This is a genomic window from Acetobacterium malicum subsp. dehalogenans DSM 11527, from assembly GCF_000472665.1.
GTDB classification, from domain to species: domain Bacteria; phylum Bacillota; class Clostridia; order Eubacteriales; family Eubacteriaceae; genus Acetobacterium; species Acetobacterium malicum.
On the sequence record NZ_AXAC01000013.1, the window covers coordinates 57,672 to 102,560 of the forward strand.

General features: G+C 42.8%; 39 protein-coding genes and 2 pseudogenes (1 of these 41 cut by a window edge). 13 read left to right on the forward strand and 28 right to left on the reverse strand.

All coding sequences use genetic code 11. The features are described from left to right. The 6 genes from A3KS_RS0106225 to A3KS_RS0106250 form a co-directional block, all read right to left on the reverse strand. On the reverse strand, positions 1 to 23 hold the 5' portion of the coding sequence (locus A3KS_RS0106225) for an electron transport complex protein RnfA (protein ID WP_035355470.1). 556 nt of this gene lie to the left of the window's left edge; 23 of the gene's 579 nt are visible here — the first part of the coding sequence; its start codon is at positions 21 to 23; its stop codon lies beyond the left edge, outside the window. Next, a complete protein-coding gene (gene rsxE, locus A3KS_RS0106230; RefSeq protein WP_026394186.1) occupies positions 23 to 646 on the reverse strand; it encodes an electron transport complex subunit RsxE in 624 nt (207 codons plus the stop codon). The genes A3KS_RS0106225 and rsxE overlap by 1 nt, the downstream gene beginning before the upstream one ends. Before the next feature lies 1 nt (position 647). Continuing rightward, positions 648 to 1,214 carry an RnfABCDGE type electron transport complex subunit G gene (locus tag A3KS_RS0106235; RefSeq protein WP_026394187.1) on the reverse strand — a complete coding sequence of 189 codons (567 nt, stop codon included), beginning with the start codon at positions 1,212 to 1,214 and terminating at the stop codon, positions 648 to 650. Further along, entirely contained in the window at positions 1,211 to 2,209 is a 999-nt protein-coding gene (locus tag A3KS_RS0106240) for an RnfABCDGE type electron transport complex subunit D (RefSeq protein WP_026394188.1), read from the reverse strand. The genes A3KS_RS0106235 and A3KS_RS0106240 overlap by 4 nt, the downstream gene beginning before the upstream one ends. 5 nt (positions 2,210 to 2,214) lie before the next feature. Next, the gene (rsxC, locus tag A3KS_RS0106245; RefSeq protein WP_026394189.1) at positions 2,215 to 3,543 is read right to left on the reverse strand and encodes an electron transport complex subunit RsxC; all 1,329 of its coding nucleotides are present in this window, start codon (positions 3,541 to 3,543) and stop codon (positions 2,215 to 2,217) included. 66 nt (positions 3,544 to 3,609) lie between these two features. Then, positions 3,610 to 4,026, reverse strand: a complete 417-nt coding sequence (locus tag A3KS_RS0106250; RefSeq protein WP_026394190.1) for a SoxR reducing system RseC family protein — start codon at positions 4,024 to 4,026, stop codon at positions 3,610 to 3,612. A gap of 738 nt (positions 4,027 to 4,764) precedes the next feature. On the opposite strand from A3KS_RS0106250, the gene A3KS_RS0106255 reads away from it, so the two are divergent. Next, complete coding sequence (locus A3KS_RS0106255) at positions 4,765 to 5,436, forward strand: cytochrome c biogenesis CcdA family protein (protein WP_026394191.1); 672 nt, start codon at positions 4,765 to 4,767, stop codon at positions 5,434 to 5,436. A gap of 10 nt (positions 5,437 to 5,446) precedes the next feature. Next, positions 5,447 to 6,019 carry a TlpA family protein disulfide reductase gene (locus A3KS_RS0106260; protein WP_026394192.1) on the forward strand — a complete coding sequence of 191 codons (573 nt, stop codon included), beginning with the start codon at positions 5,447 to 5,449 and terminating at the stop codon, positions 6,017 to 6,019. Positions 6,020 to 6,045: 26 nt separating this feature from the next. On the opposite strand, the gene A3KS_RS0106265 is transcribed toward A3KS_RS0106260, so the two are convergent. After that, on the reverse strand, positions 6,046 to 7,263 hold the full coding sequence (locus A3KS_RS0106265; protein WP_026394193.1) for a GNAT family N-acetyltransferase: 1,218 nt from the start codon (positions 7,261 to 7,263) through the stop codon (positions 6,046 to 6,048). A 111-nt stretch (positions 7,264 to 7,374) separates the two neighbouring features. Here A3KS_RS0106265 and A3KS_RS0106270 point away from each other — a divergent pair, with 111 nt between their 5' ends. Further along, a complete protein-coding gene (locus A3KS_RS0106270) occupies positions 7,375 to 8,049 on the forward strand; it encodes a Crp/Fnr family transcriptional regulator (RefSeq protein ID WP_026394194.1) in 675 nt (224 codons plus the stop codon). Positions 8,050 to 8,295: 246 nt separating this feature from the next. Here A3KS_RS0106270 and trxA read toward each other — a convergent pair whose 3' ends face one another. From trxA to A3KS_RS0106305, 7 genes are all read right to left on the reverse strand, one after another. Beyond that, entirely contained in the window at positions 8,296 to 8,607 is a 312-nt protein-coding gene (gene trxA, locus A3KS_RS0106275) for a thioredoxin (RefSeq protein WP_026394195.1), read from the reverse strand. A 122-nt stretch (positions 8,608 to 8,729) separates the two neighbouring features. Beyond that, entirely contained in the window at positions 8,730 to 9,149 is a 420-nt protein-coding gene (locus tag A3KS_RS0106280) for a YjdF family protein (protein ID WP_026394196.1), read from the reverse strand. Between the two features lie 212 nt (positions 9,150 to 9,361). Beyond that, positions 9,362 to 11,128 carry an ABC transporter ATP-binding protein gene (locus A3KS_RS0106285; protein ID WP_026394197.1) on the reverse strand — a complete coding sequence of 589 codons (1,767 nt, stop codon included), beginning with the start codon at positions 11,126 to 11,128 and terminating at the stop codon, positions 9,362 to 9,364. A 1-nt stretch (position 11,129) separates the two neighbouring features. Beyond that, on the reverse strand, positions 11,130 to 12,851 hold the full coding sequence (locus A3KS_RS0106290; protein ID WP_026394198.1) for an ABC transporter ATP-binding protein: 1,722 nt from the start codon (positions 12,849 to 12,851) through the stop codon (positions 11,130 to 11,132). A 154-nt stretch (positions 12,852 to 13,005) separates the two neighbouring features. Continuing rightward, positions 13,006 to 13,503: a methylated-DNA--[protein]-cysteine S-methyltransferase gene (locus tag A3KS_RS20290; protein WP_051355697.1), complete on the reverse strand. Its 498-nt coding sequence runs from the start codon at positions 13,501 to 13,503 to the stop codon at positions 13,006 to 13,008. Positions 13,504 to 13,603: 100 nt separating this feature from the next. Beyond that, complete coding sequence (locus tag A3KS_RS0106300; protein ID WP_026394199.1) at positions 13,604 to 14,587, reverse strand: linear amide C-N hydrolase; 984 nt, start codon at positions 14,585 to 14,587, stop codon at positions 13,604 to 13,606. A 115-nt stretch (positions 14,588 to 14,702) separates the two neighbouring features. Continuing rightward, a complete protein-coding gene (locus A3KS_RS0106305) occupies positions 14,703 to 16,055 on the reverse strand; it encodes a sodium-dependent transporter (protein ID WP_026394200.1) in 1,353 nt (450 codons plus the stop codon). 415 nt (positions 16,056 to 16,470) lie between these two features. Here A3KS_RS0106305 and A3KS_RS0106310 point away from each other — a divergent pair, with 415 nt between their 5' ends. The 3 genes from A3KS_RS0106310 (at position 16,471) to A3KS_RS0106320 (ending at position 18,420) form a co-directional block, all read left to right on the forward strand. Continuing rightward, complete coding sequence (locus tag A3KS_RS0106310; RefSeq protein WP_026394201.1) at positions 16,471 to 16,731, forward strand: type II toxin-antitoxin system Phd/YefM family antitoxin; 261 nt, start codon at positions 16,471 to 16,473, stop codon at positions 16,729 to 16,731. Then, complete coding sequence (locus A3KS_RS24265; RefSeq protein WP_026394202.1) at positions 16,721 to 17,041, forward strand: type II toxin-antitoxin system RelE/ParE family toxin; 321 nt, start codon at positions 16,721 to 16,723, stop codon at positions 17,039 to 17,041. The genes A3KS_RS0106310 and A3KS_RS24265 overlap by 11 nt, the downstream gene beginning before the upstream one ends. Positions 17,042 to 17,211: 170 nt before the next feature. After that, on the forward strand, positions 17,212 to 18,420 hold the full coding sequence (locus A3KS_RS0106320) for an ATP-binding protein (protein ID WP_026394203.1): 1,209 nt from the start codon (positions 17,212 to 17,214) through the stop codon (positions 18,418 to 18,420). 163 nt (positions 18,421 to 18,583) lie between these two features. Here the strand turns inward: A3KS_RS0106320 and A3KS_RS0106325 are convergent, their stop codons facing one another. Continuing rightward, positions 18,584 to 19,855: an ATP-binding protein gene (locus A3KS_RS0106325; RefSeq protein WP_026394204.1), complete on the reverse strand. Its 1,272-nt coding sequence runs from the start codon at positions 19,853 to 19,855 to the stop codon at positions 18,584 to 18,586. Between the two features lie 245 nt (positions 19,856 to 20,100). On the opposite strand from A3KS_RS0106325, the pseudogene A3KS_RS24195 reads away from it, so the two are divergent. Beyond that, positions 20,101 to 21,450, forward strand: a pseudogene (locus A3KS_RS24195) (FAD-dependent oxidoreductase); the annotation flags it as partial. A gap of 117 nt (positions 21,451 to 21,567) precedes the next feature. Here the strand turns inward: A3KS_RS24195 and A3KS_RS0106335 are convergent. Then, a complete protein-coding gene (locus A3KS_RS0106335; RefSeq protein WP_026394205.1) occupies positions 21,568 to 22,911 on the reverse strand; it encodes an MATE family efflux transporter in 1,344 nt (447 codons plus the stop codon). 96 nt (positions 22,912 to 23,007) lie between these two features. Here A3KS_RS0106335 and A3KS_RS22415 point away from each other — a divergent pair, with 96 nt between their 5' ends. After that, complete coding sequence (locus A3KS_RS22415) at positions 23,008 to 23,823, forward strand: MerR family transcriptional regulator (protein WP_026394206.1); 816 nt, start codon at positions 23,008 to 23,010, stop codon at positions 23,821 to 23,823. A 15-nt stretch (positions 23,824 to 23,838) separates the two neighbouring features. Here the strand turns inward: A3KS_RS22415 and A3KS_RS0106345 are convergent, their stop codons facing one another. The 5 genes from A3KS_RS0106345 to A3KS_RS0106365 all read right to left on the reverse strand — a co-directional run bounded on the left by A3KS_RS0106345 (position 23,839) and on the right by A3KS_RS0106365 (position 29,937). After that, positions 23,839 to 25,218: an MFS transporter gene (locus A3KS_RS0106345; protein ID WP_035355474.1), complete on the reverse strand. Its 1,380-nt coding sequence runs from the start codon at positions 25,216 to 25,218 to the stop codon at positions 23,839 to 23,841. 257 nt (positions 25,219 to 25,475) lie between these two features. Beyond that, entirely contained in the window at positions 25,476 to 26,282 is an 807-nt protein-coding gene (locus A3KS_RS0106350; protein ID WP_026394208.1) for a methyltetrahydrofolate cobalamin methyltransferase, read from the reverse strand. A 138-nt stretch (positions 26,283 to 26,420) separates the two neighbouring features. Further along, on the reverse strand, positions 26,421 to 27,050 hold the full coding sequence (locus tag A3KS_RS0106355) for a cobalamin B12-binding domain-containing protein (protein ID WP_026394209.1): 630 nt from the start codon (positions 27,048 to 27,050) through the stop codon (positions 26,421 to 26,423). 104 nt (positions 27,051 to 27,154) lie between these two features. Further along, complete coding sequence (locus tag A3KS_RS20305) at positions 27,155 to 28,453, reverse strand: MFS transporter (protein ID WP_051355698.1); 1,299 nt, start codon at positions 28,451 to 28,453, stop codon at positions 27,155 to 27,157. 20 nt (positions 28,454 to 28,473) lie between these two features. Next, a complete protein-coding gene (locus A3KS_RS0106365) occupies positions 28,474 to 29,937 on the reverse strand; it encodes a trimethylamine methyltransferase family protein (protein WP_026394210.1) in 1,464 nt (487 codons plus the stop codon). A 242-nt stretch (positions 29,938 to 30,179) separates the two neighbouring features. Here A3KS_RS0106365 and A3KS_RS0106370 point away from each other — a divergent pair, with 242 nt between their 5' ends. Then, positions 30,180 to 31,571, forward strand: a complete 1,392-nt coding sequence (locus A3KS_RS0106370; protein WP_026394211.1) for a sigma-54 interaction domain-containing protein — start codon at positions 30,180 to 30,182, stop codon at positions 31,569 to 31,571. A gap of 135 nt (positions 31,572 to 31,706) precedes the next feature. Here the strand turns inward: A3KS_RS0106370 and A3KS_RS0106375 are convergent, their stop codons facing one another. Together A3KS_RS0106375 and A3KS_RS0106380 are read right to left on the reverse strand one after the other, a co-directional pair. Next, complete coding sequence (locus tag A3KS_RS0106375; protein WP_026394212.1) at positions 31,707 to 33,605, reverse strand: APC family permease; 1,899 nt, start codon at positions 33,603 to 33,605, stop codon at positions 31,707 to 31,709. A 159-nt stretch (positions 33,606 to 33,764) separates the two neighbouring features. Further along, positions 33,765 to 34,583, reverse strand: a complete 819-nt coding sequence (locus A3KS_RS0106380; RefSeq protein ID WP_026394213.1) for a MerR family transcriptional regulator — start codon at positions 34,581 to 34,583, stop codon at positions 33,765 to 33,767. 199 nt (positions 34,584 to 34,782) lie between these two features. On the opposite strand from A3KS_RS0106380, the gene A3KS_RS20310 reads away from it, so the two are divergent. Next, complete coding sequence (locus tag A3KS_RS20310) at positions 34,783 to 36,198, forward strand: subtype B tannase (protein ID WP_051355699.1); 1,416 nt, start codon at positions 34,783 to 34,785, stop codon at positions 36,196 to 36,198. Positions 36,199 to 36,342: 144 nt separating this feature from the next. Here A3KS_RS20310 and A3KS_RS0106390 read toward each other — a convergent pair whose 3' ends face one another. The 3 genes from A3KS_RS0106390 to A3KS_RS20315 form a co-directional block, all read right to left on the reverse strand. After that, positions 36,343 to 37,647 (reverse strand): alkaline phosphatase family protein, encoded by a 1,305-nt coding sequence (locus A3KS_RS0106390; protein ID WP_026394214.1) that lies wholly within the window; start codon positions 37,645 to 37,647, stop codon positions 36,343 to 36,345. Between the two features lie 9 nt (positions 37,648 to 37,656). Further along, a complete protein-coding gene (locus A3KS_RS0106395) occupies positions 37,657 to 38,907 on the reverse strand; it encodes an MFS transporter (RefSeq protein ID WP_026394215.1) in 1,251 nt (416 codons plus the stop codon). A gap of 329 nt (positions 38,908 to 39,236) precedes the next feature. Continuing rightward, a complete protein-coding gene (locus A3KS_RS20315) occupies positions 39,237 to 41,171 on the reverse strand; it encodes a putative bifunctional diguanylate cyclase/phosphodiesterase (protein WP_051355700.1) in 1,935 nt (644 codons plus the stop codon). Between the two features lie 326 nt (positions 41,172 to 41,497). Here A3KS_RS20315 and A3KS_RS0106405 point away from each other — a divergent pair, with 326 nt between their 5' ends. Further along, positions 41,498 to 41,782: a hypothetical protein gene (locus A3KS_RS0106405; RefSeq protein WP_026394216.1), complete on the forward strand. Its 285-nt coding sequence runs from the start codon at positions 41,498 to 41,500 to the stop codon at positions 41,780 to 41,782. Between the two features lie 96 nt (positions 41,783 to 41,878). Here the strand turns inward: A3KS_RS0106405 and nrdG are convergent, their stop codons facing one another. Further along, entirely contained in the window at positions 41,879 to 42,385 is a 507-nt protein-coding gene (gene nrdG, locus A3KS_RS0106410) for an anaerobic ribonucleoside-triphosphate reductase activating protein (RefSeq protein WP_026394217.1), read from the reverse strand. After that, positions 42,386 to 42,643, reverse strand: a pseudogene (gene nrdD / locus A3KS_RS23100) (anaerobic ribonucleoside-triphosphate reductase); the annotation flags it as partial. Between the two features lie 113 nt (positions 42,644 to 42,756). Between nrdD and gmtY the strand changes: the two are divergent. Further along, a complete protein-coding gene (gene gmtY / locus A3KS_RS0106420; protein ID WP_242834745.1) occupies positions 42,757 to 44,241 on the forward strand; it encodes a gamma-mobile-trio recombinase GmtY in 1,485 nt (494 codons plus the stop codon). An 11-nt stretch (positions 44,242 to 44,252) separates the two neighbouring features. Further along, positions 44,253 to 44,889 (forward strand): VPA1269 family protein (locus A3KS_RS0106425; RefSeq protein WP_026394220.1); only part of this gene is annotated, 637 nt, incomplete at its 3' end.

Consider the following 44,889-nt stretch of genomic DNA (forward strand, 5'->3'; position numbering starts at 1 on the left):
ATAAATAAAGTAAAATATTCCATTATGCATCACCCTTTTTTGCTTCCACTTTTTCCATATATTCGGTCAGCATTTTAAAGCCGCCAACCAGATAGCCGATTAAGATAAAACCGCCGGCTGGCAAGATCATAATTAACGCCGGATCATACCAGTCGCCAATAACCGGGATCCCGAAAATCGATCCGGCTCCCAGCAATTCCCGAATACAGCCAATCAGCAACAACGCCAGGGTAAAGCCGGTCCCCATTCCCAGGCCATCGAAAAATGAGGGTATCACGGAGTTCTTAGACGCAAACACCTCGGCCCGAGCGAGAATAATGGCGAACACCACAATTAACGCCAGGTAGATTCCCAGTGCCTTGTAAAGCTCCGGCGCAAAAGCCTGGAGCAACAGCTGCACCAGGGTTACGATGGTGGCAATCGAGGTAATATAAACCGGCACCCGGACCTTGGGGTTGACCAGTTTCCGGGTCAGTGAGACCACCACATTATTGGCGGTTATCACAAACATCACTGAAAGCCCCATTGTTAAGGCGGTAATCGCCGAGGCGGTAACTGCCAGCGCCGGACACAGACTGAGTGCCAGTACAAAAATAGGGTTTTCCACAATCACGCCTTTTTTAAAGATATCCCATAAATTCTTCATCTTAGTTCTGTGCCTCCAAATATTCCATAACCGCTGTTTCGGCTGCCTTCACCCCGGCCGTAACGGCTCGCGACGAAATGGTGGCCCCGGTGATGGCCTGGATATTCTCCGTATTGGCCGGATCTTTAGTCACGACCATGGCCTCCGCCGTTTTACCGTGGAATTGCTCTTTAAACTCATCTTTAGCCACGCTGTCGCCAAGCCCCGGGGTTTCATTGGCCGACAAGATTTGATAGTCAATTTCCTGACCCTCTGGCGATATCGCCACCAGCATTTTGATGGTGCCACCATAACCCTTGGTGTCCTCCGGGATGACATAGGCGATCACTGCACCGTTTTTGTTGGCAATAAACCAGTCAGTTTTTCCCTCTACCGGGATAAATTTGTCCGAATCAGCCACCAGCTCCTGCATCATTTCAGTTTTGGTATTTTCAGCATTCTGCCGGGTAATCGGAGCGGTGAAAAAATAGGTCACGGCAATAATCGACCCAGAGATAAAACAGGCGATGGCCAAATTGATGGCAATCTGAAAAATGGAATAGTGCTTAGTTCCGTGTTCTTCTGTCATTTTGCTTCCCCCCTCAGACCAAATCGGACTGGCTGAACAAATCGGTCAATCAATGGTGTGATACTGTTCATCAATAAAATCGAATAGCAAACCCCTTCCGGATAGCCGCCCTTTAAGCGAATCAGGACTGTGAGAATCCCCGCCCCTAAAGCAAAAATCACCTGACCTTTAATGGTAATCGGAATGGTGACCATATCGGTGGCCATAAAAAAGGCGCCAATGATCAGTCCCCCGGCCATCATATGAAAAAGCGGATCGCCGGTAAAGAGTCCGGCCGGACCAAAGACCCAGGTCAGGATCCCCACCGTGCCAACCATCACCACCGGCACCTGCCAGTTAATATATTTTTTATAGATTAAAAAACACCCGCCCAGCAGCAGCAATACCGTCGATGTTTCACCGATGCTCCCGTTTCTGGTGCCCAGGAATAAGGCCTGATACATGTCCGGGGCGGAACCAAAAGTTTCGATCAGTTTTTGATAACCCTGCTGTTTTAGAATATTAAGGGGCGTCGCTGTTGACACCACATCCACCCCAGTGGTCATTTTACTCCACGTTGTCATCGCCACCGGCCAGGATATCATTAAGGCCGCCCGCCCGATATGGGCCGGATTAAAAATATTAAAGCCTAAGCCGCCCATGGCGTGTTTAGCGATGACAATAGCAATAAATGAACCCACGGCCGGCATATAAAAGGGAATTGTCGGCGGCAGACACATCGCCAGCAGCAGTCCGGTTAAACATGCGCTGCCGTCACGAATGGTAATGGCTTTTTTTCTGATTTTCTGGGTCAGGTATTCAAATAAAACCGCCGAGCCCATTCCAATTAACAGTACCATCAGAACCCGATAACCAAAATTAAAGGCGCCAAATAAGGCCGCCGGCGTCAGAGCGATGATCACCGTCCACATTATTTTGGAAATGGATTCGTTATCACGAATATGGGGTGACATCGAAACATTAAATATTTTGTCATTCATTGTTGTATCAACCATGATGCTTAACCTCGATTCTCTTTCAATTTTGCAGCCGCATTCTGGGCTTTGCTAAATTTAACATATTGGACAATGTTGCGCTTGGCTGGACAGGCAAATACACAGCTGCCACATTCGGCGCAATCGAAAAGCCCGTAATCTTCCCGGGCCTCTTCATAAAGCCCCCGCTCGCTTAAAATGCTGAGCATACTCGGGTTTAAACCCATCGGACAAGCGTTGACACATCGCCCACAACGAATACATGAGGCTTCCTTACCCGTATTGGCTTCCCCTTTTGCAATCGCCAGAATGCCGGATACGCCCTTAATAATGGGAATATCAATATTCGGTTCGGCCATCCCCATCATCGGTCCGCCCATGATTATTTTTTCCGGGCGGGTTAAAAATCCGTCACAAAAATCAATGGCTTCGCGAAAAGAAGTACCGATACGCACCCTGATGTTTTTCGGCGCTTTGATACTGCCACCACTAACCGTCGTTACCCGCTGGATCAACGGAATGCCCCGGGTTACGGCATCACAGATGGCCGCCACGGTACCGACATTCTGAACCACCACGCCCACATCCATGGGCAGTCCGCCGGAAGGAATAATTCTTCCCGAAACAGCATTAATCAGCATTTTTTCAGCCCCCTGGGGATATTTTGTCGGCAGTGCCACCACATCTACCGGCAAACCCGCAAAGGCGGTGGTCATTTCTTCGATCGCATCTTTTTTATTATCTTCAATTCCTATCAGACATTTTTCGACCCCCAAAACTTTCATGGCAATTCTTACCCCGGCGACAATCCGGGGACCTTCTTCCAGCATCATCCGATGATCGGCCGTTAAATAGGGTTCGCATTCGGCGGCATTCAGCACCAGGAGATCGACATGCTTGTCTTTTTGAACGGTTGATTTAACATGGGTTGGAAACGTGGCGCCCCCCATCCCGACGATTCCAGCATCACTGATTATTTTCAGTAATTGTGCGGCTTCCAGCTCTTCCCAATTACGCGTCAACGGGAGCCCTTCCAGCCATTCGTCTTTGCCATCACTGCTGATGACAACGGCCTCGCATTTGCCAAAGATGGGATGGGGATGACTACCCACATCGATAACCTGTCCGGATATGGATGCATGAACATTGCTCGAGACAAAGCCATCCGCTTCACCAATTACCTGACCTTTTTTGACCAGATCACCCTTTTTGACGATCGGGATACTGGCGGCGCCAATATGCTGTCTCATCGGAATCACCGCAACCTCGGGTAACGGCGCTGTTTCGATTGGTTTTCCCGCAGTATAGAATTTACTGTCTTTGGGATGAACCCCACCACGAAATGATTTAATCATTTGTATACCTCTTTTTTCCTTTGTTAATTTAATTAAGTTATTGTTGATTTGTTAGGCCCGGCCTAACTAATTCAGGATTTTGGTGATCACCGGTAGTAGCTGATCATTTTTCTTCACCGCCCGATCATAGCGTTTCATATAGACTACTGCGATGGCAAAGAACAATATTCCACCACCGATCTGACCGGCCAGAACATGTTGTCCCAGATTATTCCCCAGGATGCCACCGCTGATGGCTCCCACCATTAACGCCAGCAGTGGCAGGATGTAAACCACAAAAGCTGCCATCAACATGTTCGCTTCCTGGATTTCGAAAGCTACCCGTTGACCAACTTTGGCACGAATCGGGTTTTGAACCGCAACAACCATGGCGTTATCGCCTGGGCAAACCCCACAATTTTCGCAATCACCATGACGGCTGGCCTTGACTTTTGCCTTATTTTCGCTGGTTTCGATGACAATTCCGGTCTCTTCTCTGCGCATTTCGTTTCACTCCCACATTCTACTCGATTTATTATGTATGTCCGCCAGTTCATTGCATTTACTTCTCTCAATCAGCAATTAAATTTAACTTTATATTGTTGTTCCGGTCAGGGCATCGGCCTTTTTTGTCAACTTTCTTCTTATTAGATAAGGCGTTCTTATTTTGTCTTTTTGGGGGCCTCAAATCGAACTTAATTATACATTCAAAAAATTGAATTACAAGAGGAAATATGGAATTTATCCGAGGTTGTGTTTCACCCTTTCACACCGCTATACCAGAGTAATAATTCACCCTTTCTTGACGACTTTACGAAAATTCATTAAAACGTTTACTTAAAGTTAAAAGCCGAACCAGATTTTCTTAGCTCAGGTTTTTTGGCTTATTTCTGAGATAGTATAAATATTAACAATCGATAATCTCAACCGCTCTTTAGCATTGCAACTTAGCGAATTTTTACCCTCAAAGTTTAACCAGGTTAACTGAATAGAAAAATTTCACGTAGCTTTCCAGCCTTTTAATCAAACTTCGCTACTTATTTAACAATGTTTAGTATAAAATTCAATAATTAGACCCTTTTTTTACCAAAGCTCTCTTTCATTCTTAAGCTTCCATTGTCATAATATAATTACTGTGATCTGATCACGGACTTAAAAATGAGCTTTTGTTACAATAAAAAAAACCTTAATTGATTTATTTTATTAAGGTTGCTCTGATCCTGATCCTAAAAAGGAGGCTGTATGGATTATTTTATCGCATTTCTGGAAGGCATTATCACCTTTATCTCACCCTGTCTCTTACCGATGCTGCCCATTTATATCTCCTATTTTGCCGGTCAAACCCCGGGTGACAATAATCGTACCGTTATCATTAATGCCCTGGGCTTTGTTCTCGGCTTTACAGTGATCTTTGTTTTGCTTGGCGCCTTTGCCGGCAGTATCGGCAGCATCTTGATGGCGTACAGTACCATTGTCAATGTGATCGGCGGCATTATTATCATCATTTTTGGCTTGAATTTTATGGATGTGCTGAATATCCCTTTTCTTAATACCAACCGTCAGATGAACCTCGATCATTCGCATTCCGGTTTCTTTTCGGCATTGCTTTTTGGCATCGTCTTTTCCATCGGCTGGACACCCTGTGTTGGCGCTTTTCTGGGCTCGGCCCTGATGATGGCGGCCTCCAGCGGTGATACGCTCAAGGGTATTTTGATGCTGTTATCATTTTCCCTTGGCCTGGGCATTCCCTTTGTGGTTTCGGCCATTTTAATTGATCGGATGAAATCCACCTTTGATTTTATCAAGCGGAATTATCTGATCATCAATCGGATCTCCGGGGGGCTGCTGGTTGTCATCGGTCTGCTGATGGCCACCGGACTGTTGGGCTATTTTCTATCACTTTTAACTTTTTAAGGAGTATCTCATGACTAAACAATTTAAAACTATTCTCGCTATCGTCGTCTTTGTGGCCTTTCTGGCCATCATTTATTGGGGCTACAGTACCTTGTCGCAAAGCTTTAATCCGCAAGCTCCGGCCACAAATAGTAGCGACTCAGCGTCTACTGAAGAACTCCAGACGGCTCCCGATTTCACCGTCTTTGATCAAGATGGTAAGCCGGTCAAGCTGTCTGATTTTGCCGGGAAACCGGTGGTCCTGAACTTCTGGGCCTCCTGGTGTCCCCCCTGTAAAAGCGAAATGCCCCATTTCAACACCGTCTATCAGGATCAAAAAGATGAGGTTGTCTTTCTGATGATTGATCAGACTGATGGGCAACGGGAAACAAAAGAAAAGGGCCTGCAATACGTCACCGCTCAGGGCTTCGACTTCCCCGTTTATTTTGATACCGAACTGGAAGCCAGCACCGCCTATGGCATTTCATCGATTCCCACCACCTTGTTTATTAACCCCGCGGGTAAAATTGTCAACGGCTATCGTGGCGCTATTGATGAAGCCACCCTGCGGTCCGGCATCGCAGCAATCAAAAAAAACGATTGATAATCACATCAATCGTTTTTTTGTGCTTAAATATAATCCGAGAAATAAATTTTCTCATTGGCGATGACACTCTCCAGAATGGCAACCGTTTTTTTGCTGGCCTCCAGCCGTTCGATTTGCTGGAGGTAGGTGGGCCGCTTATAACCAAGTAGCATACAGGTTAAAATCCCGATTTCCAGTTTGACCCGGTTTTCTGAAGGTTCATCAACTAAAACTGGGGCCTGACCGGGACTGAACTTGACCGTGAAACTGCGATTATTCCACTCCAGCACGGTGTCAACAATGTCAAAGGTCACCGACTCATTGATTTCGGTGTTGGAAAAGTGATACTGTTTGAAGAACCCTTCAAAATCGACAATCCGCGCCATAATATAGGGACGGATGGTTTCTTTCATATCGCTGTCGCCGAACAGAAACGATACCGTATGGTTATTGTAATTATTGCCAACCACCTCATTGATCATCGACTCATGGGCCGCGATATAACCCCATAACCCTTTTCGGGCTTCCTGATTCAGATAGACCATTTCTTTGACATGAAAGACATCATTTTCGATCAGATAAACCAGATAGCCCCGGGGCTGATCATCTTCGCCATAATAAATGGCGGTCGTGACATCCTCGACATCCCAGCGCCAATATTCCTCCCAGACCAGCTCATTGCGAACCAGACAACCGTGGGTTTGTCTGGCAAAAGTGTCGTGAAGGGCGATGAGATCAGGACTGTTTTCCTTGACCCGTTTCACCCGTCCCGGCACGTCAATGTCCCGGGGCAGCTGATTGTCCCGGATATGGAAGGTCATCTTATCTGAGACGACCTCCCAGCCCTTGTGACGATAGAGTGGGTGTGAATAGGGGAATAAAAATGAAATGCACTGGTTTCGTCCGTACATCGTTTCCAGGCTTTTTTTCATCAGCCCGGACATCAAACCCAGGCCCATATATTCCGGATAGGTAGCCACCCCGGTAATATAACCCATCTCATAGATACTGCCACTGATATTGACCTGCAGCGGGTAAACAGCGATCTGGGCCGCCAGCCGCTCATCCTCAAACCAGCCGATGACCTCAGCTTTTTCCAGAATCGGAAATTTTGACCGCTTAATCTCATCGTGTTTCCATCCCACTTTTAACAGTTGTTCATCAGTCACCTGAAAGGCATACCTCAAAATATCATTAAACTGGGTTAAGTCCTTGGCTTCCAGCCGCCTTAGTTCCAGATCTTTTCTTATCTCTTTATTCATAGAACGCTCCTTGCCTTGATACTTTATAGTACCACTTTATACCCTAATTTTTAAAGTAGAATCAAAATAATTATGCTATACTATTACCCAAACTATAGACGAGGTATTAAAATGTTAAAAGAAGCCGATCTTACCTTTATCGAAACAGTCCTGACCTTTTGGGATCACTTAAATCCCCATCAGAAAACCATGCTTTTAGAAAACGCCATGCCGGTAAAATATAAACGCGGTGAAAACATTCATCGCGGTGAAAACGACTGTGTCGGCGTGTTGCTGATTAAAAGCGGCGAATTGCGCACCTATATTTTATCCGAAGACGGCCGGGATATCACCCTTTATCGACTGGGAACCGATGAAATCTGCATCTTATCCGCTTCCTGTATCCTGGAAAATATTACCTTTGATGTTCATATTGATGCCGAAAAAGATTGTGAGGTGCTCCTGATCAAGTCCTCTGTCTTCCAGCAAATCTGCACCGAAAACATCTATGCCGAAAATTTTTCTTATAAATCAATGATCGATCGTTTTTCGGACGTGATGTGGGCGATGCAGCAGATTCTCTTTATGAGTTTCGATAAACGGCTGACAATCTTCCTGCTGGACGAGGTTGCCCATACCGGTTCCAACACCATTGTGATGACCCATGAACAAATTGCCAAATACGTCGGTTCCGCCCGGGAAGTAGTATCCCGGATGCTGAAATACTTCGAAAACGAAGGCTATGTCAACCTGTCCCGGGGGAAAATTGAAGTGATCGACAAGGTGCAATTGAAAGAAATAATATAAGGGCCCAACTGGTTAACACGATGCGCCGACCAAAAAATTTAAAAGAGCAACCAATTTCTCAGTTGCTCTCAGACTGTCAAAAAAAGATAACCCAGTACCGACAATTGTTACATCATGTTGTACGCATCGGAGCGGACATGGCATAGCCTGTCAGATTCCGCAGCGAACAACAGATTAACAATTGGTCGGTACGGTAGTTTATCACCAACCTCAGAGCAACCAATTTCTCGGTTGCTCTTTTTGAGGCTATTCAGCTACTAAATCTAAAATATCTGCTTTTGATTTTGCACCCACGGCTTTTTTCACGACGACACCGCCCTTGACTACTGCCAGTGTCGGAATACTCATGACCTTAAATTCAGCGGCCAGTTCCTGTTGCTCATCGACGTTTATTTTTCCGACCTTTAAGGTGAACACCTCATCAGCTATTTCATCGATGATCGGCGATACCATTTTACAGGGGCCACACCAGGGTGCCCAAAAATCCAATAATACCGGTTTATCCGAATTGATGACTTCCTGTTGAAAATTATCTTTGGTGATTGTTACTGCGCTCATATCTTTAATCTCCTTAATCGTTAATTTGTATATCTTTATTATAACCATTTTAGATTAATACTCCGTAACCTGATCACAGAATTTCAAATTTCTTAAAGTAATTTAATTACGCCACCCCTTGATTAATGCCCCCGATGTTTCTGCTTTTTCTTTTCCTGCCGCAGTTCAAATTGCTGTTGTTTTTCTGCTTCTGTTTTCTGCCGGTTAAAGGCTTTTCGGATTATCTTTTTGTTTTCCTGTTCTTCTTTTAAAGCTTGCTGCGCCTTGGTGCCAATGCTTTTTTCAGTCATTTGCCGATGAATATCCCGTTGCATCCGTTTGGGATTGATCCGCTTTTCCGGCGCTTTTTCATCCGCGATTGACTGGCTGAATTGGAGCCGGTTATAATGCTTAAGCAGAAAATCATAGATTTCCCCATCCTTGGGTTCCGAGCCGAAGGTTACCTTGGCCACTTTCAGCATGTCGCCATCGGCGCTTTCAAAAACACCAACCCAAAAGGGGTCGTCAAAAAAAACTGTCAATTTGGCTGTTACTTTGTCCATATTCAATTCCTCCTAGAAAATAGTGACAAAGAACGGACAACCTTAGGAGGCAGGTTACTGACGGTATCAACCGCGTCTGGACTACCAACCAGAACTGTGTTTTTATCTTTGGGTATTATTATAACATGTTAATAACCGCTATCAATATGATTTTTTAACTTCTTCACCCTTGGATTTTGAATCTCAAAGTAAAGTTGATCATGCTTTTCTCATCACTCAAACTGCGCCTGATACATCTGCCAATAGCTTCCACCGTTTTCCATCAGTTCTTCATGGGTTCCCTGTTCCACTATATCGCCCCGCTCCACCACCAGAATCAGATCGGCATTCTGAATCGTGGACAGCCGGTGGGCGATGACAAAACAGGTTTTATCCTTCATCAGCTGACGCATGGCCGCCTGGATCTTTTTCTCGGTGCGGGTGTCGACGTTGGATGTGGCCTCATCAAGGATCAGCATTTTGGCATCCAGCAGCATTGCCCGGGCAATCGTTAAGAGCTGCTTCTGTCCTTTGGAAATATTAGTGTCCTCACCTTTTAAGACAGTTTCATAGCCATGGGGAAGATGCTCAATAAAGGAATGAATGCGCGCTGCTTTGGCCGCCTGCACTACCTCTTCCATGGTAACATTTTCTCTGCCGTAGGTCAGGTTCTCATAAACACTGCCATGAAAAATCCAGGTGTCCTGCAGCACCATCGCGAATGATTTTCTCAGGCTGTCCCGGGTCAGCTCCTGAACCTCATTGCCATCGACATAAATATTCCCGGCTTCGGTGTCGTAAAAGCGCATCAGCAGATTGATGATCGTGGTTTTTCCGGCTCCGGTCGGGCCGACGATGGCAATCAGCTTGCCCGCTTCAGCCTTTAGACTGAGGTTTTTGATAATCATCTGATTGGCATCATAGCTGAAGCGGACATTTTCCAGCACGATATCGCCATTCACATTAGTCAGCTCCGTCATCTTTTCAGTGTCCCTGGCCTCAGACAGTTCATTTAGTAAGGCAAAGACCCGCTCAGCTGCCGCCAGCGACGATTGCAGATCGTTCATGATATTGGCCATTTCATTAATCGGCCCCGAGAACTTGCGGGAGTACAGCACAAAGGAAGAAATCTGCCCGATCGACATCGCTCCGGCCAAATATAATAGCGCCCCAAAGACACTGATGCAGGCCAATGACAGGTTGTTGATAAAATTAATGGTCGGAAAAATCATACTGCCATAGTATTCAGCATTATAGTAGGCATCGACCGCTTCTTTATTCTTGATGTTGAATTTTGCAATTGTATGCTCTTCCTGGTCATAGACTTTCAAGGTCTTCTGGCCCGACACCATTTCCTCCACAAAACCATTAAGCTCCCCCAATTTTCGCGAGCGCCGGCTAAATAGCGGGCGGGTCTTTTTAACCAGGTAACGGGACATAAAGATCGATGCCGGTACCGTAAAAGCAAAAATAAGCACCAGTTTGGGCGAGATCGCCAACATCATCAAAAACGAGCCCAGGACAGTGATCACCGCTGAGGATACCTGAATCAGGTCACTGGAAATTGAACTGTTGACGGTATCAATGTCATAGGTAATCCGGCTGATGACATCACCGGTCTGGTGGACATCAAAATAACCCACCGGCAGATCCAGGAGCTTATTGAAGACATCCTTACGCATCGCGTAGGTAACCTGACGGCTGACCCGAATCATCAGTACTTCCAGAACATAGGTCAGTCCGGCTGAGCCGATATAAAAGACGACCATCCAGCCGGCGTAATAAAAGACCTGACTGAAATTGACCTGGCCGGTTCCCAGTTCGATCGCATCAATGGCATAGCCGGAAAGCAGCGGCCCCACCAGGGCCAGCAGATTGCTCCCGATGGTCAAGGCAATAGCGGCAAACAACCGCCATTTATAGCGCATCAGGTAGCCGCCCAACTGGATCAGGGTACCTTTGCGATTTTGCGGTTTCTCAAATTTTTGTGATCGTCTCATCTCAGGATACCCCCATCTGGGAATGACTGATTTCCCGATAAACTTCACAGCTCTTCATCAGATGCTTATGCTTGCCCAAGCCGATGATCGCACCGTTTTCCAGCACCAGAATATGATCGGCATGGCGGATCGAACTGACCCGCTGAGCGACGATAATAATGGTGGTGTCGTCAAAGTTCGCTTTAATCGCTTTACGAAAGGCCGCATCGGTTTGATAGTCCAGCGCACTGGATGAATCATCCAGCACCAGTATTTCCGGACGTGAAGCCAGCGCCCGGGCAATCAGGATCCGTTGTTTCTGACCACCGCTGAGGTTGGCCCCTTTGATGGTCAGTTGCTCCGCCGATTTAGCGGATTTTTCATCCACAAATTCGGTGGCGCCAGCACAGTCAATCGCCGCGATAATGGCCTCTTTCGGCAGATTTCTGCCCAGATCAATATTTTCCTCGATGGTGGCTTCAAAAATCATGTCATTCTGAAAGGCCACCCCGAATTTTTTATGCAATTCCCGGGGATCCATCGATCTGACGTCATGGCCAGCAATGGTGATGGTCCCCTCGTCGACATCATAGAGCCGCATCAGCAGGTTTAACAGGGTCGTTTTCCCGGCACCGGTTTCGCCGATAATTCCCAGCGTTTCTCCTTTTGCCAGCGCAAAAGAAATGTTGGTCAGATTGGGTTCTTTTTTGTCATACGAAAAGGTGACATTCCTAAATTCCACAAAAGCACCCTTTTTAGTAGTGTCACTATCTTCAGCTACTTCCTGAATTGCCAATGCATCCGCACTATCCAGCGCCTGGACGATCCGATCGGCCGAAGCCGTCGCCTTTGGCCACATCTCAAATAATTTGGAAATGGCTACCACAGCATGAAGAATAATCGTGAAATAAGTCATAAAAGCGAGGATGATGCCCACTTCTGAGGTGCCGTTATTGACGCCATAGGCCCCCATTACCACAACCCCAACCAAACCCATATTCAGACAGACATTCATTGTTGGTGAAATCACCGCCACCGTCATCCGGGCTTTTTTCTCGCGGTTTACGACATCGGTATTAATCGCATCAAACCGTTTTTTCTCATAGTCTGTTTTGGACAAGGCTTTAATGACCCGGATACCATTGATATCCTCTCTGACGAGCCGAACAAAACTGTCAAAGGTCTGTTGCAGACCCGCAAAAAGCGGCATGCTTTTTCTCGAAACCAGGGTGATCAGCACTGCCATGATCGGCATAATCCCAATCAACACCGTTGCCAGCATCGGATCCAGAGTCATGGTAATAATAATGCCGCCAACCAGCATAATCGGTGCCCGAACCCCCAATCTTTGGATGCGGATGATCATCTGGTGAATAATGTAGGTGTCAGAGGTTAACCGCGAAATCACCGACGGTTTGGTCAGGGTATCCATCTGGTGATTGGAAAAATACATCACCCTGGCAAACAGATCATGGCGGATCACCTCCGTGGCATCACTGGCCACCCGGGCCGCCATCCGGTTGGCAATAATATTAAAGACCATCCCGATGATGGCGCAACCCACCATCACGCCGCCCCAATAGAAAATTAGCAACGGTTCATTTAACGGAATCACCTGATCAATAATAGTGGCCAGAATTGAGGGAATAATCAAATCCATGATCGAACCAGTGAATTTAAAGAATACCCCAAAGGCCATCCGGCCATAAAATGGTTTCAAATATTCGGTAATGATCCGTTTCATCTACTACGCCCTCCTCTCTCGTTTTGTAATTAAAGCTCGAATTAACTCACACTGCTATCATTTTAACCGTTTTATTATTTTTGTTCACTATTTTTTTAGTTGAATTGAAGTTTTTTGATGACACAAATAATTTGAACCACAAAAAAACAACCCCTTATTCAGAGATTGCTTCTTGAATCACGATCACTGCTGGTCCGATTTTTTCCAGCTCCAACAGCTTTCTTTTAAGCTCCAGCCCGCCACCATACCCGACTAAACTGCCGTTAGCCCCAATCACCCGGTGACAGGGAATGATGATGGATATGGGGTTCTTGTTGTTGGCGCCTCCCACAGCTCGGCAAGCTTTTTCATTGCCAATGGCACGGGCAATATCCTTGTAGCTGCAAACCGCTCCGTAGGGAATCTCCTGAAGGGCTTTCCAGACTTTTTGCTGAAAGTCAGTACCTTCCGGTTGGAGCGGTAAATCGAAACTTTGTCGGGTCCCGGCGAAATATTCCCGAAGCTCCTGAACCGCCTTTTTAAGTAGCGGTGTTTCCACACAATTCACTTCTTCCGGTAGTCGCTCGCTAAAAATCAGCCGGGTAATGGCGCTGCCATTCTCGGTCAGAACAATTTTCCCCAATGGGGTTTGATAACAAAAGCCATTATCCATCTTTTCTTCCTTTTTCTATAACAACATGCTTAAAACACAGACTATCATCGTACCATCGTTCCCATGTAATTCTGATGCTTTTGCCCAACTGATTTTCTTTTCAGTTCAATTGATGGTATTGCTGTTTCTGGATAATATCCCAGATCTTTGGTTCTGAGGCTTCAAAATCTTCATTAAATAGACAAGCCCGGGCGATCTGGTTATTATCATAGGTCTTATAGTAATAGGTGCCACTATTACAAACCATACAGGCGGTATATTGGGTAAAATCAATTCCTTCGTCGGTGATAACGCTCCCTTTGGGTATGTCAACCGATGCTAAAATATGAAAAGCGGCGTTAATGCATTCTTCTTCAGTTTCGATGGGATTAATAGCTTCTCTTCCAAACAATGCCCGCAAAAACCGGGAAGGTGGTGTATAATCTCCAGGCAAGCCAAATGTTCCTGAACCCCCGCCAAAAGGACTGAATGTCATGCCGTTTAATTGAATTGGACCGGTTTTATTTGGCGAAACACCAATATAATTGCGAATGTTGGTTAAGTGCCAATTGAAGTCAGGGCTGTTCGTCATTACCCCCAGGGGATTTTCATGGATAACAATACCGTCTTTCATCGGTTCAATGACCAGCGTATTCCCGGTTTTATCGGTAATAATCCAGTGTAGAGGAGTAATCACATTCATCATCTTAAGGGGTGTACTGACAATATTTAACCGCGGGATCGCCGCCTTCACTTCTTCAAGGGTTGCGAAATTAGCCATCAGCCAACCGACAATTTCGTGGGGAGCCAGATTAATGTGATCTGGGATGATCGCATCGCTATACTCAGCATAGCCCGGAAAATATAAACTGGCGCAGGCCAGTCCCGCTTCATTCAGGCCATCGGCAAAAAGATAGGTGCCCAGATTTCGACCGATTCCCATCATTGCATATTTAACCGGTCTAGCCGTTTGATCCACCTCTGACACCAACGGTAACTTCCTTGGCAGGAAGATCAGCTCGGGGTCTAATAAAAAAGCAAAATCCATGGTTCTGGCAAGCGTATTAATCTGATTTGTGGTCATTAGGGTGAGGCTCGTACACATTAAGAATTACCTTCTTTCTACTTTTTAATTATTATATCTGCTTTTGTAACAATAGTAAATGCTATAAAAAAACTGAATCGAGAAAAAATCTTAACGCTTCCGGTGTTGCTTCGTATCAATAGTTAATCACACCCAGTGCCTCTAAAATTGAACTTATGAGGATCCCAATAATACATAGAGGGGCAATATATTTAATCATAATGATAAAGAGTTTTTCTCGTTTAAAGGGTGATGACCGTTTGACCTCCTCGGTTATTAGCTTAGTTTCCAGAACATGACCAACAAGGATGCAGGTGAAAAAGGCTCCTACTGGCATCAAAATAGAGTTCGTGATGAAATCGAAGAAATCCAGAAAAGTGAACCCAAAAATGTGTACATTACTCCATATCCCCTGCCCCAATGAAGATGGTATCCCCACTAGAATTGCCAGCACCGCGATAATGAGCACCCCTTTTTTTCGTTCCCACTTAAACTGATCACAAGCGGTTGCCACCACAGCTTCCATCAGCGAAATAGACGATGTCAGCGCGGCAAATAGAACCAGCAAAAAAAAGGCCCCGCCCATTACGTTTCCAAACGCCATCGTTTCAAACACCTTGGGTAGGGTGACAAACATCAAACCTGGTCCCTTGTTAAGCGCTGTAGGATCACCGCCGGAAAAGGCAAAAACTGCCGGGATAATCATAAATCCTGCTAATATGGCAATACCGGCATCAAACAGTTCGATTTGCTTGACTGAAGCCTCCAAATCATCTTTTTTACTGAGATAAGAACCATAGGTTACCATGATTCCCATGGCCAGGGATAGAGAGTAAAACATCTGACCCATAGCGGCCAAAACTGCCTGAAAGCTAAAATTCGCCAAATCCGGGTATAGGAAATACCAAACTCCGGCCATGGCACCAGGCTGCATTATCGAATAAATCGACAGAAAAACCGACATTACAATCAGTATTGGCATTAATATTTTACTGGCTTTCTCAATCCCATCCTTGACCCCCCTGATCACCACAAAAGTGGTGGCCAGCACAAAAATTGACTGCCATAAAATCGGTTCTATGGGTTGGGCGATATAGCCCGAAAAATAATCTGCCCCAGCTGTCGTCATGCCGCCACCGGTCGCAAACACAGCAAAATACTTGATCACCCAGCCCCCGATAACACTGTAATAGGGCAGAATCAGAAATGCAACCAATGAGGCAATAATGCCCACAAAGCTGAAGCGTTTATCTAAAGCCCGGTAAGCACCCACAGGGCTAAGCTGGGTTTTTCGACCGATCGCCAATTCTGCCGTCATAATTGCAAACCCCAGGGTTACCACAAAAATAAGGTAGATTACCAGAAAGAGACCGCCACCATATTTTGCCGCCAAATAGGGAAACCGCCAGATGTTCCCCAGACCCACTGCCGAGCCGGCAGCTGCCAGCACAAAACCTATTTTACTTGAAAACTCACTTCGTTTATCCACAAAATTCCTCCAACCGTTTCTATTACAAAATTTTTTTGAGTGTTACTCACACTAGTTTTGTCCGCGACTCCCATACAAATTCACACCTTTACTATTTTAACCGTTTTTATATTTTTTGCCACTACTATTTTAAAAAATCAAAAGCCTATAAAAAAACCGTTCAAAAACTGTTGAAATTGATACTTTGGAATTAACCCGTCTGATATTGGAAGGGCAAAATAAACGTTTGAAAGATTGAAACCACAAAAGCAGGATCTGTCTTTTAAACGTCTCGAAAAAGCTTTTCAATCGGCTATGGGGATACACACAATTAAAAGAAAGAGAGTCGCACCGCCACCCTCTATTTCCTAACCTCCTATTGATATAATGGGCGAATAATGGTATAATTAGGTCGTAATTTAAGGAGGTAGCTATTATGCCAAAAATTATTCCAATTAAGGATTTGAAAAACACATCACAAATCTCAGAAATGTGTCATGTTGCTGAAGAACCAATTTATATTACCAAAAACGGTTATGGCGATATGGTAATCATGAGTGTTGAAATGTACGAAATTACAATGAAAAGATTAAACATGTATCGTCAACTGGAATTATCTGAAAACCAGATTGATACGGGTAAAACAAGGGATGCAAGGGAATCTCTTGATAATCTAAAGAAAAAATATGCAATATAACCTCATTATAACGGAAAGTGCCGCGGAATTACTTGATCATATTGTAAATTATCTGGTTAATCAATTAAAAAATCCACAGGCAGCTGGAAATTTACTAGCAGAAATCGAGCACGTTTATGATAATTTGGAATGTAATCCAAAAATGTATGCATATTCCGATGATCATCTTATGAAGTCCAGGGGATATCGAAAGGCACTTGTACCGCACTACAATTATATCATCATTTTCCGTATCGAAGAAGAAACCCATACCATATATATCATGGGATATTTTCACGAATTAGAATTATACAAAAATAAGACCAGCTAATAAGATAGTCGCACCGTATTAACTAATAAGTTTATAAGTTAACGTCAGGCACCGGCTTAATAAGTTAGTGGCAGGCACCAACACCCAAACAAGTATTTCGACTATAGTCGAAATACTTGTTTGTTTTTTTATTTTTTTCTGGTATAATCAATATTATGAGGTGATTAATTATGAAAAAAAGAGATCTTTATTTAACGCAACTCGTTCAGTTTAAAAATAAACCGCTGATAAAAGTTGTTACTGGTATACGCCGTTGCGGTAAATCAACTTTGCTTTCATTATTCGAGGAGCACTTACGTAACAGCGGTGTTCGTGATGATCATATTATCCGGATGAACTTTGAAGCCTTTGAATTCGATAAGATTACAACATATGTTCACTTATACAACTATATCAAAAACAGAATGACAATCCCAAATCAAAAATACTACATTATTCTTGATGAAGTACAGCAGGTTGAGTCCTGGGAAAAGGCCATCAACTCATTTCTAGTGGATTCTACTGTTGATATTTACATCACCGGTTCCAATGCATATCTTTTGTCCTCAGAGTTATCTACCCTCCTCTCCGGCCGATATGTAGAAATAAAAATGCTGCCGTTGTCCTTTAAAGAGTATCTAGATTTTACTGATTTCGAAAAAGGCAACAATTTGGAGAAAATTTTTAAAGATTACTTAGAATTTGGCGGTCTCCCTACCGTTGTTGAGCTAAAAGACCATCCCGATACGATCGCCCCATTTTTAAGTGGCATTTACAATACGGTGATTATGAAGGATGTTGTCCAGAGAAATCATGTCAGAGACGCCGCTTTGCTTGAAAGCGTCTTAAAATTTATTGCAGCCAATATTGGAAGTATCGTATCGACTAAAAAAATTAGCGACTACCTGACCAGCAGCGGAAGAAAAACAACCAGTGACACCATTGATAACTATCTGAAAATGCTTGAAAATGCTTTTATTATTTACCGGGCAAACCGCTATGATCTGAAAGGCAAACTGTTTCTCAAGACCCTTGAAAAATATTATATGGTTGATATCGGCCTTCGCAATCAGCTGACAGGTCTCAGAAACACCGATTACGGACATGTACTCGAAAACATCATCTATTTAGAATTACTGCGACGCGGTTACACCGTTGCGATTGGAAAAATCGGAACACTTGAAGTGGATTTCGTGGCAACAAAGCCAAACGTAAAAATATACTACCAGGTTTCTGCAAGCATTTTGGATGAAGAAACACGGAAACGCGAACTAAGACCGCTCCAATCAATCACTGATCATTATCCAAAAATAATCCTTACCATGGACAACACGCTTTATTCAGATTTTGAAGGCATAACGATCATCAATATCCTTGAATTTTTACTGAATGATGAATAAATTGCAAATTCCAAGCGCAGTGAGAGAAGTGGCACCGCTATTACTATTCTACTATTACTACTATTGACAACCGCACGCATTTGCATTACAGTGTATTACACAAATAAAGTTTATAAGTTGGTGTCAGGTGCCAACACCTTAGGTGCCAACACCTTTAAAGGCTTTACTTCAGCTTGTAAGTTACTGATCTTCCACTGCCCTCTTTTGTAATTAACTGCCTGGTGGTCAATTTATTCAAGACCCTAATGGTTTTTGTCTTATCAAATCCGGTTTTTAAATCGATTGCTTTTCTTGTCAATTCTCCCGCTTCTTTTAAAACACCATAAACAATCCCTTCATCTTCAGGCAAATCCAGTTTATCAATTTTGATGACCGGTAATACGATTCGAATTCTATTTTCACTCACATCAAAAAGAGGTTTTGTCATGCTATGAAGATATTCCTCATTTATTCTTGCGATTCCTGTCCCAAATTTTTCAATAATATTTAAGCGATCAAAAACTCCAGCAATAATAGGATTTCTCAAAACTGAGATATTCCCGTATAAGTATTCCTCTTTAGAAACACCTGCCGGCAGACCTCCAGGCGAGTTGATTTCGATTTGATCCTCATACATCGCTATTTGAATAAACGAGTTAATGTCCCATAAACGATGAACGATGGCGTTTGCCAGGGATTCTCGAAACGCCTCTTTGGGAATCCGTTCTTTTTTCGTTCTGTTATAACCATCAATTTCTTCAAATATATAATACTGTTCAAAAAGTTCGATTGCCATATCAAATTGGGTTAACAACGATCGATTGGTGATGGTTTTTCTGAATTGGATCTGACTGATGTCTTTACCGAATTTCACAATATCAATCCCCGAAAAACCGATTTCATTATGATCCGCCAATAATTCTCCGGCAAGGTTGTAATAACCATCCTTGTTATATAAATTAAGGGTTTTTAGAATATCCAAGTTTATTTTTTCGATACCTGCTGCTTCTTGTAACCACCATTCCAACACGGCAAATGACAACTCCTGAGAAGAAGCTTTTCTATCCTCGTCATTCAGATTGATACCTTCCATCGCTAGTCGTCTAAGTTCAAACCGATCAACTTCAATGGTAGCAGTATCCGCACGTTTATAAGCTTTCCCTTTACAATAGTAAGGTGTATCCTTCCCTTTTTTAACCGCTAAGCGAATAACCTTTAGATCTCCGATTGCTTCAACGCTAATTTCAAAATTCGGAACTGGAACAAGCGAATCGTTAATCATGTTTTCAATTCTTAAAGATTCCTCCGTTGCAAGATTTTTCATCCCCAAAAGTTGTCCATCATCATCGATCCCAAATAATATTTCACCATCGTTATAATTAGCGTAGGCACTGACCGTCTTTAGAAACGTTCTTGATATTTCTTCTTTAAATTCCAAATTATAGCTTTCTTTCATTTTCACTGGTAAGCCTCCCTGTTCTCTATAGGATAATTTTACCACAAAACCAATCGTGAAACGATATATTTTTCGTTTCATAAATCGTTGCACTTTTAACCAAACTTCAATTAATCGTTTCACTCCGTATTGCAACGATCAAAATTGTAGGTCCAATTGGTTTATATGAACCGCCCCCACCCGATGGTGCCGCTTATCATAAGTTCATAAGTTAGTGGCAGGCACCACTACTTAAATATGGCGGCGATTTGAAAAATCGGATGCGCTTTACTTTAGAATGTATTGCCGCCATGCGTCAAAATGTCGGCCCCAATTTCCCGATTTTAGTTAAATTCACCCCTTATCACGGTGTTGAAGGCTTTAGAGAATTGGCTGAAGGTCTCGAAATGGCTAAAATTCTCAACGAAGCCGATATTGATGCCCTTCATGTTGATGTTGGCTGCTACGAAGCCTGGTATAAAGCTATCACAACTGTTTATGAAAATGAAGCACATCAGCTGGATGTTGTCGCTGCGGTTAAAAAGATTGTTGATAAGCCGGTTCTTGGCCAGGGTAAACTTTGTGATCCTAAAAAGGCTGAAGCTGCCATTGCCGAAGGCAAAACTGATTACGTTGTGCTCGGCCATCAAATGCTGGCGGACCCACATTGGGCTAATAAAATAAAAGCTAATCAAACGGAAGACATTATCCCCTGTATCGGCTGTAATGAATGTCTGTTGTCCGGTTTTTCCGGCAAGCATTATTACTGTGCCGTCAACCCTTTAACCTACGCCGAAGACGATTATGCGCTGCCGCCAAAAACATCTGAAATTAAGAAGGTGCTGGTGATCGGTGGCGGTCCAGGCGGAATGTCGGCTGCCATTGCCGCTGCCCAACGAGGATTTAAAGTCGATTTATGGGAAAAATCCGACAAGCTTGGCGGAAATTTATGGGCTGCCGGCCTGCCGACCTTCAAACACGACGTTTTAAACCTGATTCGCTACATGGAAACCCAGATTAACAAGTCCGATATTCAGGTTTCGCTAAATAAAGCGGCAACCAAGGAAAACATCAACGCTGCCGACTATGATAAAATCATCCTGGCCGCCGGTTCTAAGGCACTGATGCCACCAATTGAAGGTATTGAGTATGCTGCAGCTTCCGGCGATTATCTGACCGGGCTTAAAAAACCAGGTCAAAAAGTCGTTGTCATCGGCGGCGGTTTAGTGGGCTGTGAAACAGCTGCCTATATGAAAGAAACTGCGGCCGAAGTTACCATTGTCGAAATGCTGGATGATATTTTAAAAATTGCCGACCACTGTTTAAATAATGACCAGGCTCTACGGGATCTGTTAAAAGAACGTCAGGTTGGTGTCATCGGCGGAGCTAAAGTCACCAAAATCACAGCCGATGCTTTGACCTATGTTAAAGACGGCCAGGAGCAGACTATTTCCTGCGATACGATTATTATTGCGGCCGGTTACCAGGCCAACAATGAATTGGAAGATTATTTAGAAAGTGTCTGCGATAATGTCACGGTTGTCGGTGATGCCGAAGCACCGCGTAAGATTTTGGATGCGGTTCACGAAGCCTACCACGCCATCCGGGTTATGTAATTTATTCTAAGTAAAAGGTTTAAGTTAATTAACCGCTGCCGTTTTCAAATACAGCAAAACAAAATCCCCCTGACCGTGAAAATTTGGTCAGGGGGATTTTGGCGTATATTTTAATTTTCAAACCTTCGCAACACCAGCCTTGCGTTGTGCCAACCGAATCATTACCATTGATAAAATAGCGGCAGCCAATGCTGAAAGCGGAATGTTCAACCAGATGGCAATAAGACCCAGGCTCTCTGTTAAGGTCAGCAAAAAGAACACTGGAAAGGCCAAGGCCATCGCTGTCGATATCATCGTTGCATAGGCATACTGACCAATGGCGGTTAGATAGCATTGGGTCGCCAGCGAGATCCATCTAAACAGATACGCCGATGCAAAGATCAGCATGGCCTGAACCGTCATTGTGATGACGTCCTGATCACCGGCACTGATAAACATCAGCGCCAGGGTTTCCCTGCTAAAAATAAGAATGCCGGTCATCGCCATCGAAATCACACCGCAGACCCCAAAATACATGCGCACAATTTTTCGAACCCGCTGATGATTCTTTGCCCCGAAATTGTAACCCACTGCCGGCTGGAGCGAATCGCAGAGACCATAGAGAACCTGCTGAATGATCCCATCGGCATACAACAGCACCCCATAGGTTGCCACTGCCCCGGCGCCGCCAAGACGCAACAGGTAGATATTGATTACAATCGAGGTAACCCGGCTGGAGATATTACTGAAGAAACTGGGAAACCCATTTGCAAAGATCGTGCCCAGCAACTGTCTGGTGATCCGCGGCCTCACAAATTGCAGCTGGGTTTTACCAGCCAGAAACGGGATAAAGCAGATGATGGTTCCGATGAACATCCCCAGGTTAGAGGCCAGAGCCGCCGCCCAGATCCCCCAATGTAACACCACAATCATGATAAATTCAATGATAATGATCAGCACCGACACAAAAATATTGGCAAACATGCTATACTTGATTTTTCCGCAAATCCGCAGATAGTTGTCCACGGCAAACATGATCAGGGTAAACGGCGACAACAGTGCATATACTCGCAAATATTGGGATCCCAGGGCAACCAGGGCTTCATCGGCACCCATCAGTCTCAACAAATCATCTGCAAAAATGAAGAACATCCCTCCTAAAAGAACACCGGAGACCACGATCATAATACAGGCCGAAGTAAAAATATTGTTGGCGGTTTTCAGATCCTTTTCGCCCAGCCGGATGGCGATGGGCACCGAAGAACCGACCCCGATGAGCTCAGCCACTGAAAAATTGATAATAACCAGGGGCATCACCAGATTCATGGCTGCAAAGGCCTGGGTTCCCAGATTCTGTCCGACGAAAACACCGTCAACCATCTGATACAGGCAGGCTGCCAACATACTGATAATGCTTGGGATTGCCACCATCACTAACAACCGGTGGGGCGCTACCTTTTCATATAATGTTTTGTAATCCATACTTATTTCTCCATTTCATCCTGCTGTCTTGACTTTTCACAGCTTTAATGTCATCATAAACCATGTTGTTACCCCATAGTCAAGCGAGGTTTTGATATGAAAAAAATGTTTTTTACCAGTGGCGAATTTGCATCGCTTTGTAATACCACCAAAGAAACGCTGCGTCATTATCACCGCATCGGCCTGCTGATCCCCGAAAAAATTCAGCCTAATGGGTATCATGCCTACTCGGACTTGCAGGTCAATGATTTCTATCTGATTGATATTTTAAAAAGCACCGGCTGTTCCTTAGCAAAAATTTGCCAGATTTTCTCAACCCCATCCCCCACCGACTTCCAGAAGATTCTAGCAGAACAACTAAACAGTCGGTTGATCGACAAACAGAATCTGCTGCGAAAAGAAAAGATGCTGCGCCAGAGCATTGAAAAGTATGAGCTACTTCAGGATCGCTCCTTTCTAGGCATCTGCCACGTCATTGAGACGGAAGCAGAGGAATATTTTATCGGAACCCCCATCGCCTTTGATGCGCTGTCGCCAGCCGCCTTTCTGAAAGCCCAGAAAGAGCATATTCAATATTGCCGCACCCATGACTTCGGTGAGGAGTATCAGCTATCATTTCTGATGCACCATGAAAGCCTGATCAGCCGGGATTACTATACCGGCAATTACATCTGCAGCCGCATTTCCGAACCTATTCCCGATGATCGGCTCTTTATCAAGCCTCAAGGCCGCTACATCCGGCTGATCAAAGCCTGGAACCCGAATATGGAGGAAACCTATGATTTTATTCTCGACTACGCCCGGGATCATGGCCATAAAATACGCGGAAACGCCTACGAAGCCGAGGTCTCTCTTTACATGCAGACCAATGTGGGGAATTACATCACGGAGATTTCGATCGAGATTGAGTAAGGTTTTTTGAGCTTTTTACACTTCATTATCAGCGGTATTAATTTTCACGGGCACACCCATTGTGTCCCCTAATTTAATTTCAGCAGATTTGACCAGATTGGCATCTTTGGTTTCCGGTGCCCAGAAATATGACATGCTAAAACCAAAGGCAAGGACGCATGCTAAAGCAAGCATTGTCGGCGTAAAACCAATGCCAGCAATACCCACTGGCAACAGATATGTTCCAGTGGCTGCTCCTAAGCGGCTGATTGCGGTACACATCCCAACCCCTTGCGAGCGAAGATTTGTTGGAAATAATTCTGGTGGATACACCCCGGTCAGATTTGAAATCGCCGTCATAAAAAAAGTAAAGATCAGAAAGGCAATGATTTGAACAGCCGCACCGGGTATAAATGTCAGCACCATTAATGCCACCGCCATTATTCCAAATGACCAAAGCGTAAACCCGCGGCGCGTCATTTTTATGGTCATCCAAAGACCTGCCAGGCCGCCAAGTATCAGCATCAGATTCAGTACCAGGTCAACGGTCCATGTTTCTGACAAATTCATCGTCGTCAGTATTAACGGCAGAAAGGTGTAAATAGCGAAGTAAGGAATAACAATTGCCATGAAGAATAAACCGCCAAAAGCTGTCCGTTTCCGATTTTCTTTATTAAAGAGGTCGAAATAGCTGACTTTTTTTGGTGCTGCTGGTTCTGGATCCATATAAACATTTGCTCCCAAATATTTATGGACAATGGCCTCGGCTTCGTCGCGCCGACCTTTGCTCTCAAGCCATCTTGGTGACTCCGGCGTACCAATTCGTAAGATTAGTACAATCGCTGCGGGAATTGCCGCACTGGCCAGCAACCATCTCCATATTCCGGGATCAGCTGAAGGCATTAACACAACTCCGATAATATTGGCCGCTACATAGCCAACAGTCCATACCACACTAAGGGCTCCCAGGAGAACGCCTCTTGACTTTTTCGGGGCAAATTCAGCGAGTAATGCTACGCCGACCGCATAATCTCCACCTAATGCAAATCCAATCAGCACTCGACAAATAAATAACGTCGCCGGGCCAGTTACAAAAAATTGAAGTAATGAAAACAGTGTTATTGTTATAAAGTTAAACATAAATATTTTCTGGCGTCCTATTTTACCCGATATGCCCCCGAGGATGAGGCTTCCGAAAAAGAGCCCAATTAAAGCGGATGCTCCAATTAATCCTTGCCATACCGGACTAAGCGTCATTTGGTTTTGCATGAAGATAATTGCCATGCCGATCGTTCCAAGTACATAGCCATCCGTTAAATGGGCGCCAAAAGTTAGTGCCGTAATTTTAATATGGAAAGCTTTAAGCGGAAGATCATCCATATTAATTCGTTCATTTGTTGCTATTTGACTAGCCATAAAAATTCTCCTTTTTAATCGACTATCTCATTTTACTCAAATTTAATTACTCTATTGAACAATAAATTATCTCTCTTAATTATAAAAACGGCTTCCGACAGCTTCATAAGCTGACGGAAACCGATTCAATTTCTGCAAAATATTCCCTATCTGATTCGCCATAAAAATTCTCTCCGCAAAAGAATATTTAATCCTTTGTCTTAATCGGGAACCGTTATTGCGATACCAAGTTTCACAGCACCTGAATATCGGATGGCTTACTTCGCCATCGGTCCAATCTGTCCAGCCCGAAATGCCTTGCTGTATTTCCGGCAGTGTTTATCCTGACCCATCAGTGCATAAGTTGCAAAGATGGTTCCCATCAAATCGCGGTTCATCGGGTCCATCACGGCTGAGTCCATACCTGCCTGGATGGCAAAACCCATCGCGGTTTTGTTCAGCAACGCCCGTACCGGTAAGCCAAATGATATATTGCTGATGGCTCCGGTCACATGGATGGTGGGATACAATTTCTTAATAGCCTCTATTTCAGCCGCAAAGTTCATCATCGAACTGTTTTCGGTGGACAATGCCATAACACAAGGGTCGATGTGAATCCGATCCGGGGTAATGCCATATTTAGCAGCCTTTTCCACCATACTCTTGGTAATGTCTAATTTTGTCTCCAGATCATTGGGAATGCCGTTGTTATCACAGGTTAGCCCCACGACTTCCCAGGTATTCCCTTCCATCAGTGGCAAGAGCACCTCGCATTTATTTCCTTCTTCCGAAATAGAATTGAGCATCCCCGGCTTGTTAGCGTATTTGAACACCGCTTCAATCACCCGGGGATTTGGGCTATCGATACACAAGGGGGTATCCGTGGCGTCTTGAACCACTTCCATCAGCCATTTTAAGGTTTCAATCTCAAACTCCGGAGCCGTGCTGGCACAGACATCAATAAAATGGGCTCCGGCCTCAGTTTGCTTGACAGCCCGATCGGCAATGAATGCTGAATCTTTCGTTTCAATTGCTTCTTTCACTGCGGGGATAGTTCCGTTAATCTTTTCTCCAATAATAATCATCTTCGCTCCTCTGATCACCCTATCTAATTTTCTTTAGGACTGTCTATTTATTTTTTCAACCAATTCATCCTTATCTAATTTTCTTTAGGACTGTCTATTTATTTTTTCAACCAATTCATCCTTGCACAACAATCGATTTTATAACCAGCCCTGACAGATCTTGACCCCTTCAGCCGCATTGGTGGTAAAAGCATCTGCCCCTACTAACTGACATGACTCTTTGGTTACCGGGTTTCCACCGATGATGATTTTCGAATCAATACCTGCCGCTTTTAGAGCTTCTACCGTTTCCTTCATGGAGTCAATCGCCAGGGTCAACACCCCACTCATACCAATAATCTGTGGTTTTACTTCTTCAGCCTGTTTGACAAACTCTTCAACAGCAACATCAATGCCAAGGTCTACCACTTCGAAACCGGCCGCTTCGGACATGCTTTTGAAAATATTTTTTCCGATGTCATGGAGATCCCCATGAACTGTTCCCAACAGAATGGTTCCAATTACAGTTGAACCGCCACCACCGAGAGCAGGTTTTAAAACGTTAATTGCTTCCGTCAGCAGTTCCCCAGCAAATATCAGATCACCGACAAAGTAATCGCCTTGCTCAAAAAGATCGCCAACAATCGCCATACCGGCCTGACAGGCACCAACTGCTTCCAGGGCTTCTGCTTCTGACGGATTGGTATCCACAAAATCTTTTAGCAGTTCCATTACCTGTTCTTCTTCCAATTCTCCCATTGCCGCTGTTAAAATTTTATAATCCAACATACTTTTTCTCCTTCAAATATGAATTTACACTTGTTCATTTCGTCTGTTCCTATTTAACTTTAGGATGTTATTTTTTCTCTTCGTGTTGATTGTTTTAAATCCCATCAGACAGCGGCACCATTCTCTAACTCGGTTTTTAATACCAGACTTGAAACTGCTGTTTTTTTACCGCGCTGTAATAATAGAATACCGGAACCGATTCCCAGAATTGCCCAGGCAATCATGAAAATAAAAATTTTGTTAAAACCAATCCCAATGTCACCTGCTTGTATCGCGCCATCCAGCCATGACCCACAAATAGGCCCGATTAAGAAATCTGGAATATAGGCAATAAATGAAATGATCCCAGTTGAAACAGCGGTCATAAAGGTTGGGATGCCTGCTTGTCCCATGGTCGACCAATAGGTTGATTTCATTACGTTGGTAATAAAGGTCAGCACGATGGTGAGTGCAATACTGATACCCACGACTTTGTCTGACACCATCACTAATACGATCAATGCCAAGGCACCAGCAAATGCGTACAGAAAGCCTTTTCCTTTATAGGTAAATTTGTCCATAATCACGCCGCCAAAAATACCAGCTACAAAAACAATAACATAACTTCTGATGATCCCTAAGGCGCTGGCAGTTTGCGGTGTGATGCCCAGAACCCGAACTGAATATGTGGTCAGATAACCATTAGACAGAGCCCATAAGGCATACCCTGACATAATCACGAGAATAACAATCCAGGTTGATGAACTTTTTATCCCAATTCCAAATTTTTTGAATTGACTGTTTTTTTCGGCGCTGTGTTTTTCTGTTTTTTTGCTATCTGCGGGCACGAAGAAAAATGTCAGGATGGCCAGGGTTAGATAAACTGCTGCATTAAAGAACAGCAACACGGTAAAACCGGTTGTCATATTGACAAAAAGACTAAGAATCCAGATACAGACAAAACCTACTGCAGTTTGACCCATTCCCCTTAGAGCTTCACTGATTCCGAATAGACGGCCTTGTTCGCGTTCTTCACCAAGACTCTGAATCGTTTTCAAATAGGCTGACCAAAAAGTTCCGACAGCAAAAACTCCAAATAAAGCATGAATGACAATTAAAGTATTGTAATCAGTGGTAAACGCATACCAAACTGTGATGGCTGTTAATCCCAACAGAGATGTAATAATCAGGTTTTTAGCTGAGAATTTATCTGCCAGGTATCCACCGGGCAAATAGCAAATGGTGTTTGAAAAAGCATACACACTGGATAACATACCCATCTGAAAGTCGTTCAGACTCAAAGCCAAACTCATTTGATCATAAAAGGTAAAACGCAGCAATGGTGTGAAGTAAGCCATTCCGGCAGCAACACTGAGGATGAGAAACACAATGTTTCTTTTTCTCTTTGACATGATCTGTTCCATTATTTTCTCCTTCTGATTTTTTATAGTTGATATTTGAACTTTTCTGGCAAATAAGCATTAAGTATCTTTTTTTGTGAACTCGTTACATCTGGCAATTTATAGTTAGCAATCCGCTCATCGGCCTGTTTTCTGGCTCGATCAATCAGATTTCCATTTTTTTCGATAATGCTTTCTGCTGAACCGCCTTCACGGACAAAAGTTTTTGACAGATAATGCTCTTCGCGATAATCTTTCGGCGTACGCCCGGTGAGATATGCGCCACGGGGACCGGTTTTATTTATTAAATCAAAATTTAATTTTTTATCAGTGATACTCAAGCCCTGATTAATCCGTTTTAAATAATGGATAATCTCTTCATCCAGGACGAATTTTTCAATACTACCTAAATTGTAAGCCCCATAGGAACCGGCTGAATTTAAAATAAAATCAGTTTTTCCCAACAGTCCAGGAATAAGTGTCATTAACGATTCTGCTCCACATTGATAATCCAGATCAATGGCATTGGTTGCTGCAACGCCGCCACGAACCGGAACATTGTAATATCGACCCATCGCCAGCAAACCTAACTGCATTAATACAGCTTCTGGTCCACCAGTTGCCAATTGAACATTTCTCATATCAGTTCCAGATGTTACCGACCCATAAACTACGCCCACTCCGGGCTTAATCATCTGAGCCAAAACAATTCCGGCAAGAATATTTGCGTTATCCTGAGCAATGGTTCCGGCCAAGGAAGGTGGCGATGTTAAATTGGTCATGGAACAGGCAATGATGATCACAGGCTGACCTAATTCGACAGCACCAATAATGGTATCGACAACTTCGCTGCCGATCGCCAGCGGTGATAATACGCAGCAATTTGATAACATCACTGGCGTGTCCCAGACATCATAAAATTCCTGGTGCAGTTTAACCAGATTCTTATTGGCCTGAAGCATGGACATTTTTTTATTATTGGATGGGGTTATCGTATTCGCCTGATAAATAGGTTTCTGACAGTATTTTAAGCCCATGGCAACTTGAGGAGTATGAAAATCAGCCACACTCTTGTCTAAATCATCGGTATTCTGACAAGAATGGGTAACCATATCAACAGCCGTACTTGTTTCTTGAAGGATGTAATAATCTTCAACATCTCTTAATGTTGCCGGACGGTAGGTATTATTCGCAAAATCCTGAATTGTTGTCGGTGCTACCGGTCCAGCGCAAATGGTTGGTGAATCTTCGCCGATACTTAAGATTCCTTTGGGGCTGTAGATCTGGAAGGATTTCGGAACCGTTTTCAAAGCATCGTTCAACATTTTTTCGCTGATAAACACCTTTTGTCCATCGGTCTGGGCTCCATTTTTTTTAAACAAATCAATTGCATAATCGCTTTCGATAATAATTCCAACTTCTGATAGAATTCTCAAGCTACAGTCATGAATCAGTTCAACATCTTCCTGGGACAGATATTTTTCATAAATTTTTCGATTTGGATACATTAGTTTCTCCTCTTAAAATTAATAGTTTTGTGCACACCATATTACAACAGCAATAAACGTGCCAACATCTCCATCGTCCTTGTTCTCCGGTTATTTCTTAAAATACGCCGCCCTATTTATTCACAAATGAATAAATAGGCAAGTTTTATCAACCCATCGTTATTCACAATTGGATATTTTCCTTGTACCTGATCTGAAAACAAGTTATAATGGCTTACACTATAAAAAAGGAGCCCGATCTCATGGACAATCCATTTAACCACAGCCAGGAGTATCAAAACTATTTGTTATCCCTACCTAAAGAACTATATATTAAAATTTTAGAAAATTTATTTCTCGGTATTTTTGTCAGCGATGTCAATGGCCGTACTATCTATGTTAATCCTGCTATCTCACGGCACTATGGAAAATTACCGGAAGAATTGGTCAATTACAATGATTGGGGAAAATGGGAAGGGATTATCTACCCTCCCGCCTATAAACAAATTCTAATCGATAAAAAACCGCTGGTTTATCGACAAAAAAACAACCTCTCCCGTAATTACATGGTCACTATAACCAATCCGGTTATGAAAGAAGCTAACAAAGATGAGATTGACTTTACTGTCCATGTCATCCAGGAAAATTTCACAAATTTTGATGCCGATGCCAAAGATATGCCCACTCAAAAAATCGCCAAAGCGAATCAGCGCCGCAAAATTATTGGCGACAGTCATATTTTTTTGAAGCGCATTGTTGAACTTGAGAAGGTTGCAAAATCAGATATGGCAATTCTACTGCTGGGAGAATCCGGTACCGGTAAAACTCTGATTGCAGAATATATCCATAATACCAGTGCCCGAAAAAATGAAGCCTTCATGTCAATTAATTGCGGAGCAATCCCTGATAATCTCCTGGAAAGCGAACTTTTTGGCTATGTGCCCGGGGCTTTTTCCGGGGCAAGTAAATTCGGTAAAAAAGGTTTGTTCGAGCATGCCCATAAAGGCACCATTTTTCTTGATGAAATCGGCGATCTGCCCTTAAATTTACAGGTTAAACTCCTGCATGTTCTGGAAAGCAATGAATTTTTACCAGTTGGCGGGACAACCCCTATTCACGTGGATGTGCGGATTGTTTCGGCAACCAATAAAAATATCAATGAACAAATACAGGATAAAAAATTCAGAGAAGATCTCTATTGGCGAATCAATTCCTTTACCAGCTATATTCCAGCTTTGCGGGAACGAAAAGAAGACATTATTCTACTGGCTCTGCACTATCTCAAAAAATATAATTTAAAGAATAATACCAACAAGGTATTTTATCCATTAACACTATTGGCACTGATGCGCTATGACTGGCCCGGAAATGTCCGGGAGTTAAGAAATATCGTCGAGCGAATGTATGTTTTAACCGCTGGCAACATTATCTATGAAACTAAACTTCCTGATGAGTTACGTCACGAAAATGAAATTCAGAAAGAAACTTACTTTAGTTCCTATGACAAATTGCTGGATCAGTTCAAGTTTCATTTAATCAACGATGCTTACAATCGCCATCATACCTCCACCGGAGTTGCCAAAGAACTGGGTATTTCACAGCCTAAAGCACATCGACTAATCAAGCAGTATTGCGAGATGATAACAGTCGACTGATCATCAGCGATCAATTTTCTGAATTTTCTGTTCCGGTTTCGCCAACCAGATTAAATTTTCTGGTTCAGGTTAGTAATAACAACTAAAAAAAGCTTTTGACCAGCTGGCAAACAGTTGGTCAAAAGCTTTTATGCTTTACATTTTCTCATCAATATCAATTCCATTCTTGGACAGTGAATCAAGGGAGTAATGATACGGGATAATAACTGATGTGACATTCTTAAAGCGACTTAAAATCCGTTCCAAAAAATAAGTTGTCTGATTATGTAATACTGAATCATACCAACTATTCGCCACATATTTTATCATAATGATTGTCAGGTTTTCGCCATGGCCAAGATCCTTCTCCCGTTTATACACATAGCATTTAAGGGTTCTAGTAATATCCCGATAGGGGTTTTCAATGATCTCCAGTTTCAATGGAATTTTCAGTTCTGCCCATTGGGTTCGTAATTCTTCGGCATGCTTGGGATAGCGGCAAATATGAAGAACCGTGATATCATCTGAAATGGTATTGGCATAATTGAGAGCTTTTAAGGTTGCCTTATTAATTGATTGCAACAGCACAATACAAGGTGTCCCTTTCATGCCAGCCGCCCTGGTATAATAGGGTGCAAATTCATTTAATATCAGTTGCTTTTTAACTTCTGCATAATGCTTTTTGATATGAATCATTACACAGATGATAAGCGGTATGGCAATTGCCAGCATCCAGGCTCCTTCAAAAAATTTTGAATAAAATATAATCAGGGAACCTGCTCCGGTTACGACAGCACCGAATATATTAATCAGCGATTTGTACTGCCAGCCAGTCTTTTTTTCCCGGAGCCATTTTCTGAACATGCCGTACTGGGACAAGGTGAATGAAATAAATACCCCAACTGAATATAATGGCATCAAATGATGCGGGTCGCTGTGAAAAACAATCACGAGAAAAATAGCCACAACCGAGATAAACAAAATGCCATTGGAAAAGCTGAGTTTCGCTCCACGTTGGGAAAACTGTCTGGGTACATATTGATCATGTGCCAGCAAGTATAATAAGAGTGGCAGTCCATTATAAGCCGTATTGGCAGCGATAATTAAGATCAACGAAGTGGTTAGCTGGACAAAATAGTAAAAAAAGTTCCGCCCAAAAATTGCCTGGGCAATTTGGGCCACAACCGTCGTTCCTTCAATGTGGACAACGTGTAAATTGACTGCCAGCATGATGGTACCGCCAAATACAACAACGATAATCCCAGCCAGTAAATACAAAACATGTCTGGCATTTCGTTGTTCTGGTGTTTTAAAAGCAGGTACTGCATTGCTTACTGCTTCAACCCCGGTTAATGCCGAACAACCAGATGAAAATGCCCGCAATAACAGCAGTACCATAATGCCTTGGAACGCCTGATTTGGCAATACCCCGGATAATTGATCCGGCGTGTAGGAGATTGGCATCAGTGTCCCAGAGAAAAGCTTGAACAAGCCAACAGTAATCATGATGCACATAGCAAAGATAAACGCATAGGTCGGAATTCCAAATATTTTTGATGACTCCCGCATTCCTCTGAGGTTAATCAAGGTAACAATTAAAATACACCCCACTGAAATCTCAATCCGATAGGGGTCTAGACTGGGGACTGCCGCCACAATTGCCATCGTCGATGACGAAATACTAACGGCAACGGTCAAAATGTAGTCCACCATCAACGCCGCCGCTGAAATTAAAGCTGGCTTCTCGCCCAGATTTTCCTTAGAAACGATATACGCTCCACCACCATTGGGATAGTGAGAGATAATTTGAGAGTAGGAAAAAACCAGAAGTAGCAGTAACAGGATAATGGCACCGGCTACCCCAGGCACATATACAAAGGCGGCAAAACCAAGTAATGGAACCAGAACGATTATTATTTCTTCCACCGCATAGGCAACCGAGGAAACCGCATCGCTAGCCAATATCGGCAAACCCCATCGTCTGGACAAACGCTCATGTTTAATTTCATCTGATCGTAATGATTTCCCGAGCAGGGCATTTTTTATCTTTGTCAACTAATCACCTATTTTCATAATCTAATATGAATCATTCCTATAATTTATGCTATTTTGTTTAGCTTAAATAAATTATCATACTTCATATAAAGATGGTGTAAAGAAAATAGAGCCAGATATAAATATGATATTATCCAAGAAATGGAATGTTTAAAACACTTAATCAATTCTAATCGATATTTCCGAAACATAATTTTTGTGATCGTTGGTAGCTGCCTCATCAAGGACTATCTGTTCGTAAGCATAGCCTGTCATCACCAAACCATGCTTGTCTGCATAATCGCTAATATTTTGATAAGTTCTGGGAGAATCTTCCCAATCGCCCTTACAGAAAGATTTTAAATATATCCCCTTTGGCTTCTTAAAACATGTTGTACCCAGGTTATGCAAAAGTTTCGTATAAATATATGAATAGTTAAAATAATTACCTGCCCTGATATTTTCAACATCAATCATTACGTTATAAGTGGATGTGCCATGTAGTGATAATTTCGAGCAATTTTTTATATGATGATAACTGATCTCAAACCAATTATCTTCGGTAATATTTTCAGGAATGGGCGTGACGTACAGGTATACCATTGGGCATTCTTCCTGGAAGACGACAGCCTCTTCCGTTGCCAGATATTTTTCAATAAATTTGATTTTACTAGCTACCATGCTACGCATATGCTTGATCCTGATTGCATCTTCCTCGAGACGCTCCTTTTGCCGATACAGTAAGGAAAGCTCACTGGTAGCAGAACGGTCGTGTAAAAGCTGCTTTATCTCTTCAAGCGGGATTCCGATATTACGTAATTCCAGGATCACATCCAGTAAAGAATTTTGATAGTTCGTGTAATACCGATAGCCCTTAGCATTGATCATGGCCGGTTTAAATAGACCGATATCGGCATAGTACATTAAAGTCCGCTTGTTAAGACCACGCAATTTGGCGAACTGCCCGGTTGTAAAATATTGCTGTATATGTTTTTCCATAAACACACCTCACTATTGACTGAACAGTAACTGTATGGTTTATTATATGATTTAAAGTGGTCTAAGTCAATTGGAATTGATTTAAACGATGGATAGCTTCTGCTCTAGCTAATTTGACTGCAGCAATACTAATCTGAAAAAATCATCGAAAGATACTGAGCACTTCGTGCTTAAATTTATTATCCGAGGAGAATATAAAATGGAATACCGCCTGGAATTCAACGCAAACAACTATACCATCAAAACCTTGTCACTTGCTACTCAAACCATAATGTATCGTGCATATGAAAAGATTGTCTACGTCAAAAAACCCGTTGACATCAATTATCAAATTATGAATATCTATGTTCTGGAAGCCTACTATAATGGCAAAACCATCAATGGTTACACTACCGAGACAGCTCCAATTTTTTTTGAAAATGCGGTTTACGGTTATCTGCCTGCCAAACCAGCCAGCCCTGATCAAACCTATATCCCAGATGAGTATCGTGATGATATTACCTACCAGTCCACTAATGATTTAAGTCAGAATTCTTTAGCCGTTGCACTGTCCAAAGGTTATGTAGTAGTAACGCCTGGTGTCCGCGGCCGTACTACGCAGGATGAAAGCGGTAAATACACTGGCAAAGCTCCCGCCTGTATCGTTGATTTGAAGGCCGTTGTCCGTTATCTGCGCTATAATGCTGTGATAGTACCCGGCAACGTTGAAAAGATCATCGCTAACGGAATTAGCGCCGGCGGGGCCCTCTCATCACTACTTGGTGCCACCGGAAACAGCAAGGATTATGAGCCATATCTGCGGTCACTTGGTGCCGCCGACGCACGCGACGATATTTTTGCCGCATCCTGCTACTGTCCCATTACAAATTTGGATAATGCCGATTTGGCATATGAATGGTTATTTTACGGTATCAGTAATTACACTGGAACGACTGGCCAAGGTAAAATGACTGCCGATCAGATTAGGGTCTCGGAAAAGCTGAAAGTCATGTTCCCTGCATACGTGAATAGTCTGGGACTTAAAAATGACTCCGGAACCGAGTTGACCCTGGATGCTGACGGTAATGGTAACTTCAAGGACTATGTTAAATGTTTTATCATATCCTCTGCTCAAAAAGCCATGGACAGCGGTACTGACTTATCCACACTGCCCTGGTTAATAATAACAGGTGAACAAATTACCGACATTGATTTTGGCAAATTTATCGAGTACGCCACTAGAATGAAGCCTACAGCCGCTTTTGATGGTTTGGATCTTAGCAATGATGAAAATGACCTGTTTGGAACAGCAAACGTCAAAGCCCAGCATTTTTCTCAGTTCGCCTGGGAAAACAGTACCTCCGACGCCTCACTCGCCGATCCATCCATTGTTAAGATGATGAATCCTATGAACTATATTGTCGCTGAAGAGACGTCAATTGCCAAACATTGGCGTATCCGCCACGGTACAGTTGACCGAGACACCGCCCTCGCGATCCCCATAATTCTGGCGACGATGCTGCAGAACAAAGGTATCGATGTTGATTTCGAATTGTCCTGGGATAAGGGTCATGACGGTGACTATGATCTGGATGATCTCTTTGACTGGATCGTAAGTATCTGTGCCGAAAAATAAGTACTGTCGATGCTATGCACGTCTTCTTTGAGAATCACTGTGCCCATTTAAACCATAATAGCACAATACCACCATCCATTAGTTCAACCATTAAATTTTTCTGGAGATTTTTACGGATGCCACGGCTATGATACCGTAACTTTTCTAGTCGCTATCTGTTTTATCCCGGAAAATTTCCTGCAACGGCCTGCCGTCACAGTCATAAAAATCAATCCCCAGAATACTTGCCATTGTCGGTGCGATATCAACCATTTGAATTTCACCTAACTGAAAATTATTTTTTATTCCTGCGCCGGATGCCACGAAAACACAGCGGTAACCGGGTTTATCCGGTAAATAGCCATGGGTCGCCAGCTCATCTTGAGACGCTTCTACCGGGGCAATAACTGAGCCCTCCAAATCATCTTCAAAACAGTAGCCGGCCTTGGCTTCCAGCATATAAGCAATGGAGGCTTCCGTGTGATACTGAGCCAATTCCGCTTGACTGTAGAGCCTTTCGATTCCAAAGCAATCCTCGCTGATCGCCTGGTTTAAAACCGTCAGGGCGATCTGCTCAGCTTCGCTGTCATTTTCGCGCAGATGCAGATAAGCCGCGCCGCCGGCACTTTGCAGATAGGCCCGCCATTGCATGGTTCCGTTTTCTTCAAAAATAAGACCTTTTTCTTTGAATAATTGATTGAGCTTTACCTTATACCGGACGTTGATCTGTCCGTGATCCCCCACGACAATAAAGGTCGTTTCCTCTTTAATCCCAGCTTTTTCAACAGCCTGAATGAGATCACCCAATCTTTTATCCATCCGGATCATCGCTTTCTCGACTTCCGGGCTGTCAGTTCCGTACTGATGTTTGGCCTCGTCAAGATCAATGAGGTGCAGTAGCAGCAGATTGGGCTTGTATTTAATAATCGTATCCACTGCGCACATGGTTGAAAAGTCATCCAGATAGGGTTGTTCAATACCCTTTCTAAAGCGTCCGAATTTCTTTTCCAGCCTGAGGCAATAAAGCGGACTGCCATTTCTCAAAATTTTAAGAACCTGGTTTTCATTTTTAATCGCTCTAATCTCCGGCAGATTGTAATCAATGGCTGTCCTTCCCGTGACCGGCCAAAGAATTCCGGCCGATTTCATATGATATTTTTTTAGCGCATCATAGATCGCCGGTACTTTAATTTCCTTCTTATACCAGAACCAGCGCTGTTCCGTTTCTGCCACAAAAGGCTGAAAGGGGTTATTATGATAAATCCCATGTTTATCAGGATAGACTCCGGTTACCATGGTCGTATGAACGACATAGGTCAGACTCGGATAAACACTTTTTAACGCTGTACTGTAGGTGCCATTTTTTATTAATTCTGATAAATTTGGAAGCCTGCTGGCCGTCTCCCAGTTATCTTCTGAAAAAGCATCGTAAGAGATTACCATTAAATATTTTGATTTAGCTGTACTCATCTTTACATCTCACTCCATGATTTCAGAATATTGACCCTGATCCGCCGGCAGCGTCATAAAAATAATAAATCCAATCACAAACAAGGGAATAATCCCTAACATACTCAATCTGGTATTGCCGGTTAGCGTTGTTGTCAAGGCCATGATCGTCGGACCGATAATAGCTGAGAATTTGCCAAAAATATTATAAAAGCCAAAAAATTCATTCGATTTTTTCTTCGGGACAATCTTAGCAAAATAAGATCGACTCAGGGCCTGAATGCCTCCCTGAGCAGAGCCGATCATCGCACCCAGAATAAAAACATGCCATATCGACGTAATATAGATTGCCGCCACGCAAGAAATAATATAGGTAAAAATACCAACAATAATCATCGCTCTGGTTGAAAACCTTTTGGCCAGGATACCATAAAGAATCGCACAGGGAAAGGCAATCAGCTGGATGATCAGCAGAATTCCCAGCAAAGTAAAGGTATTTAGCGAATCGCTGCCCAAAATTGAAGTCGCATAAGGCACCACCATTTTGATGATGGTATCGACCCCATCAATATAGAAAAAGTATGCCGCTAAAAATAAAAAAACGGTTCTATGACTTCTGATATTCTTGAATGTATCGGCCAGACGTTTAAAACTATTAACCACCGGCCTTGGTTCCGGTTCAATATAGTATCGCTGTTTGACATCCTTAATCATCGGGATGGTAAAGAGCCCCCACCAGAGCGCCGTAACAATGAACCCGATCTGATAGCCGATCGCATTGTCCATTCCCATCATAAAAATCAACGCCAGACTGATTCCAAACGGAATCACGCTGGCGATATAACCAAACGCAAATCCCGTGGTGGACACCTTATCCATTCGTTCATCACTGGCAACATCGACGATGAAGGCATCATAAAAGATGTTTGCCCCGGAAAAGCCAATGGCTGATAAAACAAAGAAAAAAATTAACAGCTGCCACTGTCCACTTGACGGTGAGACCAGGGCCAGGGCGGCCGTTGCCAGGATACCAAGCAGTGTAAAGAAGACAAAAAAGCGTTTCTTCTTGTCCTTGTAGTCGGCAATTGCCCCTAACACCGGACTTAATAAAGCGATTAAAATGCTTGCCATTGAATTAAAATAGCCCAGATCCATACTGCTTTGGACATTATCAAACATCCCAAAGACAATTGGCAGCAAGGCTGTTGTAACCGCCATCGAATAGGCTGAATTCCCACAATCGACCAGAACCCACGAAATTTCTGCTTTGCTAAATTTCATAAATGATATCCTCCGTTGTTATACTATTATAAAGCCTTCACAGATTATGGTACAACAACTTTTCTTTTAGTTGCGATGCCAGTCCATCAATGGCAAAAGACTTTTTTATCCCAAAAAAATCCAATGCTTTTCGCCAATAAATCTGCATAGTTATAAATTTATATCAAATTGTAAAAAACAACAAGAACAACTATGTTAAAAGCACTTCAAAAGAGGAATTAATAAATTTCTCAAAGCTATAAATGTAACAAAAAAGCAACCTCCTTATCCAGCAGTTGCTCCTCATCAAACATTCTGACCCTTTGGTATCCCAGGATTTTTCCTGTCTGTTACTTCTGATCCCGTTGTTCCTTCAAATGCGCGGCCATCGCAATGTCTCCCAGCGGCCGGCTCAAAAGATAGCCTTGAATTGAGTCACAGTTTTTAGCTTTCAGAAAATCAAACTGCAGTATTTCTTCCACCCCTTCAGCTACCACATGGATGTCAAGACTGTGAACCATCTCGATGATGCTGCCCACAATCCGGTTGTTTTTCTCTTCTTTTTCAATGGAATTAATAAAGGAACGGTCAATTTTAAGCACATCAATGGGCAGTTGCATCAGATAACTTAAGGAAGAATAACCGGTTCCGAAATCATCCAGAGATATCATCACACCAAAATCTTTCAATTCTTTTATGATTTCAATGGCCTGTTCCATATTGCCAATAAATACCGATTCGGTAATCTCAAAGGTCAGACTTTCCGGTGAGACCCCTTCTTCCCGGATCACGGATTTGATCCCCTCCAGAAAATCCGGTCGCTTCATCTGCACGGCCGATACGTTAACGGCAATCCGAATTTCCATCTTCAAGCTGTTTCTGATTTCGATGATTTTTTTGCAGGCTTGTCGCAGTACCCATTCACCCAGTTCACCAATTAGTCCAATTTCTTCTGCCAGGGGAATAAATTCTGCTGGTGAAACAAGCCCTCGCCCCGGGACTTTCCAGCGCAGAAGGGCTTCAAAACTAACAGTTTTTTTATCCAGCGCATTCACAATAGGTTGATATTCAACAAAAAACTCTTCCTTTTCGTAGGCCTCAAGCATCCGATTTTCCAGTTCCATCTTATAAAGGACTTCAGTTTTCATTTCTTTCTGATAGAATTGAATGGAATTTTTTCCCAATTCCTTTGCTTTATACATAGCGGTATCTGCTGCTTTCAAAAGATCTCCGCTGTTTTTAGCATCCAATGGCCAGATGGCAATCCCAAAACTGGCCGTAATAATCACCGATTTGTCCCCCAACTTAAGCGGATTTCCCAGCAGATTCAAAAGATTCTGAGTATAGCCAAGCAAGCCTTCATCTGAAATCTGGCGACGAATCAGCACGGCCAGCTCATCCCCACCCAGACGCCCCAACAGATCCTTTTCGTGCATGGCGTTTTTCAGCCGGGTGGTAACTTGAATCAACAGGTCATCACCAGCGCTATGTCCCATCGAATCATTGATCTTTTTAAAATTGTCAAGATCAATAAATACCAGTGCAAATCGATGGGAATTCTCACGATTCAGATCAATTAACAGCTCAATCTGTTCCAGAAGCATCTTGCGGTTGGGAATCCCAGTCAAGGTATCAGTATAAGCCAGAAATTCCAGCCGTTCCTGATTTTCTTCAATTTCTGAATTATAGTGAACCAGCAGTTCATTCTGAGCCTTAAGTTGCTGCTGATGAGCCAGTACATCGTCATAGAGCTGGCTGAGGTTTTCGTTCTGGATGAGCGCTTTAGCATGCATCGCCGTTTTCTTTTGAAGGATCAGCTGGTAGATCCGGTTGGTGACAATGCTAGCCACAATGATGAATAAAAAAACAACCAGTAAGGTGAACGTAAAGGCCTGGTCCATCTGGACGGATAGCACCGGATAATAGAACAGACTGACCCCAAAAGACAGCACTACAGCAAACAGCATGTAATAAAACAGCGTCCGCTCGATCATCATATTTGACATGATAATCATGATCAGTATAATCATCCAGAAGATGAAGGTTAACCGCTCATAATAAGCCAGATAGGTAGCCAGCAGCCCAAACAGCAAGGCTATACTCATCAAATGAAGAGCAAGACGGTGAGGCAATTTCTGGTACAGGAGAATTAGAATAAATACACCGCAAAAAAACAATGTGCCACTGACTTTTACAATGCGAGGCAAACTCTCCTGCCAGTAAAAACCAATGCTCACGCTGACTGCCGCCGCTATCAGGAGCATCGGCCCCAGCATCGCCATCATCAATTTCCCTTCATTTTCTTTTATCTTTTTAATATCATCGGATTCAGCAATACGATTGAGACTTTCCCTAAGCTGAAATTTGATCGTTCTGATAAAATCACTCCCTTTTTTGCAACAATGACTGATTGAAAAACTGCTTTTTAATATAAGTTATTCTAAACATATTATACCCAAAATGATCCCTGAAACCAAATATTTCAGGGATCTTAAAAACAAAATCTCATTCTCAACTACTTATTATTTCCAATCAATCGATGTAAAATAAAGTGATTGCTTAAATCAAAGCGATATGCGATTATAAAGCTAAAAAAGCGTGGAGGGAAAAAATGAACAAGTCTAAGAAAATACTTTTGGGGATTTTGTTGTCAATGTCACTGTTAATATTTGCAGGGTGTCAATCGATGGGACGAGATATAAAAACAACTCAATCAGAATGGATCGGAGGTCTAGATCGTCACATTTCCGTTTATTCTCAAAGCGGCACCTTATTAGCTGAATATGATGGGAAAGTCGACATCGAAGACACCGAGTATGGCAACAAAGTTTTATTTGATCTGAACGGAAAAAGAACCATTGTCTATAACGCAATAGTGATTATTCAAGAAAAATAATATTATATGCTTTTCACAACGGATTAGAGCCCTGGCGAATCCCAAAAAGCAACCGCAGACGATGCGATTGCTTTTATTTTGATTATTCTTTATTTTCTAGATGATTTCGCTAAGTGTCAATCTATTTTCCCGCCGGGACTTGTTCATATCGATGATCCGCTGATTTTTTGATCCTCTGAATTTGAGCATCAGGCTCTTTTGCGCTGCTTCAAACTTCCCATCCACCAAGATATCGGTGTTTTTCAGCAACCGCAGCCGCTGCTCATCTTTTTTCTTCGTCAGGGTTTCGTAAGTGTAGCCGGTATAGGTCATGACATGATAGCCAAGTTCCTTTGATCGTCTGGCTAATTCAGAAAAGCCTTCCGGCTGTTCAAAGGGTTCCCCACCGCTGAGGGTAATGCCGTCCAGCAGGGGGTTTTTTTTCATTTCGTTGATAATGGTTTCAATATCCACCAGGTTACCCCCATTAAAATCGTGGGTGGCCGGATTATGACAACCGTCACAATGATGCTTACAGCCTTGGGCAAAAACCACAAAGCGAATCCCCGGGCCATCGACAATGGATTCCTTGACGATTCCGGCGATTCTTACTTTTTCACTCATTTACAATTGCTCCATTTGTTCGCTGGCATTGAAATGTTTGATCCGATCCCGCTCTTCAGCTTTTTTGGCATCATTGAAGCGATCCAGGGTGCCCACCAGATAACCGGTGATTCGGCGGATCCGATCGAATTGAACGTCACCTTCCAGACGACCGCAATTGGGACACTCGTCGCCGATGATTCCGGTATAGCCACAAACCGGGTCCCGGTCCACCGGATGGTTAATGGAGCCAGTATATAAGGTGAAAATTTTATAATAAATGCGTAGAAATAGTTCTTGTTTTATTGCTCAGTACTTTTATGTTAACTTGCAAAATGATGGTATTTATGGTATGATATATAATATATTAATAAACCATTACGGCAAAGGCGGTGAGCATTATTAGACATACTCGAATAAAAACTAGAACATATACAGATAATACATCCAGAAGTATTCCTCTAACAACTATGATCGTTGAATATAATGATAAAGTTCAAATCTTAATCCCGTTATATGAATATCAACTTAAAAAACATATGATGAGCAAATCTTGGCATGATAAATTATTACAAGCTGTAAACCTTTTGTTGGACTACATGGAAGTGAATCAAGACTGTTATTCATCACCTGAAGAATTCTTCGCATCTTTTGCAGAAGCTCTATATTGTGGAACCATCAATGAAGATGGATACGACAAAAGTCGACTCTATTGGATTCCAAAGAAAACAGACACCGCAAATAGACTTTTAAACCAGTTGAGTGAATTTTCAGATTGGTTGTGTAATAATTATGGATCAATACAATTAAATCCTTGGCGAGACGCAAACAGCTATGAACAAAAATTGAACTGGATCGCTCAAATCAACAAAAGTCAGCGTTCTTTTTTGGGACATTTGGACAGTTCATTAAACATGAGTGGGACAGCAAGAAAAGTCCGGAATTTAATTATGCGTAGAAATCCTGTTTCGGCACGAGGCGGAACAAAAGCTTTCCCTGAAGATCAAATCAACATGTTGCTTTGGGAAGGGTTTAATAAAACGAACAAAAAAAACAACTTATCTTTACTTGATAGCTATAATTGGCGGGATATAGCAATAACGATTCTTATGCACGGCGGCGGATTAAGACACAGCGAGGTTTTACATCTATGGGTTCAGGATGTAATGGACGACCCATATGATCCAAATTTAGCTTTAGTTCGAATATATCACCCATCCGAGGGCGCACCCCCAAAAGATTTTATCGATCCTTTAAACGGTAAGCCTCTGAATAATAGAGAAGCATATCTGCGGTTAAAATACGGTTTACAGTCAAGAAATCAATACATTTCTAATAATAGTCGCTTTGCAGGCTGGAAAGACCCAAAGCTGGATAATGAGCGAGAATATTATATGCATGTCTATTGGTTTCCTCGAGAATGGGGCTATATTTTCAGGAAAGTATGGAAAATGTATTTGCTAAAGCGGATGCATGAAAGAATAGAGGAAAAGCACCCATTCGCATTCGTTTCCTTTTATCATAAGAACAAAGGCGAAATGCTAAGTATGAGTGCGAGCAGAGAATCGCATGCTAAAGCAGTTGAAAAAATTGGCCTTACTGTTAGCAAGCCTTCCGGGACTACAGAACATGGACATCGGCATGCCTACGGTCAGCGATTAAGCGTGTCTGGTATAGACCGCAGAATCATTCAAGCCGCGATGCATCATAAATCGGCTGAGTCTCAAAACGTTTATACAGAACCAACGATCATAAACGTGACAAATTCACTTAATAAAGCAACTCAAGCACTTGAAAACGGAACTAAACTACCTATGGAAGATGATATAGACGCATTTTTTAATCAAGAAAAAAAAATAAAAAAACGTTTCATTTAAAGGAGCAATCAATGACAAATAAAAAAAATTCAGACGATAATACATTTAGATGGGTTTTAAAATTAGATGTTGATTTTGAAAAATGGAGACAATATGCAGAAGCTTGGATTAAAACTTTAGACGGTGGCATATCAGTAGCCAGAAGATCAATTACTGTTTTTTTCAAGCGATATCTTTATGAGCAACACCTTACAAAAGATCCTGCTAAATTTTTAGATACCAGCTTTGAGGCTCTGGATTTTTTTGAAATTTGCTATGGTCATAGCAAAAGTCAATCGACTAGCGCTTATGATGCCAGAAAAATAAGTTCATTCATTGACTGGGTCTTGGAAAACTACTTCTCCGTTAAAACTGAAGATGGAAAAACCCTGGTTTCCGAAGATTATCATAATTCTATCAAAAAATCTATTCCAATACGAAAGAGAAAATCATCCAAACCTGATGGTACAGCATTCCGTTGGATTCTAGAATTAGATCCTGATTTTGTGCAATGGCAACAATATGCTGAAGATTGGCTAAAAACTATAGACACTGATGTATTATCAACCAAAAGATCGGTTACAGTCTTTTTCAAACGCTATCTTTATGAGCAAAACATTACCAAAGATCCTGCCAAGTTTTTAAGTACCAGTTTTGAGGCTCCGGATT

What these genes read in the sequence shown, in the direction of transcription:
- A3KS_RS0106260 (WP_026394192.1), top strand. Translation starts at nt 5,447, where the DNA reads ATGACTAAACAATTTAAAACTATTCTCGCTATCGTCGTCTTTGTGGCC.
- A3KS_RS0106390 (WP_026394214.1), bottom strand. Translation starts at nt 37,647, where the DNA reads ATGAGTACAGCTAAATCAAAATATTTAATGGTAATCTCTTACGATGCT.
- A3KS_RS0106300 (WP_026394199.1), bottom strand. Translation starts at nt 14,587, where the DNA reads ATGTGTACGAGCCTCACCCTAATGACCACAAATCAGATTAATACGCTT.
- A3KS_RS0106380 (WP_026394213.1), bottom strand. Translation starts at nt 34,583, where the DNA reads ATGGAAAAACATATACAGCAATATTTTACAACCGGGCAGTTCGCCAAA.
- A3KS_RS0106250 (WP_026394190.1), bottom strand. Translation starts at nt 4,026, where the DNA reads ATGCGCAGAGAAGAGACCGGAATTGTCATCGAAACCAGCGAAAATAAG.
- rsxE (WP_026394186.1), bottom strand. Translation starts at nt 646, where the DNA reads ATGAAGAATTTATGGGATATCTTTAAAAAAGGCGTGATTGTGGAAAAC.
- A3KS_RS0106395 (WP_026394215.1), bottom strand. Translation starts at nt 38,907, where the DNA reads ATGAAATTTAGCAAAGCAGAAATTTCGTGGGTTCTGGTCGATTGTGGG.
- A3KS_RS0106365 (WP_026394210.1), bottom strand. Translation starts at nt 29,937, where the DNA reads ATGTATCCAAATCGAAAAATTTATGAAAAATATCTGTCCCAGGAAGAT.
- A3KS_RS0106350 (WP_026394208.1), bottom strand. Translation starts at nt 26,282, where the DNA reads ATGATTATTATTGGAGAAAAGATTAACGGAACTATCCCCGCAGTGAAA.
- A3KS_RS0106370 (WP_026394211.1), top strand. Translation starts at nt 30,180, where the DNA reads ATGGACAATCCATTTAACCACAGCCAGGAGTATCAAAACTATTTGTTA.
- A3KS_RS0106285 (WP_026394197.1), bottom strand. Translation starts at nt 11,128, where the DNA reads ATGAGACGATCACAAAAATTTGAGAAACCGCAAAATCGCAAAGGTACC.
- A3KS_RS0106255 (WP_026394191.1), top strand. Translation starts at nt 4,765, where the DNA reads ATGGATTATTTTATCGCATTTCTGGAAGGCATTATCACCTTTATCTCA.
- A3KS_RS0106235 (WP_026394187.1), bottom strand. Translation starts at nt 1,214, where the DNA reads ATGACAGAAGAACACGGAACTAAGCACTATTCCATTTTTCAGATTGCC.
- A3KS_RS20305 (WP_051355698.1), bottom strand. Translation starts at nt 28,453, where the DNA reads ATGGAACAGATCATGTCAAAGAGAAAAAGAAACATTGTGTTTCTCATC.
- nrdG (WP_026394217.1), bottom strand. Translation starts at nt 42,385, where the DNA reads ATGAGTGAAAAAGTAAGAATCGCCGGAATCGTCAAGGAATCCATTGTC.
- A3KS_RS0106290 (WP_026394198.1), bottom strand. Translation starts at nt 12,851, where the DNA reads ATGAAACGGATCATTACCGAATATTTGAAACCATTTTATGGCCGGATG.
- A3KS_RS24265 (WP_026394202.1), top strand. Translation starts at nt 16,721, where the DNA reads ATGCAATATAACCTCATTATAACGGAAAGTGCCGCGGAATTACTTGAT.
- rsxC (WP_026394189.1), bottom strand. Translation starts at nt 3,543, where the DNA reads ATGATTAAATCATTTCGTGGTGGGGTTCATCCCAAAGACAGTAAATTC.
- A3KS_RS0106270 (WP_026394194.1), top strand. Translation starts at nt 7,375, where the DNA reads ATGTTAAAAGAAGCCGATCTTACCTTTATCGAAACAGTCCTGACCTTT.
- trxA (WP_026394195.1), bottom strand. Translation starts at nt 8,607, where the DNA reads ATGAGCGCAGTAACAATCACCAAAGATAATTTTCAACAGGAAGTCATC.
- A3KS_RS22415 (WP_026394206.1), top strand. Translation starts at nt 23,008, where the DNA reads ATGAAAAAAATGTTTTTTACCAGTGGCGAATTTGCATCGCTTTGTAAT.
- A3KS_RS0106280 (WP_026394196.1), bottom strand. Translation starts at nt 9,149, where the DNA reads ATGGACAAAGTAACAGCCAAATTGACAGTTTTTTTTGACGACCCCTTT.
- A3KS_RS0106265 (WP_026394193.1), bottom strand. Translation starts at nt 7,263, where the DNA reads ATGAATAAAGAGATAAGAAAAGATCTGGAACTAAGGCGGCTGGAAGCC.
- A3KS_RS20315 (WP_051355700.1), bottom strand. Translation starts at nt 41,171, where the DNA reads ATGATGGCGATGCTGGGGCCGATGCTCCTGATAGCGGCGGCAGTCAGC.
- A3KS_RS0106320 (WP_026394203.1), top strand. Translation starts at nt 17,212, where the DNA reads ATGAAAAAAAGAGATCTTTATTTAACGCAACTCGTTCAGTTTAAAAAT.
- A3KS_RS0106335 (WP_026394205.1), bottom strand. Translation starts at nt 22,911, where the DNA reads ATGGATTACAAAACATTATATGAAAAGGTAGCGCCCCACCGGTTGTTA.
- A3KS_RS0106355 (WP_026394209.1), bottom strand. Translation starts at nt 27,050, where the DNA reads ATGTTGGATTATAAAATTTTAACAGCGGCAATGGGAGAATTGGAAGAA.
- A3KS_RS0106405 (WP_026394216.1), top strand. Translation starts at nt 41,498, where the DNA reads ATGAACAAGTCTAAGAAAATACTTTTGGGGATTTTGTTGTCAATGTCA.
- A3KS_RS0106325 (WP_026394204.1), bottom strand. Translation starts at nt 19,855, where the DNA reads ATGAAAGAAAGCTATAATTTGGAATTTAAAGAAGAAATATCAAGAACG.
- A3KS_RS20310 (WP_051355699.1), top strand. Translation starts at nt 34,783, where the DNA reads ATGGAATACCGCCTGGAATTCAACGCAAACAACTATACCATCAAAACC.
- A3KS_RS0106345 (WP_035355474.1), bottom strand. Translation starts at nt 25,218, where the DNA reads ATGGCTAGTCAAATAGCAACAAATGAACGAATTAATATGGATGATCTT.
- A3KS_RS0106310 (WP_026394201.1), top strand. Translation starts at nt 16,471, where the DNA reads ATGCCAAAAATTATTCCAATTAAGGATTTGAAAAACACATCACAAATC.
- A3KS_RS20290 (WP_051355697.1), bottom strand. Translation starts at nt 13,503, where the DNA reads ATGGATAATGGCTTTTGTTATCAAACCCCATTGGGGAAAATTGTTCTG.
- A3KS_RS0106240 (WP_026394188.1), bottom strand. Translation starts at nt 2,209, where the DNA reads ATGGTTGATACAACAATGAATGACAAAATATTTAATGTTTCGATGTCA.